Below are 57671 nucleotides of genomic sequence, written 5' to 3' on the forward strand. Positions count from 1 at the left end.
TGTTTTGTAAAAACTGCCAATACAATTGTGCCTGTATACTCTGCAAAATGTTTTTGGCTGGAACTTTAGCCTTGCTTACTAATGTGTCAAAATAGAAAATGTTTGACTGGGCGCTACCTTCCTGCAAAGCAGTTTTGTAATTAGCCTGGTAAATGCAGGCTTTTACCTGTTGTACATCGTTATTCTCTTTTACAGCGAGCGCATATATTTTTTGTACTTCCTGTAAAGCGCTTTTGGTTAATCCTTTCTTCTCCAATTGATCAACTTTTTTCCAATTAGCCGCATAATCTTTTTGTTGAGCGATGATGGTATGAGTAGCTGTAAGTAGTAATACAGCAAGCAAAATTCTTTTTGTTATCATAAATACATTTTTAATGGAGTTTCACACAGTTACATAGAGACTTTGTATTCTCAGTTATCGTTGTTTCGTTGTGTGAAAATAATAGTTTAGTAATAGTATGCCGTTGCAGTGTGATCCTTCGTTTCTCAGAATAAACTCCACAATGCTGAATAAAGAACTAAAGTTTTTTACATAATAAAAATATACTTTCTTAAGATGAGTTACCAGAATTATTTGCATAAAAAAACTCCGCATCGGCGGAGTTTATGATTTCATTAATAAATTCAATTACTTTTTTAATACTTCGGCAATGGTTTTGCCAATATCTGCAGGGCTTGCCACTACATAAATACCGCATTCAGCCATAATTTTCATTTTAGCAGCGGCTGTATCATCAGCACCGCCAACAATAGCTCCGGCGTGTCCCATACGGCGACCCGGAGGCGCTGTTTGCCCGGCAATAAAGCCTACAACAGGTTTTTTATTGCCAGATGCTTTAATGAAACGGGCAGCTTCTGCTTCCATGCCACCACCAATTTCACCGATCATTACGATCGCATCAGTTTCGCTATCGTTCAATAATAATTCAACCGCTTCTTTTGTAGGAGTTCCGATGATCGGATCGCCACCGATACCAATCGCAGTAGAAATTCCCAAACCGGCTTTTGCTACCTGGTCTGCAGCTTCGTAAGTAAGTGTACCTGATTTTGAAACGATACCAACTCTTCCTTTTTTGAAGATAAAGCCCGGCATGATACCTACTTTACATTCTTCGGCAGTAATTACGCCCGGACAGTTTGGCCCGATCAGGCGGGTATTAGTACCTAATAAATAATTTTTTACTTTAACCATGTCCTGCACAGGAATACCTTCTGTAATGCAAATTACCAATGCAATACCGGCATCAGTAGCTTCCATGATAGCATCTGCAGCAAATGCCGGCGGCACAAATATTATACTAACGTTAGCACCTGTAGTTTTTACAGCATCTGCCACCGTGTTGAACACAGGTTTGTCTAAATGAGTGCTTCCGCCTTTACCCGGCGTAACACCACCTACCACTTTTGACCCGTATTCGATCATTTGCGTAGCATGAAAAGTACCTTCTGTACCGGTAAAACCCTGTACAATAATTTTAGAATCTTTATTTACTAAAACTGACATGAGTATTGTATAATTAATAATGAATAATTAGCAATTAATAATGACGGGCAAAATTAGGGGGAAAACCTTATAAAGGAACATCTTAAGCTTACTAATAACGGAAACGTTGCCAATTATGAAAAGGAACGTTCATTGAGCCGCTTTTTATAAATCCGCCATCAAAATAGCATAAAAATCTGCGTTCTATTTACTCAAGAACTCACGGATCAATTTAAATTCTTTTTCGGGTTCTTCTACCTGTGGATTATGACCGCTGTGTTCAAACAATACAAATTTTGCCTGCGGACAATACTCTTTGTATTTTACCATCATGGTGGGCACAGCAACCCTGTCGTAACGACCGCCAATAATAAGTATCGGCATTTTAAGGTCTTTTAATTGCTGACGATAATCAAAGGTGCCGATATCGCTGCCTACAATAAAATCACCATCTTTGCCTACCATTTGGTAATACAACTTTGAATTAAAACCATTAGGGTATGGTTTTCTTCCATGTGCAATAAAATTTTGTGGATTATATGCATATAAAAATCCATACGGCACTTTGCCATAAATTTCCTGGTGAATTGGATCGCTTGATATAGCACCTAGTTCCCGTACTTTCATTAATGTATCCCACACTTCAGGATAATTTTCTTTTATTTCACGATTGCTGTTATCATCGTTTTCCTGCCACATGATAAAGCTGTGAAAGGTGTTTGCCAGTATCAAATGCTTAACATGCTGCGGATATTTAATAGCATAGCCTTGTGCCACTACGCCGCCGTAGGAATGCCCCAAAACATTGATGGTTTCATAGCCCATTGCTTTACGTAAACCTTCCAGGTCTTCAATATCACGGTCAAGCGTATACTCTGTTACATTTTTTGCTGTATCGGATTTGCCTCTTCCAAAACCATCATAATACACCAATGTATATTGAGAGGATAATGTATCAAAGTCTCTTAATCCGTAATGCGTACCACCAGGTCCGCCGGCAATGAAAAAGAGCGGATCGCCTTTACCGAAAGATACCGTCCAAAGCTTAGCGCCATTCACCGTATAATATTTTCCATCAGTCTGACTTTCGGGATAGTGTTGCGCAATAACTGGCAACGTGAAAATGAGAATAAGTAATGTGCTGAAGATTTTTTTCATAAACTCGTTTTAGGTTTCTCAAATTTAATCAATCGGTTTAGGAACGAAATAAAATTCTATTAACTTGCGGGCATGCGTTATTACATCATAGCAGGCGAGGCAAGCGGAGATTTGCACGGAAGTAATTTGATAAAAGAATTGCAACAGTTAGATCCGTCTGCTACCATTCGTTGCTGGGGCGGCGATAAAATGCAGGCTACAGGAGCTAAGCTGGTAAAGCATTACCGGGATCTTGCTTTTATGGGTTTTTTAGAGGTGGTAAAAAACCTGAAAACCATTTTGCGCAATCTTGCATTTTGCAAAGAAGATATTTTGCAGTTTAAGCCTGATGCATTGGTTTTGATTGATTATCCCGGCTTTAATTTACGTATAGCAAAATGGGCAAAACAAAACAATTTAAAGGTTATCTATTATATCTCTCCTCAGGTTTGGGCATGGAAAGAAAGCAGGGTAAAATCAATTAAGCAATGTGTAGATAAGATGCTGGTCATCCTTCCATTTGAAAAAGACTTTTATAAAAAATGGAATTATGATGTAGAATACCTCGGTCATCCATTGGTGAAAGTGATCGATGATTTTAAATCGTCAATTACTGATCGTCAATCGTCAAAAAAAACTATTGCAGTGCTGCCGGGCAGCAGGAAACAAGAGATATTATTAAAGTTGCCGTTGATGCTGGAAACTTCCAAACATTTCCCGGAATATGAATTTGTTGTAGCCAAAGCACCGGGACTGGAAGATGAATTCTATAGTACATTGTTAGCACCTTATAAAAATGTTTCCTCAGTTTCAAACAAAACCTACGAGCTATTAAACAATGCAACAGCTGCTTTGGTAACAAGCGGTACAGCTACATTGGAAACAGCCTTGTTCGGCGTACCGGAAGTAGTGTGTTATAAAGGCAGCAATATTTCTTATCAAATTGCCAAACGGTTGATCAAAATAAAATACATCTGTCTGGTAAATTTGATCATGGATAAATTGGTGGTAAAGGAATTGATTCAAGATGCGTTAACAGTGGAAAATCTTACTAAGGAACTAAATGATATCCTTAATAACGAACAGCGAAAACAGCAACTGAAAAAAGATTATGCTGATTTAAAAAGTTTATTGGCTCAGGGCGGGAATGCTTCTGCAAATGCAGCTAAAAGCATTTATACTTTTCTTACATCTTATGCGTAAGCAGCTTCACAGCTATAATAATTATTGCTACTATAAATAACAGGATGGATATGCGGTTAATGCCATGCATGTACTTCATCCATTGAGTGGGAGGATCGTTGGGATCTCTTTTGCGGAGATATAAATATTCTGCTATTTGTCTTAAAAACCCCATGTATTGCAAGTTACAATTAAACTTTCTTATAATTTTTATTGTTATATCTACGATTTAGTTAAAGCTGAAATGCGGTATGCCGTTGCAGTGAGTGACACAACGATGTTCGTAACTGAGATGCAGTCGGGACAGAAATAAATATTACATATCGCTTACAATTAGGCTTGAGTAAGGCTTTAAAACGTTGTACCTTTGCACCTTAAATTTTGATTATGTTAGATAGTATTGAAAGCGCCATTGAGGATATTAAGAACGGGAAAATGATCATTGTGGTAGATGATGAGGATCGTGAGAATGAAGGCGATTTTATTATTGCAGCTAATAGTGTAACTCCTGAAGTGATAAATTTTATGAGCTTGCACGGGCGTGGATTGATCTGTACTCCTTTATTAGATGAGCGCTGCGATGAACTGGATCTGCAACTGATGGTAAGCAGTAATACATCTTTGCATGAGACTGCTTTTACCGTAAGCGTTGACCTGTTAGGACATGGATGTACTACGGGTATTTCAGCGCATGACAGAGCTAAAACTGTTCAGGCATTAATTAATCCTGAGACAAAACCTTCAGACCTGGGAAGACCAGGACATATTTTTCCGTTACGTGCAAAAAAAGGCGGTGTTTTAAGAAGAGCCGGTCATACAGAAGCAACTACCGACCTGGCAAGATTGGCAGGGTTTCCTGCTCCTTATGGTGGTGTATTGGTTGAGATCATGAATGAAGATGGCAGCATGGCCCGCTTGCCTGAGTTGAAAGAAATTGCAAAAAAATTCGATCTTAAATTGATATCAATTAAAGATTTGATCGAATACAGGTTGACGAATGAAACCTTAATTCATGAAGAAGAAAGAGTACATATGCCAACCAAATATGGCGAATTTGAATTGATCGCTTTTAAACAATTAAACACCGGTGATATTCATTTAGCGCTGAAAAAAGGTGAATGGAAAAAGGATGAACCGGTATTGGTGCGTGTACACAGCAGCTGTATGACGGGTGATATTTTAGGTTCCCTGCGTTGCGATTGTGGTGAGCAATTGCATCATGCAATGAGTATGATAGAAGCGGAAGGGAAGGGATTGGTTTTATACATGAACCAGGAAGGGCGTGGTATTGGTTTACTCAATAAATTAAAAGCATACAAATTACAGGAACAAGGCAGAGATACCGTAGAAGCAAACTTAGAATTGGGTTTTGGAATGGATGAACGTGACTACGGCGTAGGTGCTCAAATACTGCGCTCTTTAGGTATTAGTAAGATGAAATTGATGAGTAATAATCCCCGCAAGCGTGCAGGTTTGTTAGGTTATGGATTGGAGGTTGTGGATACAGTGCCTATTGAAATGAAACCAAATGCACACAATAAAAAATACCTAACTACAAAAAGAGATAAATTAGGACATAATATCTTAAACAAAGAATAAAGGATTATTTTTAATTCGATCCGCTTGTTTGTATTGTTTTAGTGCTATCAACTGTCATGGTCTTTTTTTCTTCCGCAGCTTTTTTATCAAAATCTTTTTGATAGCTTAATTTTAAACCGCTTCGGTTGCGTTGCCCGTTTATATCCACGCTGGTATTATTAAAGCCAACCAAACGGATCCTTCCATCCTGGGAAATCAAATATTCAGCAGTAACATCGGGAGTAACAAAAACATTGTTGTTATTGGTAGTAAGCAGGTAGGGATCATTATAATCAAGATTGATACCAATAGAAACAAGCCATCTGCCATTATCAGAACGAAGTACTACGCCGCTGGCAATAGCTCCTTGAATTTTTGCAGCATTGTTCTCGGCAGTAGTGCCATAAGTAGAATTAGAATTGAAGTAGAAAGTTGCATTTTTTACACCATAACGTTGTAAAACTGCATTAAAGCGTGCTGCCAGGTAATTGGATATTACACTACTAAGCGTGCCGGACAACACATTATACCCGCTGCTGGCGCTTATAAAGCTTTGTGTACTGTTGATGAACGTATTGAACATAAGTAAAGATGCTACCTGTTTGTTCATCTCATTGACGTCGTTTTTAAAATCCTGTAAACGCTTGGTAACAAGTACATCACTTCTTAAACTGCTTGGACTACTTGGAGGTAGTTCCAACTCAAAAGTTATATAAGGTTGATTTAATGTTTTAGTTAAGTGAGCAATAATATTCAGATCGCTTTTTAAACGGGATACACCTCCACTGGTAGAACTAATAGAAGGAATACTGCTGAAATCAACATTCTTTGCAAGGTACTCTGCAGTGATATCAATAGAAGCAGTATAAGGATCTTTTGTCCAGGTGATGGAACTTCCGCTGCTCAGGGTAAACGGTTTCTTTAAGAACTTTTGAAAGTTAAAAGTATATTCTCCGTCTGTAATATCATAACGTCCACGAATAGTAAGGGGTTCGTTAGTACCAACACGAATATTCAATTGATTGCAATAACCTTCACCTTTGATAATATCGCCGGTTGTTTCATCTAAGACCACATCAATTTTACAGGCAGGGTTTGCAGATAAGTTCATATCAACCGTTATGTTAGATGATTTACTGCCTTTATAAGTGCCCATCTGTTTACCAAATTGTATAAAGTCGATATAGTCGATGCTTTTGCTTTCAGAATTATTGTCGCTTAATAATGTTATATGGCTACTGTCTGTACTGGATGTTTCACCATTAATGCTCATCTGCATATTGGTGATAGGTCCGTTGAGCGTAAGGTCTGCTCTGCCAAATACTTTCCCAAAAAAAAGATTGTTATCTTTTTTAGTAGTATTTAACACCAGCATTTTATCCGTTTCAAAGTGCAGGTTATCAAATTCAAAATCCTTGAAAAAATTATGATACATTTTACCACTTACCAATCCCTGGTTGCCTAAGCTGTCTCTTACCTTTATATTCCCGATATCTATTTCATCAGGATTGAAAATAACAGTTGCATTATTAAAATCATATCGGCATTGGGTATAATTTACCCGTATCGAAGCATCGTTTAGGGTAGCCGTTCCTGTTATATACGGATGTTTTCCATTGCCTGTAATGCGCAGGTCGCTGGTGTTCGCATATCCTTTAATGTCATTGAAAACGCTGCCCAGGTATGTATTTAATATATTTAAATCGAATTTGTCTGCAATGAAAGAAATGTCTGTTTGTTTATCGGTAGAATCGTTTAGGTTGATGGTGCCTTTAATATTTAATTTGGCAGCAGGATTATTACCGTCTGCTGCAAAGCGGATAGTACCTGTTTCACTATTGTAATTGGCGCTTGCAAATAATGTTCCGATGGAATCATTATCAACCCTGAACTGATCAGCTTTTACATTGTAATTAATAACAGGCTTTTTAAAAAGATCAGCAATAACAACGCTGCCCGTCATAGTTCCTTCGAGCTTGGGATCGGTAACAACAAAGGGCGCTACGTCATTAATGTTCAATTGAGATAGATTGACAACAACATCATTCGTACGATTTGTACTAGATGATTGTGTAGAGAATTTTATTTCCTGCGTTCCCTGGCTAAGCCGGATATTGTCGGCAACTATTTGAGAGTTTCCTAATGTCAGTTCTCCATCTTTGTCCAGGTCCCATTCTTTATCGTTCACAATAAAAGAGGATGGTTGAAAATGAATTTTCACTTCATTATTCAATGTTTGTACGGTTGCATTTAAAGAGGCATCACTAAGAGTTTTGCTTGCTTTTGTTTTAATATTGATGTCAGAATAATCATTGTGCGAATTCAACACAATACTGGTAGAAGGCAGGTGCATGCTATCGTTCAGCGTGATATCGCTTACATTCACTTTAGTAAGCAGGTTATTTTGATTGCCGGAGCTTTCCAGGTGGATGTCTGTAAAACGTTTACCATCATAAGTAAATTCAGGCAGGTCTGCCAATACACTTAAATTGTTTTTAGACAAAGCCAGGTTACCCGAAATAGTTGCATTATTAAAGCCACCCAGTTTTTTATCCATTAATTGAAAATAGCTATCAACATTTTGTGTTTTTATTTGAAAACGGAAATCCTGGTCTTCAATAGCATGATCGGGGGTTTCTATATAAGAAGGGTAATAATGATTGAGAAAGACCTTAAAAGCTTCCGGTAATTCCACTATTTTAAACTTTCCACTTACTGAAGCTGCGATTTCATTTGATTGCAACGTTAAGATTTTTTCATTATCGAGTAGTTCAGACCTTAATATTAATGAGTCAAACAATACAGGAATGCCATTGTGCAGGAATTTGGCATTATTGATACTGGCAGCGCCTATGAAATTGTCAATATTGCTACCGGAGAAATTAAGCTTAAAATTACCGCCTAATGTAAAATCATCCTTGGTAAGATTTAGTTGTTTGAAATTTGCATTGGTAAGATTTGCTGAAAAATCAAATTGAGGTTCTTTACCTGTTAGATCAATACGCCCTTGTAAGGTATCCAATTTTAAGTTGGGATCGTTAATGCTGAGATCGCCATTGAACAACCGCTTCTTAAAATCGCCTTTTACATTAATGTTCTTGTATGCGTAACCGTTATACTCCAACTTTGAGATCGTTCCATCGAAGTTAGTATTTACATTTTCAGCTGCAAAACCGCTACCATTGATCTTACCATTGAAAGCGATATTTCCAATATCCTTAATGCCAATAAACTGTCCGAGTTGAAAATCAGGAGTAGAGGCAACACCGCTATATGCAGGCGCTCCATTGTCGGGAAATTTCAGGTTTACATCTCCTGAAATAACACCCAGGTTTGTGTTCAATGAGCCAAATGCCACAAAGTCTTTTAAAAATCCTGTAAAGTTGCCTTTAAATTGAATGTTGGTTAACTTATTCAATCTTGGCAGATCGATCTTTTTTAAAGAAGGAACAATTACCGAAACATCAGCAAAACTTGTTTGCAGGTTATTGGATTTGAAATCAATAAAGGTGTTATTGATATTCGTTAAACCATTCATAGTGATGTCTCCATCCAACGATGAATTGCCACTTTTTATTTTCATTTTGCGGGCAGAAAAATTACTTATCATCCCATCAAACGTGCCTGATAAATTAAATTGACGTTTCCATGTTTTTAAGGCAGATGTAAAAAAAGCGATATCATCACTATACACTACACTGTTATCAAAGTTGGCGTTTAGCTTGGTAGCCGTCGAAAAATCATCCATTCCCTCTGTAAAATCATTATAGTGCATAGCATAATAATTTTTCAGATGACTTCGGTTTGTTACCAGGTCCAGGTTTTTAAACTCCATCAGGGTAGGAGCAAATGTAAAATCGGCATCTATCTTTCTTAAAATAAAACCACAACGCTCCTTAGCTGACAAGTGCACATTACTTGTGAGTGTATCTTTTTGTAGCAGTACATTTTTTAAACTGCCCGTGATAGAAGAGAACAAAATATTCTCTCCGTCAAAAACGGTTGCGTCACCGGGAACATCTTTCTGGCGGAGAGAGGCGAAGCTGCCATTATTCAATTGCAAATTCTTTACAGAAATAAACCAGGAGTCTTCAGCTGTTTTATTCGTTAAGGAATCGACCTCCGGTGCTTGTGAAGTAGCATTAACAGAAGCTTTTCTTTTTCCTTCGTAAAAATATTCGGAATAAGATGGTGCATCCAGATCCAATGATTGAATGACCAATTTTTTCTTTTTAAAATCAATAGAATCAGCAACAAGATTCATCTCATTTATGCCAATACGCATATCCTTGCCAACCCATCCATCCAGGTTATTAAAATGAACATTTTTAAGATATACTTTTTTAATATCCAGTTGAAGTCCGGCTTTAGTAGAAGTATCTTTTTTATCGCTTGAAAAATAATCTGCTAAAAATTGGTAGTTCCAAACAGAATCGGTTCGTTTCATGTTCACCGTTACGTCTGTTAATCCTGCATATTGAATCACTGCCTTATCTTTCAAAAAAAACCAATCGGTAATATTTACTTTAGCGCTGCCGGCATACACTAAAGTATCCTGTTGGCGGTCTCTGATCAAAAGCCCCTGCATATCCATTTTAGCAAAAAAGCTAAAAGCAATATGTTTGATCTCAACTTTGGTATGAAGATTTTCGGAAAGTACACCGGTAACCCGATGGATCACCCAGGTTTGCACAGCAGGAACCTGTAAAATAAAATATAAAAAAACCAGCAGCAACAACACCGCCAGCACAAACCGCTTTAATATTTTCCAGAATTTCCGCAGATACTTAAAATTATTTGTAAAAATAGCTAATACAAGCAAATACATTACCGACTTTATGCGACGTTTTTTATTAAGGTTTGTTTAAAACTAAGGGTTCATGCATGTTAATTGATCTTAAAACAACAGTTTTTTACTTTTTAGTGAACATCAGCATTAAATATTGGTTATTCGATCTTCAATTTGTTTTTTTGTTGATCTTTCAGCAAAAGGTTTGTGATAGCTTTTTGTAATTTAGATAAGCAATTTGTACGACATATCATTAAATTAGTATAACAAGGTCAGATAAATTAGATTATAATGCGAAAAACACTACTGCTTCTCCTTTTCACGGTCTATTATTCGATATTTACCTATGCTCAGACACCAAAAACTTACACTTCTTCCGAGATATTATTGCAATTAAAAAAACTGGATGTGTTAGGTTCTGTATTATACATAGCAGCGCATCCTGACGATGAGAATACACGATTACTCGCCTATCTCGCCAACGAAAAATTATATCGCACGGGTTATTTAAGTTTAACAAGAGGCGATGGAGGGCAAAACCTGATAGGGGATGAGCAGGGGGTTGACCTGGGATTGATACGCACACAGGAGTTATTGGCGGCAAGAAGGATAGATGGTGCAGAACAATTTTTCAGCAGGGCTTATGATTTTGGATTTTGTAAATCATCCGACGAGGCATTGAAAACATGGGGACACGATAAAATATTAAGTGATGTGGTGTGGGTGATACGCAAGTTCAAGCCGGATGTTATCATTACCCGTTTTCCTCCTGACACTCGTGCAGGACATGGACATCATGCAGCTTCGGCTATACTTGCCCGTGAGGCATTTGATGCTGCAGCAGATCCTGCTAAGTTTCCGGAACAATTAAAGCAAGGTGTAACTGTTTGGCAAGCCAAACGGTTATTATGGAACACCTACAATTTTGGCAATAACAATACACAGAGCGAGGATCAGTTTAAATTGGATTGCGGTATATACAACCCTTTGTTGGGAAAGAGTTATGGAGAGATAGCTGCGGTAAGCCGTAGTCAGCATAAAAGCCAGGGTTTTGGTGTGCCTGCACAAAGAGGCGCTTCACTGGAATATTTTTCAACTACTGCAGGAGATAAACCTGTAAATGATTTGCTGGATGGTATTAATACTGCATGGAGCAGAACTACCGTAAATGATGCACCGGAAATAGCCGTTGATACAGTAGAAAAAGCAGTTAAAAATATCATTACTGATTTTTCCGCTGAACATCCTGAAAGGTCAACGCCTGCTTTGGTGCGTTTGTATAAACTACTTTTGCAAACACCCAATGATTATTGGCGCGAGCAAAAATTAGCAGCCATTAAAAATTTAATTGTTCAATGCAGTGGCTTATTCCTGGAAGCTACCACTTCAACACAATATGCTGTGCAGGGTGATAGTTTGAAAATTAATTTCAGCTTGAATGATAGATTAGGTGTAACTATTCAAAATGCCAATGCTTCTTTTAAAGGAGTTACTTATTCTTTTGATAGTATTAAAAATGATCTTGCATCAACCATCAATAAAACTATTTTTATTAAAACGGATGAAAAACCAACACAACCATATTGGCTGGTAGATCCTATGGAAAAAGGAAGCTTTAATGTAAGCGATCAGCAATTAATTGGTAAAGCGGAGAATGATCCCATCAGCGCTACGTTTGATATGAAAATAGAGGGAACAGAATTTGAATTTGATGTGCCTGTGAAATATAAATATACAGATCCGGTAAAAGGTGAACTATATCAACCGATATATATTACTCCTGATCTAATCGTAAATGTTCAGCCATCTCTTGTAATAACTTTCCCAAATGATAAAAGGAAAAGCAATGAACCTGTTTGCACTTATAAATTAATGACAGACGGAAAAAATATCATTGCACATGATATATGTTGTGGCGATTTGTCAGGATTAAAGAAAGGAGAAACTTTTGTTCGTAACAATACCGTTTTTGATTATGATGCCACTAAAGTTTCAGAAGAATTTAAAAAAGGTATTCAAAACGATACGCTATATAGAGCTTTGCAAGAGGCTATGCTAAGCCTTCACGAGATCAATTATGATCATATTCCTTCTATTAAATATTATTCTGTTGCCAGGAAACGATATTTAGTTGTTGATCTTAAAGTTGTTGGCAAAACGATTGGTTACATTCCCGGAGCAGGAGACAAAGTTCCGCAAGCATTGGAACAAATGGGTTATAGAGTAACTATATTAAAACAAGCTGATATTACCGGTGTTAATCTAAAGCAATTTGATGCAGTTGTAACCGGCGTACGTGCCTATAATGTAAATGAATGGATGTCGAATGTGTACGATACATTGATGCAATATGTAAAAGACGGAGGAGTATTCCTGGTTCAATATAATGTTAACAATGGCTTATCTTCTTTAAAAACCAAAATTGGACCTTATCCGTTCACGGTAGTAAACAAACGTGTTACGGATGAAACTGCTAAAGTAAATTTATTGTTGCCATCTGATGCAGCATTGAATTATCCCAATAAAATAACGGGTAAAGATTTTGATGGCTGGATACAGGAGCGTAGCATTTATGATGTTGAAAATATTGACAGCAGTTATAAACGTATCATCAGCATGAAAGATCCGGGTGAAGAAGAGCAGGATGGAAGTTTATTGATTGCTGATTATGGCAAAGGCAAATTTGTTTATACAGGATTGGTTTTCTTTAGAGAATTGCCTGCAGGTGTTCCCGGTGCTTACCGGTTATTCGCTAATTTGTTGGCAAAGCCTAAAGCGAAATAAGGCAGTTAAAATACAATTCGCATTCTGATCAGTCCCGGTGTTCCTTCATTGGAAATAAAACGCCATTCAGGGCCATTCAGTATAAATGTTTCCAACCCTTCATTTACATCTTCGTCAATTGATTTTTCAAAATTGAAGTTGACAGGTTGCCCGGAACGGTTTATCTCAAACGTAAAAATAGTTTCGCCGGCAACACGCCTGCCATCATCATATAGTGAATTAGAAAGCATATTCACCATATAGAGGTTGTATTCATCCCAGCCCATTTTAGGTTCAGCACCACGTTTATATAAAACCAATACCCGGCTTCGGGTAAGGGTATCCGCTAGGTTGTTATCCTTTTTTAGATTGTTTTTTTGCGAAGACAATGTAACGGTTACAAAATCACCTGCGTTTGCAGTAACTGTTTTTGGAAAATAATCTTTAGCACTGATGTCCAACCGAACAGTTGCATCCGGCAATGATAAAGAGAAGATGCCATTAGCATCTGTCTTTGCCTGTTGATGATTATTGATAAGTAATGTAGCAAAAGGAACAGGAGTATTGCTGACATCCACTACTTTTCCTGAAAAAGTAGTAGTTATTGCATCAGATGATTTTTTCGTTTCTTTTAAGCTGGCAATATCCGTTTTATCTTTGGGTTGAATAACGTTATTATTATCTTCTGCAGCTATACTCTTTATTTCTTTCTTTGATTGTTCATTTACAGCAAGAGCATTACCGGTCGCGGTGTTTTTGCTTAATTCTTTTTTAAATACTGAAGAGTCGTTTTTTATTGAAGAAGTATTTGTTATTGTTCCATCGATCTTTACAGAAGAATCTGGATTTATATTTGTTGCAGGCACAGGAACAGCATTGTTGATTACCACTTCTTCTTTATGTGTTGATCGTAAAATAAAATAGAATGCAAATGCAACTCCGATCAACAATAAAACGGATGCAGCAACTTTCCAATTGAATTTGTTTTCACCGGGTTTTGCTTTACCTAATTTATTTTTCAATTCATCCAGTTCTTTTTGAAGCTGTGCAAAGTCGGCAGGCTGTTTAATAGAAGCCATATTTTCATAACCTTCCATTGCTTCTGCTAATAAAGGATCGCTTAATGCAGCTTTCTCCATAGCGTGCATTTCAGCATTGCTGAGCTTACCTGAAAAATAATTATGAATATCTTTCGCAGTATAAATAATATGACTGTTGTTCTTGTTCATGTTATTTTTCAACTTTTGACGAAAGCTTCGATTCCATACATAGTTTTAAATTTCGTTTGCCGTTTTGTATATAGCTTCTTACTTTGTTCCAATCAAAACCCGTAATGGCAGCAATTTCGTTGTAACATTTATCCTTCAGAAAGAATAATTCAACGCATTGCTTTTGCTCATTAGGCAAGGTATCAATACATTTTTCCAGTTGCTTAAAATTCTCCTCTTTTTCCAATTGCTCGTCATCTGAATGCGCATTTTGTTCAGATTGCATAAAAGCCGGGTTAAATTCTGTAATTTTTACATTCCGCGGACTTCGCAGCTGCATTAAACAGTAATTTCTTGCCAGCACATGTAGCCAGCCTTTAAAATTGCCTACTTCGTATTGTTTCAGCTTAACTGTCAGTTCCTCAAATATTTCCATTACAGCATCTTTACTGCGCTCTGTTTCTTTAAAATATTTCAGGCACACACCAAATACCAGTTCCATGTAACGTTGATACAGCTCGCTCAAATAGTTTATTTCGCCGCTTTGTTTAAAAGCTGCTATCAATTCGTTGTCTGATAAATTGTTGTTTGATATGTTTTTTAGAAATCCCAAAAGAAAAATTTCTTGCAAGTAATAAAAAATAACAACGATATGTTATGGAAAATTATGAAAGGTTGAAGTAATAATTATATCTTCTTTCTACCAGATATATCCACTCACGACACAAATATAAGTGTGGATAAGTTTTCTTTTATTTTTTTTTCATTAACGCGGATATTTCTAATACAATCACCAAGACTAACCAAAAAAATCCAGCATTTCTTACATGACGAGTTTTTAGTTTTACTTCTTGATTATGAAACCATGAATAAAATTTTATTACAGTATTTGGCAATAAAATAAGCCAAAGGGCAAAGCCCATAAAAAAAGAAACCCCGATTATTTCATCAATCCTCATCTTTCATAAATTTGATGTATGAAAGGTAAGAAAAGGAGATTAACAATGAATGAACTTTCGGCGAATGCCGAGAAGTTATTAAAAGGAAAGGAGTTGAATCCTAATGGAAGGGAGTTATTTGAGAAAGTAATAAAGAAAGCCTCTACGCCTAAGCAACGTGGCTCAAAATAGTTTCAAACATGGTGTCTTGTTTGTTTTTGTGCATTAATCTAAAAGCCACTTCATCAACATACAATTGCAGATATTTAGGGGATACGTGAATATGAGTGCCGTAGATGGTTCGGCGAAGTAATGCCCACGTAGATTCTATGCTGTTTGTATGAAATTGTCCTTTCTTAAATTCTCTTATAGAGTGGTTTACTACTTCATGTTGTTTGTAATGCAGGTTTAATCCTTCATATCCTGTATGGCTATCGGTTACAATGATTGCATCTGTTGAAACATTATCTTTTACACGTTGTTTGAATGTTTTTGCGTCTGTCATTACTTCCAATTTCACTTCGTTATTATCAGACACAAAGCCCATAACCCCCGTCTTGTTATCAAACTTTGTCAGATCTTCTGCTTTTATCTTAGACCTTTTCTTATGGCTCATATTAATTAATGATTGCCCTAAGTACACTTCATCTATTTGCACAATGCCGCTTAGTTTACCTAGTTTATTCTTGCCCGCCATTAGCTTTTTTATTTGATGGTTCATTCTTAAAGCAGTTGTATAGCATACATTCAATACTCTTTCAAGTTCCTTTGCAGAAACTCCGTTGCGAGTAGTTGTTTGTAAGAAGATAGCCATAAACCAATAAGTAAGCGGTGTTGTTGTCTTTTCAAACACTGTATCTTTTGTTGGATAAACTTGAAACCCACAAGTAGGGCATTGATAAGAACGTCTATTCTTTACTCTTGTAAATTGCTTATCACTTTCACATTTAGGGCATACAAGATTACTAAAACGCAACTGAAAGATTCTATCTAAGCAAGCATCATCATTTGGGTATGCTTCTCTAAACTGCTTTATTGTATATTTATTCATTAGTTTCAAGTTTTAAGTTTGAATATTGCAACTAATGTTGCAAAAAATATATTATCTCCGTCTTGGTATTACAGGAATAGCAGGGAATTTGTCTATTTGTATAAATTGAATCCCATCAATTTGAAAGCTATTCATTTTACCTTCTTTTATTAATTTATAAATGTATGAAGTAGTAACCTTTTCTTTGTTTGCGTAATTTTTGATTGTCATTAATTTGCTCGAATCTACTTTCATAAAGCAAATATAATATACTTAGTTGATAGTTGCAAGTTTGAAACTATATTTTTAAGGAAATTTTGATTTTTAACAAGAAAGGGTATCTTTATAATGCAAAACCGACTGTTGGCGCAGTCGGCAAAATATTTTGTCAATAATAAGGTTGTATAAATTTATATAAAATATACGACATGGCAAAGTATTTAATTATACTCTCTCTTATTTTGACCTATATGGGAAAGATTGTCATACCAGAAATTAGAGATAATTATCCACTGTATACACAATTACTTAAAGAAAGAAAATCAACTAATGAACGAACCATTGATGTTTCTTCCCCTAAAAAGAGTAACAGAAACTTTCTAATTGCTGAGAATATTTCTATTAAGCACAGTGCTTTAAATAATAACATTGAATTTATTGCTGAGGTTAAAGTTGATAACCATAAGTATTTTCTCTTCAAGCTAAGATGTAAGTCATTATCAGAAACGCCATTTTTTAGGTATGATAGCGATGGCTGTGCTCATCGCAATTATGATGAAAGTATACCTTTTGATGAACAATTAATCACAACGCCTCATTTTAATTACTTTAATCAGGATGGAGTATTAATGGCGTATAAAACAGAACAATTAAAGGATACGAATGAATGCGAGGCTCTTCAAGATATAAATTTATGTATGTCTCATTATTGTATGGAATCTAATTTGAGATTGAATGATGAAGACTTTCCTTCTATTAGTATTTTAGCAAATACCCTTCAATTACCAACAGTAAAAGATGACCCTAATTCTGGTGTTCAATTTATATGATATACGAATCCATATTTAAAAATGTAGTGTCATCTTTTGGAAGTTTATGGAATTTCAAAGAAAGAGGAAATACATTAGAAATCATTACACCTTTTGGAACTACGTCTCAAAAGTTTATCTCTTTGTTTTTAACTATTAAAGATGGGGAATATATAATATCAGATGGAGGGTGGATTGAAGAAGGCGTATATAATAATACTTTTGATAGGGAAATGGATTGCTTCAGTAAAGTTTTTAATCATTATGTAAGTAGTTTTCTAATAAAGGAAGTAAAAAGTAATGCAGGAATTACATATTTCTACAAAAAAACTCCAACAGAAAGCACAATACCATCGTTAATATTTGATATGGCAAATTTTGTTTCTACAACAATTAGTTTAACTAATGTAGAATATGCCGATAAAGAAAAGGAAACTAGAGAAAGGTTTAGAAAGTCTGCATCAGATTATATTCTACAAGCTGTTCCAAATAAAAAAATTCATTTTAATGAGTACTTAGGAACTGGTAAAAAGAAGGTGAAAGTAAGTGCAATAGTGCAGAAGGATAATGGCAAACTTGTACTTTTAAATTACATAACAGGAAGTCATTATGATTATTTTAGAACAAACATCTCAAAAACAAACCTCATTTTTGAATTAGCTGAAAAGACAAAAGAAAAACCTTATATAGAAAAGAAAATTGCTTTAATTGATAATGCAGCCACAGGATATATTCCTGATCAAATTAGTATATGGTTACAACACCTTATTTCTAATACTCATGCAAAACCTATTAATTGGACTAAAAAAGAAGAGCTTCTAAATATATAATTAAATCTGTCCTTTTATCCGATTAAAATATCCTAAATTCTTAAAACTATACTTCCTATTTCTCCAATCCTTTTTGTATTATATTAGAAATAATACTAGGACTTTTTACTTCTACATCCTCATTAGAATAACCTGTAGCTTCTTTTTCGAAAATAGCGTCCGAGGCTTTCTTTAATATTTCCTGTCTAGTCGATTCATTATTCTTAAATATATTACTTCCTTCAAAGAATAAATATGTTTTTAAACAATTTGCTTTATGATCATTGACAATTGAATTATGTATTCTGGAATTATAATTTTTTATGCAAAAAGCTAATGCATAACTTAATAGTGATATTTCCAGAATACGAATAACTATCAGCCTTACTAATTCGGCAGTTACAATGTTCATGTTTTGCTTATTGTCTTTATAAAGAATCAAAATTTCATCCTTCCTTTCAATTCCATACCAAACAAAAAGTCCAAGAAAAATTGCGATTGCAATTGCAAATCCTAACCATACTCTTGCTTTTGTTTTATTATCTTTTTTATGACCGTCAAAAATATCTACTTGGCTACTCACCTGCGTTGCAGTAGCGTTAACTTTTGTAAAGGAAACAGCATCTTCTAACTTTTCAAGCTCTTCTAAAGCAGCAGTTTTACCGAAAGTAATGATTATTTGAGTTGAGTTATATAACCTACTTATAGCTTGCTTAAACGCTTGAACAATTTGATTCTTTATTGTGTCTACATAATTTTCAGGTAATGTTACATTTGGAGCAAGACCCACTGGTCTTTTTGGCTTTGAAGAAAAATTTTTTATTTGTTCAATTATTGCATTTAACTGATCTAAATTATTCTTAATAATATTTAATTGAAAATCTGGAATTTGTTCTAACGAAGGTTTTGTAATCTTATGTAAGTATTTCTTTAAACCTGTGTAATCAGTCTCTATTTCTTTAAAATACCATTCTAATCCAAGTTCATTTTTCCTGGTAAATTCGTCAGAGGTAGGAGTTGTTATATCATTAACTAATTCTAAAATTTCTCCAACCAAATTACTTAATGGTATTTTTTCATCTTCCATATTAAGAATTGTTTGGTTGTCGAGATATTACAGGCTCATTCCTATTTTCAACAGAAGTTATTACACATAGCCACTCTGGATAACTATCTCCTTTATTAAGATTATTTTGCCATTGTAATGGTTGTAAATTTGCTAATTCATCCGTGCCACCTTTGCTAATTGGCATTGAATGATCTATGACCCAACCAAAAGAAGAAGATTGATTATTGTATGAATCTTTAACCATCCATGCACCACATAAATCTTTTCGAAATTTGGAAGAATCATAACCTTCAACTACTTGACCTTTTTCCCAAACTTGGTCAATTATATCTCCCTCAAATTGTTGCGCCATGATTAATTATTAACTCAAATATTTTATATATTTTCAAAAGCAAAGGTAACAGAAAAATTAATACATGCATAAGGTATCATCAAATTGAAGATATTTTGTAAAACCTTTGCTAGTATTGATTTTGGCTTTTGATAATAACTAGTAAAATAGAATTAATTTACTAGGTCTGTTTATTTTTATAAATTTAATTTATGTATTACTTATGGCGAAGAATTATTTAAATTCAATCATTTCATCACTATACAACAAATCAAATCCATCGAACTTGTGTTGTTCTTTTAATCTTGTGCCGTTATCTTCAAGCCATTCTGTTTTAACCCAATAAAGCCCTCTCATAGTTCCTTTAGGTTGGAGTAATTTGAGTATATCGTGTTTGTTGAGGTTTCTGAGGGTTTCTCGGAGATTAACTGTTAGCCCTGTCAACTCTTTGTATTTATCCCTAACATCACTTAGTTTACTTGCAACCCCTAACAAATCGAAAACCTTGATTGCTTGTACTTTCAAATCTGCTTTGAGCGGGAATGCCTTTGGATGCTCTATTACTTCAACATCAGTGATATTGTTCTCAATTGCTTTGCCCTTAGATAACCCCAAATTAAGATTACCGTATTTAATTCTCTTTATTACTTTATCAATCTCAGCCACTTTATCAAGTAAATCTCTTTTATCTCTATTGAGTGAACTTAATATCAATTCTACTTCGCTTGTGTACTGTGTGTTCATACCATTACATTTTATAAACACAAAATTATCAACCATTTACAAGCCAAAAAAATACCCCCGAAATTCTCGGGGGTTTTAGAGTTTATTTGTGTCCTGAATGCATATATCCTCTTTCTACCAGCTACCACTTGCCCCACCACCTCCGGAGCTACCGCCGCCAAAGCCACCAAAACCACCTCCGCCGCTCCAGCCGCTGCTTCCTCCACTGTCCCAACCACGACCGGAACTTCCGATCATATTGCCGATAATAAAAGGTAGAAAACCACCGCCACCGCCATTGCTCCCAATTCCTATTAAAACAAGTATGATGATAATAATGATAATAAACCCAAAGGGAGAACCTTTTTCTTTTCTATAATTTTCAGGCGCCTGGTATTCACCTTTTGTAGCTTTGAGAATGGCGTCGGTTCCTTCTTCTAAACCTTCATAATAATCGCCGCCTTTGAAATTAGGAGTAATAATTTCATCAATGATCTGTTTACAGGTAATATCAGGCAAAGCGCCCTCAACGCCATAGCCGGTTGTAATATTTATTCTATGATTTCCCTGTTCGGTATTTATCAGCAATAAAACACCATTGTTGTGTTCTTTATTGCCAATGCCCCAGGCACGTAAAAGCTTTACGCCATAATCCGATACATCATAATCTCCCAGACTTGGAATAATCACTACTGCAACTTGTGTACTGGTGCTATCATCAAATGCGTCTAATTTATTTTCCAGCGACTGCTTTTGATCGGCAGTCAATACATTGGAATAATCATTTACCAGTTTCTGTTGAGAAGGTGGTCCCTTCAATAAATCATTTGGATTAAAGCCGCTTTGTGCAAAAACACCAATGCCTATCAACAGCAATATGAATATGGAAAATAATTTTTTCATTGTATAATGATAGGCTTACTTACCGAAAATGATATCGTCCGGCAATTCATTTTTATCGTCCGGGCTACAGGGAAATTTTTCCTGCAGCGTTTCGCCAATGGTAGCAATGGCTTTTACTAAACCTGTTTTAATGTCTCCTTCTTTAAAATAACTTACCATTGATGTTACTGCCTTTTGCCAATAAGTTGCTTCCAGTTTTTGATAAATACCTTCATCCGCAAATACCGCTACTTCTTTATGAAGTACAGCAATATAAATAAGCACAGCATTACGCTGTGCTGTTTGTTGCATATTGTATTTAAAAAATATCTCTTTGGATCTGTCCAGCGAACTCACTAAGTAATTTTTACTTTCGATGTACACACGTACTTCTCCGCTGGTTTCTTTCTCCGCTTTTTTAATAGCAGCAGCTATTTCTTCTTTTTCTTGCTCAGAAAAAAATGATTTCTTTTTAAAGAGAGAAAACATTGCTGTTATTATTTAATGTTAAACTGGATGTCCGGAGCTTTTTCAGAACCTGGATCAGCTTTATAAAATGCTTTTTCGGTATAACCGAACATGCGTGCAAAGATCACTTTAGGAAATGTTTTTACAGAAAGGTTGTAAGCTTGTACAGTTGCATTATAATCCTGCCTGGCAACATTTATGCGATTTTCAGTTCCTTCAATTTGTGTTTGAAATCCTTGAAATGAAGCGGTTGTTTTTAGATCAGGATAAGCTTCTGCAACTGCCATCAAACGACTGAAAGAACCTTGCAACTGTGCCTGTGCATTTTGATAAGCTTCTAACGATTTGGGATCACTTACATCAACAGTAACAGAAGTGGCTTTTGCTCTTGCTTCAATAACTTCTTTTAACGTTGATTTTTCGAAGTTGGCAGAACCTTCAATGGTTTTAATTACGCTATTGTAAAGGTCTGTACGGCGTTGGTAATTTGTTTCAACATTACTCCATGCATTTTTTACGGTTTGGTCTGCTCCAACTAAAGTGTTGTAAGAAGAACAACCCCAAAAGAAGAGAATTACCAAAACTCCTAAGCCTATTAATAATCCGGGACGTTTCATTGTAGTATATTTTAATTAGTATTAGTTAAGACGATAAAATTACCGATTTATTTTAGAGAAACAGTTGTATTTAAAATGTTTCCTGAAGACAGGTAGATGACTTTCGCAGATTTCCGCAAATCTGCTTGTATTTTAATCAGTGTTTATCTGCGAGCAATAATTCGTTATAAGATCAATTATTAATTAAAAGATTACCATTAACAGTGAATTTCTTGTTCTCCTGAACAATCAATTGTACACTGCTTCCTAAATGTTGCTCAATATTTAAAATGCATTCACCACTCGGATCAATGATGATCTTGTAATTACCTGACAGATCAGTAGGTGGTTGTAAATGGTTGCTCCATTGAGTTGAATCAGACCAATAGCCATTGCCGGTAAATGTATAAGTAATTGCTGTGGCATAATATTCATCAGCACCACAATCAATAATGCCGGATACACGAAGTTCATTATCCATATCTCTTTCAGATGAAGCAGCTGTAAATGTTGGATCGCCGGCATTTATAGCAGCAGAAGTTGAACTGAGGTGAAAATCAGGTGTTGTAATATTCCCATTTGCAAATTGCGGATTCGCTATTTGTGAATTGATATTTGTAGAAGTGCCGGTAACAAATGCAGCATAAGAGTCATAATCTTTTTTATCCCAACCTGTGTACATATCAGCAGGCGAATTATCGCCATAAAGAATATTATAATTGAACTTGAGCGATGGTTGTGATAACTCTGCGTAGGCTAATTTATTTTGAGACGACAAGTAGAAAATATTGTTTTCTATAACTGAATTTTCACTGTAGGTAAAATATAACTCACCGTAACTGTCACTAGCATAACCATTTTGAAAACAGGTATTATTAGTGATGCTTGTATTCGTTACTTTGCCTGTTTTAGGATAATTATATCCGCCTATTGCTATTGCAGCTTCCTGGTTATCGTAAAAAATATTATTACGAACAAAGATGCTATCAGTGGTTGTGTTCTTATTCTCGCACCCAATTTCTATTCCATAACCATTGTGATAAGAAATATTATTTTCAATAACGATATTCTTGCCGCCATCAACATATAAACCCCCGGAAGTTGCATAAGGTGAAACACAATTATATATTTTATTGTTTTTGATAGTTCCGTTTCTTGCCTGGTCAGTTGCAGTAACGGGAGAAGTTTTTTCATGACCGATTGCATCAATGCCGATATTTGTCAGGTCGTGGACTTCGTTGCCTAAAACCTCGAACCCGTCTACGTTTCCGTTTACAGCAATGCCTTCGCTGTAACCTAACCTGCAATTATATAATTGATTATTAGTGATGCGAAGATTCTTTATTGCATTGCTTCCATTTGTTCCATATACAATAATTCCTTGTGCGTTGGTGTTATCATTTACAGCTGCATTAGGGTTGGATGAAAAATGAATATCATGCACTATACATTTATTGATTACAATGTTTTGTCCGCTACCCTCTACTAAAATTCCCTGTGCATCTGTTTGAACATTGTTGGCTATTTCCAAGCCTTCAATCGTTACGTTAGACCCGTCAGTTATTTGTAGCATGGCAATTTGTGATGTGATACCTGTACCTGAAACTAGTACTGATGCGGCTTGATAATTTCTTATGTAGATATTTGATTTAGAAATGTCGAGCATTTCATTGTAAGTACCTACTAATATATTGATGGTGTCGTTTGTACTTGCAGCGGTAATTCCGTATTGAATGGTTTTCCATGGAGTTGCTAAGCTTCCATTATTGGTGTTATTTCCTGAAGGAGAAATATAATAATTGTGTTGTGCAGCTGCATTTATAGAAATGACTATGCAAGCAAGGATAAGATGTTTTTTCAAGGCTGTTTTATTGATCGTTTGTTGCTAAAATAAGCAATTTATTTTTTTTCACGCAAAGAGGCAAAGGGTACAAAGAAGCAACGTTTTTGTAGTATGAGTGAAAATAAAAAACCTCGCCATTAGCGAGGTTTGAGAAATTATGAGTAGAAGCTTTATTCTTTTATCGCCGCAATACCAGGTAACACTTTCCCTTCAAAATATTCCAGCATAGCGCCACCGCCGGTAGATACATAACTTACTTTATCTGCTAAGTTGAATTGGTTTACGGCTGCAACACTATCACCACCACCCACTAAGCTAAACGCACCTTTTGAGGTAGCTTCTGCAACAGCTAATGCAACGGCTTTTGTACCACCCTGAAATTTTTCCATTTCAAAAACGCCCATTGGTCCGTTCCATAAAATGGTTTTGCTATTGTTGATCACATCAGTGAATTGTGCCACTGCTTTTGCCCCTATATCCAATCCCATCCAGCCGGTTTCAATATTGTCGTTGCTTACTTCTTTAGTGTTTGCATCAGCGGCAAATTTATCTGCTACAATGCTGTCAACAGGTAAATGAATAGCGACATTTTTTTCTTTTGCTTTGGCTAAGATGTCGTTAGCTAAATCTAGCTTATCCAATTCACATAAGCTACTTCCGATCTCTTTGCCTAATGCCTTTAAAAATGTATATGCCATACCACCACCAATGATGATATTATTGGCACGTTGCAATAAATTTTCAATAATTAATATTTTGTCTGAAACCTTTGCTCCTCCTATAATTGCAGTAAAAGGATTTTCTGCATTATGTAATACTTTTTCTGCGCTGCTTACTTCACCTTCCATTAATAAACCAAACATGCGGTTTTCAGGAGTAAAGAATTTTGCAATAATAGCTGTTGAAGCATGCGCTCTGTGTGCTGTACCAAATGCGTCGTTTACATACACATCACCGAGCTTGCTTAATTTTTCTGCAAAAGCTTCATCACCTTTTTCTTCTTGTTTGTAGAAACGTAGATTTTCTAATAACAATACTTGTCCGGGTTTTAATGCAGCTGATTTTTGTATAGCTTCTTCACCAATACAATCATTCGCAAATTGTACATCGGTAGACAACACTTTGCTTAAATGCGGAATTAAATGTTTTAATGAATATTTATCTGTTGGTCCGTCTTTTGGGCGACCTAAGTGACTCATTAAAATTACGCTACCACCATCTGCCAATATTTTTTTAATAGTTGGAATAGCAGCTCTTATTCTTGTGTCGTCTGTAATATTGAATTGATCGTCAAGGGGAACGTTGAAATCAACTCTGATCAATGCTTTTTGGTTGTTGAAATTGTGGGTTGAAAATTTGCTCATATGCTTGGGGAAAGTTTTAAAGATTATAAAATTAAAAAGGCTTCCAAAAAAATTGGAAGCCTTCGGTTATTTGTTGCACAAAGAACTATCTGTACAAGAGAGTGACACAACGATGTTGATTATTGCACAAATGCTGGTCACAAAAAATTATTTTTTAATCAACTTAGCAAAATAGCTAACAGTACGTACCAATTGTGATACATAGCTCATTTCATTATCATACCAGCTAACTACACGTACCAATTGCGCATCGCCAACTGTTTGTACACGTGTTTGCGTAGCATCGAACAATGAACCGTAAGAAATTCCGATGATGTCAGTGCTTACGATCTCGTCAGTTGTATAACCGAAGCTTTCGTTAGCAGCAGCTTTCATGGCAGCATTTACTTCTTCAACAGTTGTCTTTTTGCCAAGGATAGCAGTAACTTCTGTTAATGAACCCGTTATGGTTGGAACACGTTGTGCAGAACCATCTAATTTGCCTTTTAAGTTTGGTAATACCAAGCCGATTGCTTTTGCAGCGCCTGTACTGTTAGGTACAATGTTTTGTGCAGCAGCACGAGCTCTTCTCAAATCACCTTTTGGGTGCGGAGCATCTTGTGTGTTTTGATCGTTGGTGTAAGCGTGAATGGTAGTCATTAAACCATTTACGATTCCGAAAGTGTCATCCAATACTTTAGCTACAGGAGCTAAACAGTTGGTAGTGCAGGATGCACAGCTGATCACTGTTTCGCTACCATCTAAAATGCTGTGATTTACGTTGAAAACAACTGTTTTCAGATCGCCGGTTGCAGGAGCAGAGATCACTACTTTTTTAGCGCCTGCTTTAATGTGCAACTCCGCTTTTTCTTTATCGGTGAAGAAACCTGTACATTCCAATACTACATCCACATCGTGGTTGCCCCATGGAATTTGTGCAGGATCTTTTTGCGCATATATTTTTACTTCGTGACCGTTTACAATGATTGAATTGTCGGTAGAAGAAACTTCTTCTCCAAAACGTCCTTGCGCACTATCATATTTTAATAAATGTGCCAATACCTTAGGGGATGTAAGGTCGTTAATGGCAACAACATCAATACCTTCCAGACCATGAATCTGACGATATACAAGACGCCCGATGCGTCCAAAACCGTTAATAGCAACTTTTACTGTACTCATTTTAAATCGTGTTTATTTTTTTAACTGTGCAAATGTATGAACTATGAAACAAAAAAAGCTCATTCCCATTTGGAACAAGCTTCTCTGCGAAGATAACAAATTTGAAGGAACTAAAGTTTTATGGATTGCCGGTTTTTTAGTTACAGGCTTAATATCCTTGATTGAGCAGGGTTGCGAACTTGTCTGCTATTGAACTTTAATTAAAGCGTAGGTTATTCCGGCTTGTACAGTTTTGGATCGATCGGTACATTCAATTGAATCTTGTCAAATGTGGTCGGCCCGTTAAATCTTCCACCGCCACCTGTCGATTTGGTCTCGATCGTATGGGGTATCTGTATACCATCCACAGCGCTATAATCTTTATACATGGTAATTGTTTCTACTTCAACCTGCTCGCTGTTATTTCTCTTGCCATGAAACAGCGTATTATCTTTTTGTGAAGATTGGGTAAGAAGGTATGTTTTCGCATCTATCCAATACATAATTATTTTGCCGGTTGCTGTGGTTAATTTCAATTTGTAGTTTTCATTGCCGTTTAATGTGTCTTTACCTGCCAGTTCAACAGTATTACCTTTAGCTGCATAATCAATATATGGAGCAGTAATATCCAACTCTGTTTGTAAGGCAGCGGCAGCATCTGCAGGCATTTGTTCCGGTGCGGAAGAGCGCATGGGAATAAACGACCAGGCGCCTTTATCAGTAACTAAAATAAAACCGGTTGTAGAACCCATTTCAAATTCTGTACGACTTAATTTGCCTTGCTCTTTAGTTACTTTCACGGTGATCTCATTGCCCATCATTTCTTTTACTCCTTCCATGTAGATCGTTTTAATAGAAGCGAGTTTATCTTTTCCGCCACGGGCTTCAATATTTTTAGCAATAATATCATCTGCTGTTTGCGCTTTGCTGAACTGCACTGATACTAAAAGGATCACCAACAATCCTAAAAGAATTAAATTTTTCATTTTATAATAATTGAGTTTTTATCTGACGCTAAAAGTCGAATTAAATAGTTGCTTTTGAATTACAAAAATTATCGTTAACAGATTATTAATCTATGTTAATCTTTCATCTTTAAGATTTAAACTTAAATAAAATTGTTTTGTCTAGAGCAACTGCATATATATATTCGTAAGAAATTATCTTAAAAAACAAAAAAACGTAAGCGCAAAAAAACTCATATCCTATTATTGTTGTTGTATACTTCATTTTTTTAGACAGTATTTTTACTGTTTAGTAAATTTAGCATGATGTATGTCAAGTATTATTGGTTGTTGACTAATACAATGATTGTATTTATAAATATATAATTGTATTTCTATCATTTAATTATATCAATTTATCTCCCTTCTTTTTTCTTTTTCACCAGATTTTGCCAATTCCTGAAACTTGTAATAGAAAACTCTTCATTGTAGTTTTACACTTAGAAACTGGTATTCGAAATAACCCAATATCATGAAATTACCATTGTTCATTTAACCAATAAGGATCATTATTAGTAACCTTATTCCTTGTAACAACCACATTGCCATCGGGCAGTTTCCAATTTCCTGCTAAGTGTATTAATCACCACACACAAATGCAATCGCATATTGAATGCTCATAGCATTCAACCGGTAAAGTATTGTTTTGAATTTAAAATTTATTATAAAGTAATTATATGAAAATAAATACACGTTCCCGAAAAGTTTTACTAGCATGTGTTGCCTTATTAGCTTCAGCAAGTATAACAATTGTAAAGGCGCAAAACTGTATGCAGCCTTTCTCAACTATTTCATGGTTTAATCAGGTTAGTGTGGTGCGTATTTCACCCGATGCCAGCAGATTTTTTGTAATCGGTACTGATAAAGGGCCGGCAACTTCTTCAAATGCCAGGCCCCAGCCGGCTCAAGGCTATAGTGGTACCATACCTCTTGGAGATACTACAGTAATTCAACTGTCTGTTTACAATGTTGGTGGAGATCCGTTAATGAAAAATTCTATCGTAGCAACTCTTTCAGCACCAAGCAATGCACGTATTATTGGATTAGTGCCTGATAGCAGCAGTGGTCCATGGACTGTATACCAGATAGGCTCTCAAACGCAAGGCAATGCCATCACGTTAGTAAATACCAAGGGAGGTTTAGGGGCTGCTCCCTTCGATCCTACTGCGTTTACCAATGTCTACGTATATATGGTGGGTGTTAGTATAGGCTCTTCCAGAACATACAATGCTAATGTAGCATTTAACATCCTGAATTTGGGAGTACCTGCCAGCGAAAAACAACCTGCATCTGTATATGTAGCGCAAGGAAATGTTGAGATAGGTAATGATAATAATTCTTCTTCGTTGGAAGTAACTGCTTCTCCCGAAGGTGGACCATTGCCCGTTACATTGATAAGCTTTGCTGCCAATGCTGCCGCTTCAACAGTGCAGTTGGATTGGAAAGTAGGTGCAGAGATCAATCTCTCTCATTATGAATTAGAAAGAAGTGTTGATGGTATTACATTCACAAAGATTGCCTCGGTAGTAGCTGCTAAACGTTCATTATACAATTACTCTGATGCTTTAGTAAATATGGTTGCAGATAAGATTTACTATCGGTTAAAAATGGTGAATAATGATGGTACATTTACTTATAGCCAAATACGCCAGGTCGCATCAAAAGATAAAAATGTATCTATAAAAATTTACCCAAATCCAATACAGCGTGAGCAGGCTTTGAATGTAGAATTAGGCGGACTTATAGCCGGGCAATATAATATCAGTATGATCTCTTCACACGGGGCAATAGTTAAATCAATGAATTTTAAAATCTCAAATTCAGGTTCTGCTCAATTAGTGGTAATGACATCTAATTTGGCGGCAGGTGCATATACCGTTTCAATAAAAGGACCTGATAAACAATACTCCAGGATATTAGTGGTTGCTAACAGGTAACTAAAACAAACATATTATAGCTGAAATAATTTTTGGATTCAGAAATTATCATCAGCAACACCTTAGTTTTATGGTGCGTTTATAAAAGCTGTCTCGCATTGGTGAGCAGCTTTTTTATTTTGCATGTTATCAGAATTCATTATTTACCCGAAATGCAATATTTTTAATTTAGTCAATCTATATATTATATGAGCAATTTAAGCATACAAGGAAATATCGTAGACATCTTTAATAAAGAAATTTATTATGGAGAAGTAATTGTTGAAAACGGAAAGATTAAACACCTTAAAAAGACTTCTAATTCAAAACTCACAACTGCCAACTATATTTTACCCGGTTTTACCGATGCGCATGTTCATATTGAAAGTTCCATGTTAGTGCCTTCTGAATTTGCACGCTTGGCTGTTGTGCATGGAACGGTTAGTACGATTAGTGATCCTCATGAAATTGCCAATGTATGTGGAATGGAAGGCGTTCAGTTTATGATCGACAATGGAAAGACAGTGCCTTTCAAATTTAATTTTGGTGCGCCGAGTTGTGTGCCTGCTACAATATTTGAAACAGCAGGCGCTGCGCTTGATTCAAAAGATGTAGATGAATTGCTGAAGCAAGATGATATTCGTTATTTAAGTGAAATGATGAACTTCCCCGGAGTATTGTTCAAGGACGAAGAAGTGATGAAAAAAATCGCATCAGCAAAAAAATACAATAAACCTGTTGATGGACATGCGCCGGGATTAAGAGGAGAACAAGCAAAACAATACATTGATGCTGGCATCAGTACCGATCACGAATGTTTTACTAAAGAAGAAGCGTTGGATAAATTAAAATACGGCATGAAGATCTTGATTCGTGAAGGAAGCGCTGCTAAAAACTTTGAAGCATTGATCGATCTGCTAAATGATTATCCAAAGGAGATAATGTTTTGCAGTGATGATAAACACCCGGATAGTTTGATGGAAGGACATATCAATCAATTGTGTGCAAGAGCAGTGGCTAAAGGGATTGATGTGTTTAAAGTGTTACAGGCTGCTTGTATCAATCCAACAGTGCACTATAAAACAGGTGTTGGATTGTTAAGAGAAAATGATAATGCTGACTTTATTGTAGCAGAAGATTTGATCAATTTTAAGATTCTAAAAACATATATTAATGGTGAATTGGTTGCAGAAAATGGCGACTCACTAATTAAAACATCTACCTCGGAAATTATTAATTACTTTGATTGCAAAGGAAAAGCAATTGAGGATTTTAAATTTTCTATTGCTGATTTATCAACGCAAACTCTGCCTGTTATTGAAGCATTGGATGGGCAACTGATCACCAATAAATTGAATCTATCTCCCAAAATCATAAATGATGAAATTGTAAGTGATGTTGAAAAAGATGTATTGAAAATGGTAGTGGTTAACCGTTACAAAAATGCAGTGATCGCAAAATCTTTTGTAAAGAATTTCGGGTTAAAACAAGGCGCCATTGCATCATCTGTTGCACACGATAGTCACAATATTATTGCGGTAGGAGTGGATGATGAAAGTTTGTGCAAAGCTGTCAATCTTATTATAAAAGAAAAAGGTGGAGTAAGCGCAATAAGTAAAGCGAATGACAAGATCCTTGCCCTGCCAGTTGCAGGCTTAATGAGCAATAAGGACGGGTATGAAATTGCGAAAGAATATACAGCTATTGATAAAGTGGTAAAGGAAGAATTAAATTCAACATTAGCTTCACCATTTATGACGCTATCGTTTATGGCTTTATTAGTAATTCCGCATTTGAAACTGAGCGATTTAGGTTTGTTTGATGGAGACAGTTTTCAGTTTGTAAAATAGTAACTGCCATTACCTTTTTGCCTTTTACCATTTACAGTTTACCTTTGCGGTATGTTATCAATTAGTCATAGGGGCAAGATGATGCCACCGTCTCCCATTCGTAAATTAGTACCGTTTGCTGAAGCCGCTAAAACGAAAGGAATTACTGTTTACCATCTTAATATCGGTCAGCCGGATATAGAAACGCCAAAGCCTGTTTTGGATGCGGTTCGTAATTTTAATTTTAAAGTGTTAGAATATAGTCATAGTGCGGGTAACGAAAGCTATCGCAAAAAATTAGTAACCTATTATGCTCGTGTTGGTATTGAATTAACATCAGAACAAATTATAGTTACAACAGGAGCCAGCGAAGCTATATTGTTTGGTTTCTTGGCTTGCTTCGATCCGGAAGATGAGATCATAATTCCGGAACCTTTTTATGCCAACTATCACGCTTTTGCTGTGTCAACGGGCGTAAATGTAATTCCTGTTACTTCTAATATTGAAAGCGGTTTTGCATTGCCAACAATTGAAGAAATTGAAAAGAAAATAACTCCACGTACAAAAGCAATTTTGATATGTAATCCTAATAATCCTACCGGTTACGTGTACACTGAACAGGAAATGTTACAATTGAGAGATTTAATTCTTCGCCATAACATCTATTTGTTCTCTGATGAGGCTTATCGTGAATTTTGTTACGAAGGAAAACATTTTAGTGCAATGTATTTAAAAGGTGTAGATGATAATGTGATCTTGATTGATAGTATTAGTAAACGTTACAGCGCTTGTGGTGGACGTATCGGGGCTTTCATTACAAAGAATAAAGCAGTATTGGATACGATCATGAAGTTTGCGCAAGCAAGATTGAGTCCTCCTGAATTTGCACAATTGGCTGGAGAAGCTGCTGTTGATCTGCCATCAACTTATTTTGATACTACCAAGACAGAATATAAAAAGAGGAGAGATCTGATCGTGAAAAGATTGTCTGCCATGGAGGGTGTGATCTGTACAAATCCCGGCGGCGCTTTTTATGTAATGGCAAAATTACCGATCGATGATTGTGATAATTTTTGCAAATGGTTGTTGAAAGATTTCAGTTATAACAAGCAGACTGTAATGTTAGCGCCTGCAACAGGCTTTTATGAAACACAGGGATTAGGTAAGCAAGAAGTTCGACTGGCCTATGTTTTAAACTGCGATGCGATCAATGCGGCAATGGATTGCTTGGAAAAAGCATTAGAACAATATCCACATAAAGAAAAGACAGTAAAACAAACTGCTTCATTAAGTATTTAAAAATTAAACAACATACTAAAAGCCTCTATAGTTTATAGAGGCTTTTTAATTTCATCAGCATTGATAATAGTATAATAGATCTTCTGGTTATTTTTCCAGGCTACTACTGTTTTATTATTGGCAAAGCTTTTTATAACAGGGTAGGATGCATGTATATTGGAAGCTGTAGCATCTTTTGTGAAGATCTTATCGCCATCAATTCTATCCAATACAATTTTATAATAAACAGAATCTCCTTCCTGTATCATTTCATTATATGCAATAAGTCTTGAGTTGTCAGCAGTCAAGCATAATTGGATATTTCTTCCATTACTGCTTAGTTGTTTTTTTACAACAGTTTGATTGGTGTTATTCAATTCGCCATAATACACTCCTTTTTGTGAAGCGCCTGTAAACCATGTTGCATACGTTGCGTTTGCAGTAGTTACAACACCCGGGCCATTGTGCGGACAAGCCATAATATTCCAATCATCTTTACTGAAAGATACAGGATTGCTGAATGTTTTTCCATTGTCTGATGAAGTGCTTACTGACATGTCTCTTATCGAATCATTAATAATATCTCGATAAACAATGCTTATCTTATTTGCATTACAACTGATAGCCGTTCTGCAACATTCACAGGCAATGGAATCAACCAACACTTCATTGGTAAAACCATTGTTGCCATTAGCGGAGGCAAACTTTACAGGTCTGCCTGATTTATTAGTCGAAGCATCTAACCAGCAAGCGCCAATTTCGCCATTGCTTAAACGTGTAATGCTTGCAAAAGAATGGCTGCCATTGGCAGCAGTATCCGCATGAATGCAACGCGGCGCAGTCCAGGTTTTACCTTTGTCAGAAGTTTGAATGAATGCTATAAAGCCTGCCCATTCATTTTCTTTTGTAGATGCTTCCACTTCATACACTGCTACGATGCTTCCATCTCCTTTAACAGCAATCTTGGGCATGCCTTCTTCGTGTAAGGCTGCCCGCTGGTCTATCGGAATATTTATAGGGGATAAAAACTTTGATGAAGAAGTATCAAAGAAACAAAAGAAAAAATACTTCTTTCCGGTTGAATCCGTTTCACACCAGCTGATAACAGGATTATTTTTTTCATCAGTTGTTAAATAAACACAGGTTGCATTATTAGTTGCAGAAGAAAGCTGTATTGTATTTGTAGTTTCTGTTGTCGTTGCAACATGTTCATTGCAAGATTGCAACAACCAAACACTTGCTACAAGCAGCAAAATATATTTTCTCATTTTATAAAATTGTATTTAAGTTTTATACCTCCGTAATAGTTAATGCCGGGAGAAGGATTGTACCATGCAGCAGGCGTACCATTTGCATCTGCATTCAAACTTATTAACGAACTGTATTTTGTATCCAATGCATTATTTACTCCTGCAAAAACATCTATTCCAAATCTGCCTATGCTTTTTTTATATCCCAACTTTGCATTCAATAATGAATACGCATTGGAGTAAGCTGTATTCGCATCGTTCATTGGCGCTTTGGCATAAGAATAATAAACGATATTAAAATAAACACCTTGTTTCATCTCCAGGTCAACACCTGCAACAAATGTAAAGGGAATTACACCGGTAACATCTTTTCCCGAATTATCAGCCTTTACAACACTATAAGTGTTCCAGTCAAATGTTTCAACCTGGTAGGTTTTAAATTTGTAGTTATTAGCTGTAATGCTTATCCATGGCTTTAATAATGAAATGTTTTTTCTTTTATCATTAGTAAAGATGTATGATAACAATGCTTCAATTCCTTTCTGATCCGTTGAACCGGCGTTCCTGTAAGATGTAGTGCCATACTGCGTTGCCACAGGTACAATGGCATTGGTTAATAATAGTTGGTATGCTGATATATCATAGCTTAACTTATCTTTTAATAAACTCCCTCTTACACCAACTTCATAGTTTACTCCATCTTCCGGTTTGATAGTAGTATTGAGTGTGCCGTCAAAATTATTTATCTCCCAGGATGGTGGAGGAGAATAACCATAACTGATACTTGCATGTGCAGCTAGGTTCTCGTTAATTTGTTTTACCAATCCAATGCGTGGAGAAAGCTTTGCAGCAAAGTCTATAGTACCTGTGTAGTTTGTATGACCTGAGTCCTGCAACAGGTCTGTTATATCGTAAGAGAGTTTATTATAGCTGGCTCCCAACGTAAGAAATATCTTATGAGGAAGATCGAAATCGGCCTGCGCAAAAATGATATTAGAAGTAGACATCATGATCATATTTTGTGTGAGCTTGCCCGTTTCCGGCCAAGTACCTGCAGAATCGTTGGTGATTTGAAATGTATTATCAAACTGGTGCTGGTATTGGTATTCATCACCCAATGTAAAACGTGCTTTCACATTGCCAAAGGCTGGTGAAAAAACAAATTTTGTTCGGGCGCCATATCCTCCGGTGCTTTCTTTTAAATAACCATTGTAAGAAACGCTTTCTCCATAAGGATGATCCAATGTTTGGAAAGAACCATAAGCGCCTGTTGTATTTTGAAACTTATCTGAAAAACGATACACCTGCGAAACGCCAAGTATCGTATAATCATATTTTTTTACCGATGTTTTGTTGTCTTTACAAAACTGTACTGCTTTCTTGGGATCCTGTGCAAGCTCAGCGCTGTCAAGCGCTCCCGCAATACCAAAGCCACCTGTTGCATGATTCACTAAAAAGTTTACTGTTCTCTTTTCATCAGGAAAAACCTGCGCAAAAATGTTTACTGCATCTTTTTTTGCCCACTCATTTTCTCTGTAACCATCGTAACGTTGACTTACCACATTAGCAGCTACATTAAAATTACTTCCTGCTGTTTTATAAGTAGTTGTAAAGCGACTTAATCCATAAGAGCCGCCGGTGTAGCCTGTTTCCAGTTCGTTTTGTCCATAAGCAGCTTTATCACTTTTAAAAAGTATTACTCCGCCGTTGCCCGAGCCATACAAGCTTGCAGACGGTCCTTTTAAAATTTCAATGCTGCCTAACATCACCGGGTCAACATCAACACCATGCGATGCTGTACCATCAGGTGAGGAAAGCGGAATGTCATTCCAGTATAATTTTACATTTCGTATTCCCCATGGGTCACTGATAACACTACCTCTAATAGAGATCCTGAAATCACCTTGTGCAGCGGTTTCCATCTTTACACCGGGTACGGTATTTACAGCAGAAAGAATATCAATATTATTTCCTCGTTGAATATCGGCTGCTTTTAATAAGCCGATAGAACCTGCTGTTTCAGACAGCTTGCGATTGGTTTCGTAACCTGTAACAGTAACGGAAGAAAGGTTAGTAACGGTTGATGCCAGTTCGATATTAATGAAATCTGTTTTTTTAGTGATGGTTAATTCCTGTGGCTCGTATCCAATGTTGGATATAGTGATTGATCGAATATCATTTTCACTATTAATGTCAAACTCGCCATTGGCAATAGTTTGTGTGGATGTTTTTGTTCCTGTAACAATAACAGTGGCGCCTTGCAAAGGAGCACCTGTCTCTTTATCGGTAATCTTTCCTTTAATGCTATTTTGAGAATAACCTGTAGCTGTAGCAATGGTAACTACAAGTAGTAATAATAATTTTTTCATTAACCGGTGTTTATAAAGGATGCAGTAATTATGATTGAGATATTTATGAATACTCAAGCACAAAGCAGTATGCCTTTAACGGGCATCCTTTATTGTTATTGCTGTTGTTGAAGTAGCATAGTTATAGTTACTATGCAGTAATAATGTTGAATTAACTCAACATTCCCGGAGGATGAAAAAAGGAGCGGGGCATTTTTCTTTCTTTATTTACAGAAAGAAAAGGATATTTTATTTTATCGTTGTTGATAAACTTTACTGCAGGTAATACAGGAAAGAAAGATCTGGAAGAAAGAACAATATCATTGTTCTTGTTTTCAGATTGATTGTCGGCGTTTTTGTTACGTTCTTCCTGTTGCAGTTTTCGCATCATCTGGCATTTGCCGTTACAATGCATTTTAGGATTTGCTTTGTTTATACAAGTCTTGGCATAGCTGTTCGTATTCGTTAGGTAATCAGCCATAACCATTATGCCGCTAAAGCTTTGCATAAAAAGCGCTGCAAAAAATATGCATGCAATGAATTGACGATATAAGCTATCTGTTTTCAAAATTTCCGCGAAATTAATGGTGTTATGCCTGAAAATCACTTTTATGTCTGGTTATTTAACGGAATACTTTAAAAATTGGTTGCCACGAGGTAAAAAGCTTTTAAAGAACAGGGGTTTTCTTGTTCTTTATAAGTTCAGGATTTAAAATAGAAGTAAAAAATCTGTTCTTCCTGTAACCTTTTTAGCCATCGGTTACTCTATTTAAGTATAAAAACTAAAACAATGGAAAATATTCGTTCAAACCAGGCAATGCTGCCTACGTATAATTTATTGAGGATAACATTCAGTGTTGTGCCGATCGTTGCGGGGCTTGATAAGTTCACTAATATATTAACCAACTGGGAGCAATATTTAAATCCAAACATTACAGGTATCTTGCCATTTTCGCCTCATGTATTTATGATGATAGTAGGCGTTATTGAGATTATTGCAGGCGTTATTGTTTTTCGTAAAGCTGCTGTTGGAGCATTGATCGTAGCAGCATGGCTTACTTTGATTGCGCTGACATTGCTTGCAAGCGGGCATTTTTTAGATGTTGCTGTTAGAGACCTTGTAATGGCCATTAGTGCTTATTCATTAGCGCAACTATCTAAATTTGTACTATAATTTATTCATTGATGAAAGATGCAATGGAGCAATATTCAGATATTGAGATCATAAAGCGGGTGCTTGATGGAGAGCTGGGTTTGTTTGAGGTCCTTATTCGAAGGAATAACCCTGTTCTTTATAAAATAGGCAGAAGTTACGGCTATACGCATGAAGATACACAGGACCTGATGCAGGATACATTTGTAGATGCATATCGTAATCTTTCTGAGTTTGAAGGTCGTTCATCATTTAAAACGTGGACAAGCAGGATAATGTTGAATAACTGTTTTCATAAAAGGCAGAAATTCACTTTTAAAAATGAGATGCCTGCTGACATTAATGATAATTCAATTCCCATGTATTCAAACAATCAAAATAATCTTGCTTATCGCTCCATTATAACTAAAGAGCTAGGTGCTGTTATTGAAAATGCATTGCATGAATTAAATGTTGATTACAGGATGGTTTTTTCTCTTAGGGAAATAAATGGGTTTTCTGTTAAGGAGACAGCAGAGCTTTTGAGCATCAGTGAATCAAATGTAAAAACACGGCTTAATCGTGCCAAAACCATATTGCGTAAAGAAATAGAAAGATCGTATAAAGCAGAAGAGATCTATGAATTTAACCTTGTGTATTGTGATGCAATGGTGCAAAACGTAATGCAAAGATTAAAAAAACTTGCTGATGTTAAGGGTGAAAAGTAGCTGTAAATTTTATTTTACGTTTACATAATTTGTAAGACTACTTTTGCAGAAATAACAAATGAAAAAGAGAATAAAACGAACTATCCGGATCTCAAAATATGTAATTTATAAAGAGACATTAGTTGATTATAGAGAGCACTTTTGGTCTTTTGTCGGCGCTTTCTTTGGAATTGGTTTAATTGCTTTTCTTCATTCTCAATTTTTACCTACTCTTGAAAATGTCTTTCTCATTGGATCTTTTGGCGCATCCAGTGTTTTAATTTACGGCGCTATTCAAAGCCCGTTGGCACAACCACGTAATTTAATAGGAGGACATTTAGTATCTGCTATTACCGGCGTTACCGTATTCAAATTATGTCCAACTATTATCTGGCTATCGGCACCGTTGGCAGTATCATTGGCAATAGTTTTAATGCAGATAACAAAAACGCTTCATCCGCCCGGTGGCGCAACAGCATTAATAGCAATTATAGGAACAGAAAAAATAAAATCATTGGGGTATCTCTATGTTCTTTCCCCGGTTCTTACAGGAACGCTTATTCTTTTTATAACAGCATTGCTGTTTAATAATATGACCCCCAATAGAACTTATCCTACCAACAGCAGGTTTACAAGGTTTTTTAAAAAGAAATTGCTCACTAAGTAATTGTATAGATAAGATAATGTGGCATAAGTTTTCAGAAAATAATCCACATACCTGTTTATGCTGCAAGCTGTGTAACTCAATGTTTTATCTTCGCTGTTTAACAGAACAATGCATTTATGATTTGGTACGAAGAAGATGTTAAGGGCGCCGAGCTACAGAGAGGGAAGTTAGCTTATGAACCGGAAACAATTTTTTACGGCAGCTCTTCTATTCGTTTATGGAATACATTATATGAAGATTTCAAAGAGTATCGACCCATTAATTTAGGATTTGGTGGCTCTACATTGGCCGCATGCGATTGGTTTTTTGACAGACTATTAAAACCATTCAATCCCAAGCATATTGTATTTTATGCTGGCGACAATGACTTAGGTGATGGCAGAAGCCCGGAAGAAGTATTCATCTTTTTTGAACAGTTTGTTTGCTCTCTGCAAAGAGATTTTCCCGGAGTACCATTTTCTTTTATTTCGATCAAGCCAAGCATTGCCCGCTGGGATATCATTGATTCCATTCGTACTACCAACCAATTGATCAAAACATATATCAAAAACAATTCCTCATATTATTATTATGTGAACATTTTTGATAGCATGCTAACGCCGGAGGGTATGCCGGTACAAGATTTGTTTGATACAGATGGTTTGCATTTGAGCGTAAAAGGGTATGACGTGTGGAAGAGTATTCTGCAAAAACATTTAGCCACGATTCTTAAAGATTCAATAATATAAAAATATTCAGGGATGTCTTTTTTTTCTGTCACTTGCAAGCAAATGAAAAGACAATACTTGAAATGGTATAGTCCGTCATTAGGCAGAGACATGGAGCTGTTGCTGTTCGGGCATGCAGGTCCGCCGGTTATATTTTTCCCTACCAGAACCGCACGCTTTTACGATTATGAGAACTGGAAAATAATCGAAGCGCTTAAATCAAAAATTGAATCTGGCTTATTACAGGTTGTTTGTGTAGATAGCACGGATGCAGAAAGTTTTTATTCCGATGCACATCCTTCTTATAAAATAAAACGCTACCTCGATTACGAATCTTATATATTGTATGAAGTATTGCCTTTTGCAAAACGTATCAGCAGCTCATCGGATGTAATTGTTGCCGGTTGCAGCCTGGGTGGTTATCATGCAATGAATATAGCAATGAAACATCCTTCAGAGTTTTCTAAAGTGGTAAGCATGAGTGCCCGCTACGATCTTACTTTGTCTTCTCAGTGTTTTCCTGATCTGTTCAATGGCTATGTAGATGAAAATATCTATTACAATATGCCTTCCCGTTATTTGCCAAACCTTACAGACCCTAAAATATTGTCAGACATCCGTAAGCTAAACATAACTATTGCAGTTGGCAAGGAAGATCCCTTCTTTTATAATAATGAACATTTAAGTAAAACCTTTTTGGATAAAAACATCAAGCACGAGTGGTTTCACTGGGATGGAGAAGCGCACCGGTCCCGCTACTGGCGGCAAATGGTGAAATGGTATTTGTAAGCTCTCATAAATATCCACATTCATAGTGGACATCTTTCTTTAGCATACTAAAAGAACCTGCACAAACTGACTTATTTTTATTTAAGATAAACGTGCGAAGAATTGCAGTGTTTGAATCTCTCGCAGAAATTATTTCAACAAAAGAATTGACTTGGATATTATTCTGATAATAGCGCTAATGGCAGCAGGCATCTTATGCGGTTGGTTTTTGCATTTGTTTGTACAGCAATCTTATGCGAGGAAGAATAATAACAAGCAAGCTCCATCTTTAATAAAACCTGTTGTTGAAAAAACTCCTGTTGTAATTAATAAAGAAGTTAAGACTATCAATACTGAACACGAAGTACAAAAAGCTTTTTTACAACGATTGTGCAATACCTTAAACGCATTAACAGACGTTAATCAAATTCAGTCAGAGGGATGCAGATTGTTGGGAGAGTTCCTTAAAGTAAGCCGTGTTATTTATGCTGAAGTAAATGATGATGAAATAATAATTAACCAGGATTATAGAAATGGAGTTTCTTCTTTAGCAGGTTATTATCCCAAAGATGCATTTAATGAAAAGATACCTGTTGCGAATTTGAATGATGCTGCAATATTTGAAACGGATATTCTTTCTTCATCAAAAATTACTGAAACAGAAAAGAACGATTACCAGGCTGCCGGCATTGCTGCATATGTTTCTTATGCAATTGCAAAACAAGACAAGGTAGTAGCAAGCTTCGGCGTTCATAATGCAGAACCTCGTAACTGGACAAAGGAAGAAGTTGCATTGATTGAAGAAACTGCAGACAAAATTTATTTTGCGATTGAAAAAATAAAGATCAATGAAGCCTTACACAAAAGCGAAGCCCGATTGTATAATATCTTTCAAAGTTTGAATGCCGGTATTGCCGTGATCGATATCATGGGCAATATATCGCTCTCCAATAAAGAGATGCGGCGTTTTATGCCGAATGGTATTATTCCGTCAAGAGATAAAGAAACCATTAAACGCTGGAAAGCTTTTCGTGCAGATGGAAGACCCATTGAACCAAAAGATTTTCCAAGTAACAGAGCCATAAGAGGAGAGACTGTTTTACCCGGAATAGAAATGTTGTATATCCAGGAAGATGGTTGTGAGATATGGACTCGTGTGGCTTCAATACCTATAAAAGATAACAGGGGATTTGTTACAGAGGTGATCAGCGTGGTAACGGATATTAGCGAAGAGAAAAAATTAATAGAAGCATAAAAAAATCCTCTGCATTGCAGAGGATTTTTTTATTAAGAGTATCCTAACTGCTATTTAATAAACGAGCCTCTGTTCACTAAGCTTCCATCTGCATTGATTACTTTAATTGCATAAGCACCTTTTGCAAGATGACTTACATCTAATGGAATAGTATTGTTACCTGTTCTTAATGCTGCATTACTCAATAGCACCCTCTTGCCATTCATGTCATTTATTTGTATTGATATAGTACTGTTTTGTTGAGATACAATAACTACATTCAATAAGCTACTGGCAGGGTTTGGATAGACAATGATCTTGTTGGCAATTTCATCCCCTTTTATTAAAACTGTTTTGCTATAGCTGATACTATTATCAGCATTGAGCTGTTTTAAGCGATAATAATTATCTCCTGCAAAAGGATGCGCATCTACATCACTATAATTAAATAAAGAATTATTGTTTTGTGCTTTGGAAGTAATGAAATGCAGATCACTGAATACAATTCCATCCCTGCTATGTTGTACTTCAAATCCTTTATTATTTATTTCTGCAGCAGTTGACCAATAAAGAAGATTACTGTTGGCTTGTTTTTGCCCGTTGAAACTAAGGATGGTTACAGGCAATATAATACCGCTGAACTCATCTGCACCAATACTCGGACCAGCAAGACTTCTTGCATCTCCGTCAATATCATCTGTTACGCCAGCCAATACAATTCCTTTACTATATGCAGCGGAAGTTCCTGAAAGAATGTGAAGGTCTATGGTGCCGGCATCTCCCACAGGTGTTTTAAATTTAGGATCGCCGTATACACTATTTACATCACTACCAACCCAGCCATCACTATAGGTAGTTACATCTGACGTACCATCATTACCAAATACACCACCGGTACCATTGGCATAATATAGGTTGTTGCTTAATGTAAGAAAACCATTGCCGCTGTAAAACGTGGCTGCATAATGTTTTCCTGTAGCAGTATTATTAGAGCGGGCGTTTACAAAAATATTATTCACCACCGAATCATTAGGACTGGCAGTAGCAGCAGTTGCTCTTGTAAAAGCAGCCGTGTTTTGTACTCCGCCTATTGCCGCACCACCACCAATGTACACGCTATTATTATAGAAATTATTAGCATAAGTAACGGCTTTGGTTATTCCTCTTAATTGAAGCCCGGTAGTAATATCATTGCCGGCGCTATCAGCACCCAAACTAATCATATTGTTTATAAAATTAGCCGTGCCGCTTCCAACATAAATACCTGTAATAACGGCATTGGTATCAGCAGCAGTTAAAGAAAGCCTGCGGTGGAAGGAACAGATATTCCAGTTAAGGTAGTGCCATTCCCACTCCCGGTTGACTGGGATGCAGTAGATAAATTATAAATAGTGTTATTGGAAATAGTAGCAGCGGAATTGGTAACGTAAATACCTCTCATAGCTGCACCGCCGGCACCTGCATAGTTGTTATTTATATTAGCTATCAAATTATCGGTAATAGAAATAGCGGTACCGATGCTTACAGCAATTCCTAAAATACCTTGTGAAACACTTGGAGTAGAAGCTGTTGCCGCATTAATGCTGTTGGCTATGGTAGCACTGCCAATGGTATCTGCCATCACATTCACTCTTGCACCACCGGCTACAAAAACCCCGGAAAATTGTGGTGCATTATTAATATTTGAACCATTTACCGTAATACCGCTAATAACATTTTGGGTGATATTAATGGTATTGTTGGTACTGGCGGCATTATTAGTCCTTATCCCCATTAAACCACCCAGGCTGCCACCTGTAAATTTTATAGCCCCGGTTGAAGTATCTGAGCCTATCTTATTGGCAATGCAATTAAAATGCCCGCTGGTAAGGTTAATGCCTACAAAAGCAGTATTGGAAGTACTGTTTGTGGTAAAACTAATATTCGTAATTATATTGTTTGCAATATAATTGGTATCGCCTATGCCGGTAGTAACATCTATACCGGTAAATGTAGCGATTCCAGTATGTGTATACGCAGTGCTTCCGGCATGGGGTGCGCTACCACCAATATAATTACCGGTAATAATAAAACCACTCCCCGTACTATCATTGCCGGCACTTTGGAGAATGGAGATAGCAGCGGCTAGTTGAGTAGAACTCGCTGCTCTGGATGCTGTTTGATAAAAACTATTATTGGTAATCTTCCAGGCATTGCTGCCGGTATTTAATTGGATGCCTGCAACCGGATCCTTGCTTTTGCCGAAATCGTAGATATTGCAATTGTCAATAACGTCATTATCATTATAGCCGGCAATGGTACCTGTTGATCCATACGAAACAATACAGTAGCCGAGTGTTGATGAGGACGAGTGTATATTACAATAAGAAATAGTATCGTTATCATTGCCGGCAAGGGTAGAAGCATTGGCCGTACCAAAGAAAACAACACCGTTTGATATGGAGGAGCCTGAAATTTGGGTACTTCCCCCTTTTAGCTCACAATAAGTGATCTTATTATTACTTGCATCATTAGTGAAGCGGATAATGGTACCAGTTGATGCTGTACTTGTAAGCGTTAATTGTGACGTGCTGCCTGTACCGCCGGCCCGCCCGTCAATAGTTAAATACTGAATGCCATTAAGGGCTATTATATTAGTAGTACTACCACTGCCGGAGATAATCAATCCTGTTGCACCGGCAGCGGGGCGTATGGTTAATGTTTTGGAAGCCGTAATACAGCTATTCGTGGAGAAGGTAATAGGGAATGTTTCGCCGGTGCTAACATAATCACTCTGTAATTCCAATATGGTTTTACCTCCTATACCATTGGTATTAATATAGGTTGATGCGGCTGTAAGCGTAGCAAACCCTGCGGGTGATGCAGGTGCTGTTGGTCCTATAGGTATTGTACCGCTAAGGATGCCGCAGCTTTGGGAAAATGTGGTGCTTGTAACCAATAATAATAACGATGCCATGATAGCAGATAACCGGGCAATAAAGTTTTTCATTTGCAGAGAGTGTTTTGGTTTGTTTTTCGTTTGTTATTGGGATAAGCTTGACTTTTATCAAAGCAATCTCTGAATAATAATTAATTATTAGGGTAAAATATTATCCTCATAACGTGGAAAAGATGGATTTAAAGACAACAACTAACGGGTTAGGATATCCTGGTTATACTTATTCCTTTGTAATCTATATAAAAGCTACATTATTTCTTGAAGTGATGGTTCATACATCCGGAAATAGTGCTCCATACATCCGGAAGTAATGTCGATTCCATGATCAACTCAATAAGCATACGTTGTAAAGTATATGCGATTCCATATTTTGCCTATTCCTCATCTTTAAACAACCTATTGCTCACCACTTACCCAACAGGGTATCCATACATCATTCAGAGGTGCGTATTACATGAATAAGATAATAGCCACCTGTATACAATGTATGTGCCACCACTTTGTGATGTATGCCCCACTATTTCAATACCGTATCGTCATGCAGCAGCAACCTATTCTCCATAGGTGTTGCACGTATTCCCCCTACCTATAACAGGATGATAATAACTGAATTAAATAAAAATGCCCGTTATAAAAACGGGCATACAATAAAAAACACCTATGAAACCTCAGGTATTATCAGCAGGTGTATCAGGCGTATCACCATCGCCGCTATTATTATTTGTTTTAAAGAATGGTAATAGATCATTATACTTAGTTTCCCAGCCGGCACCTGCATCTCCTGTTTCCATACGGTACTTTACATAATTGTAATCTGTACGGGCAGCATTGTAAGCATCATAATCATGCGTAATACGGATATTATCAAATATCAAAGTACCTTCTGCCATATTGCTTATAAATTTTGCAGCAAAGGTTCTGTCCTCCCAATCAGCCCTGGTTTCTACATAATCCACTTCCGGGCAATTAAGATGTGGCTGGTTTTCATCGTATTCCAGTATTTTCATTACTACCAGCTTGTTTTGCTCGGCAACACTGCCATATTTCTTTCGTTCTTCAGGAGTAAGATTTTTCTTTTTGGTTTCAAGTATCTGGCGGATGGCAGCCCAATGTTGATTCATAGTGTCCTTTTCCTGCTGGGTAAAATGTACGTTGTTTAAATTGGTGATCATGGTACTATAGTTTTTAAAAATTAGAAAATACGGTTAAAGAAATTTGTTTAGCCAAATGTAAAGGCTTGGAGTAATAGGAAGGAGGGAGATGTGTAAAATACCGATGAAATGTCAAGTAGTTTTTTATATGGTTGAATGATACCTGAAGCAAGTAATAAAAATTGCACATAAAAAATCCCCTGCAGCTGCAGAGGAAATTATTTAATAAGAAGAGCAGGTTGTTGTTTATTTAATAAACGAAGCGGTGTTCGTCGATCCGCCATCAGCGCTAATGATTTTTATTGCATAAGCACCTTTTGTTGATCCCGGTTAAGCCTAAGTTGTTTTTAAATCGATTAGTTGATGACTATCTTTTTATAACCGTTAATTGACCTCAGCATATAAACCCCTTTTGCATACTTGCTTACATTAATGGATTGCAGTCCCACTGACAATTGTGTATGTAAAAGAATTTGCCCGTTTATATTCATGAGCGTTATTGCTGATGGTGCATTTACTTGTAGCTGCAATATATTATTGGTTATAGGATTACTGCTTATCAAATCAATATCCGTTTTTAATGTATTCAATGCTACAGCTTGTATAGTGCTGTATTTAATGCTGCCGTCTTTACCTGTTGCTATAATGCGATAATAGTTTAATCCTTGCGCCGGAGAAGTATGCAGGTAAGTATAATCCTCGGCTACTGTTGCAGTTATTGTAGATAAATTCTTCCAGCTTTTACCATCGGTACTATATTGTACAGTATAGCTATGTATGTTTTCTTGCTGTGAAATATCCCATGCCAACGATACATTTTTTTGATCGGCTACTGATGCATTAAAAGAAACCCATGTTAACGGAAGTATTACAGAGCTGACTTTCTTGGCAAAAAATCCACCTGAATTATAAAAAACATAAGGAGTGCTGCTATTATCCAATGCTATCGATGTAATGTCAACGGTGCCTGCCGAGAGCCCGGCACTTCCAACAGTAATCCAGTTGGTTCCGTTGTATTTCATTACCGTAGCTTTATTTCCATTGGCGGCATCTACATAAGAAACAAAAGGAGTTCCGCCGGCATCTACTGCCAGTGAAATATAGGTAGCAGCACCCGTTGAAAAGCCTTGTGCGCCAACTATTGACCAGCTTCCTCCGCTGTATTTCATTACAGTAAGCTTACCCGAAACGCCATCCTGGAAAGCAGCATAAGGTATGCTGTCGTTTGCCAGGATAAATGTTCCCCATCCTGTTGCATTGGGTGAAACAGCGGTACCGCCAACGGGCACCCAATTGGTGCCATTATATTTCATTACGGTAAGTTTATTTCCGTTACCCGCATCCTGGTACCCGATATAAGGGGTATTTCCATTAATAGTGTCAACAGCTATACAAGTAGCATAAGCGGCTCCGGCAGTAAAATTAGCTGTGCCTACAACCGACCAGGTGCTGCCATTATATTTCATTACAGTGCCTTTATTGCTATGGGCGGCATCTCCAAAAGCAACATATAAGGTATTGTCGGAGGCTATTGCTAAAGATTCATAATAAGCCTGGCCCGGTGTAAAACCAGCAGTGCCAACTGTTGACCAACTGGTGCCATCAAATTTTGCCACTGTAGTTTTGTTGCCATTGCCTCCATCATCATATATTACGTAAGGCGTGTTGTCATTACTTATTTTGATGGAAGGATAATCAATTGATGCGCTTGTAAACCCGGGCACACCAACAACTGACCAAACACCATTACTATATTTCTGTACGGTCAACTTTCGGTTAAAATATGCATCCTCGTATGCAACATAAATATTGCCGTTCTTATCCACCGCCGGTGATATCCGTGAAAATACATTACCGGCAGAAATGGGTGGTAATGCGCCAACCGTTGTATTCCAAGTGCCGAATGTGAATTTTTTTACTACTGCCTTGTTATTATATCCTTCATCAATATACCCGATATAAACATTGTTACCGGGATCTATTGCTACTGAAGGATAATCTACTCCACCTACGCTAAAGCCGGCAGTACCAAGAACGGACCATGAGCTGCTATTGTATTTCATTACGGTAGCCTTAAAACCATTTTCTTCATCATTATATCCCATATAAAGATTATTGTTTTTATCAATTGCCAAGGTAGTATAGCCACCCACAGAGTATGAAGTAAAACCTTGCGCACCTACTGTTGTCCAAGTGCCGCTGCTGTACTTCATTACAGTGGCTTTGCCGTCAGCATTGGCATCCCAAAAAGCAACATAAGGATTATTGTTATTATCAATAGCCATCGAAATAAAATCTGCTTCGCTTCCGGAAAATCCTTCGCTACCCACTGTTGTCCAACTACCACTGCTAAACTTCTTTACTGTGGATCCATAAGACGCATTTCCATCCTGGTAGGCAATGTAAGGAGTACCGTCTTTTGCTACAGCAACCGCTATGTAAGATGCCTGATCATCCGAAAAATTTGCACTACCTACTGTTGTCCAGCTGCCACTGCTAAATTTCATTACGGTAGCCTTGTAATCATCTTCGCAATACCCTACATAAGGGGTATTACTGGTGGTATCAAAAGCTAATGAGATATAAGAAGCCTGGTGTGCCGAAAATCCTGCACTGCCTACTATTACCCAACTGCTGCCATTGTATTTCATTACAGTAGTTTTACTGCTATTACCATTATCGCTATAGGCTACATAAGGAACGCCGGTTTTATCCAGTGCCAAGGAAATATTATTGTTACTGCCCGAAGAAGAAAACCCTTCGCTACCTACTATTGCCCAGGCGGAGCCATTGTATTTTGATACGGTTAGTTTATTGCTATAACCACCGTCTGTATAAGCTATGTATATATTACCGTTAGCATCTATTGCAGTAGATGAGTAATTGGAATTAACATTGTAACAAGGTTGAGCAAAATCATCGGGACCTGCCGCCTGCCATGTTTGAGCATAAGAAAAATGCAATGAGCAAATAAATAGAGTTGCAAAAACTATTCTTTTGTAGCAAACTTGTTTTATAAAAATGAAAGGCTTTAACATTGGAGGTATTTAAGTTGAGAATTGATTGGGTACTAAGATAGCTTTAGCACTTTGGCTTATAAAGAAATACTTATCAAGGGATGTGGATTAGAACAACTTTAAAATTTATCAGAGAATCAGGAAGGAGCGTTTTTAGTGAGATAAAATATTCGCCTGTCTAGCTATTGCCAATCCCAATGTTGTAGGTAGCCTTTCTTTGTCTTATTGTTATTGTGTTGGAAAACATTGTGGGCCAACTGCACCACCACCATATTCTAAAACAAGTTTATCGTTATAAAGAATATAAGTACAACTGTCATTGTATTTGGACTTCATACTATCTGGAATTGAATTGTCAAATAGATTATAATAATATTTACCTAAGCAACTTCTCTGATAGCCAATGTTGCAAGGCTCACCATTGCTTACCGAAATGATGTACCTTTTCAAATCTTCAATTTCTTTCCTTTTTGAATTGTAGTTATTGATTAAATCAGCCTTGGAATAAATTTTCCCGTCACAAAAATCAAACGAGGAAAATGTGTAGTATATAAAACCGAAAAAGCATAAAAGTCCCACAAACAATGTTATTAATATCGACTTTACTGTCTTGTTAACTTTCATTTGGAATAGTCTGTTGGATAAGGTTGCCTACAACTCATAAATATATATACTTTCTTGGACCGAAAAGTATTGTCTTACCTAGCTGGTTGCCGATCGCTTTAATGCCAGCCCCACTAACAATAAGTTTTAAGAATAAAAAAATCCCCTGCAACTGCAGGGGATAATTATTTGTAGCGAGGAGTAGTTCAATATCTAACCAGTTTATAACTGACTTAATTAAGATTTATCAGCTAGGGATTTACTTAAAAGTGAATGGTACTTTAAGCAGTTGACAGGAAGTCAGAAAGCAGGCTTTCTATCAAATTCCTATGTTCTAACCAATTCTTTTGGATAATTTTATTTATATCCTCACAATATTCATCATATAAAAACGGTTTACTGAATCCTTTCAATAGACTCATTTGTTTAGTCTCTGTAAGAATTATGCTTGCGGCGGTTAAATTTATACGCAATAAAGAATCTATCTTATATAATCCTTGAGGTGGTTTTTTCATAGTATCAACATAGGCAGCTCCATTATTGAGCAATCTCTCTATCCAAAACCCTCGAATTCCCTCAATTTGCTCTTTATCTAAGACACTATGGACAGTATGAGTTCTTGGTTTTATATCTACATAAATGGCATCGGTATTTTCATCGAATTGCTTTATTGTGGGGTCGACAATAATTTTACTATAATCTTCGAGTTTTATCCAATAATGAGGAGTATTGATATAATTTATATCATTATACTTTCCTGCTACTAAGGAATTCCTAAAACCGTTATTATGTAAATGAATTGATAAAGGATAACATACAGTAAAACAATTACCCCTTAGCATGGAATTACCAAGAGTTTTGTCTGTAAATGTTTTCGATAATGCCTTTATTTGGCTTTTTTGTTCTTTTGTAATTTGTTGCATTAGACTGCAATAAGTTGTTTCACAAATTGTTCCACTTCATTACGGATTAACTTGACCATTAATAATTACTCCTTTGAAAGAATCAAAAATAAAAATTCTGTCAAACGCTGTTAAATGATTGGGCAAACTGTCTAAGTTAATATTGAAGCTTGATATTGAACTTGCTCCATCAATAACAATGAGCAACCAACATTTATTTATGTTTTTAGTAGCTTTGTACACGGTGATTTTTTCTTCCTTTTTCATAATCGTTTGTAGGAGTGTATCCGTGCTTAAATCCGCTAGCCAATAGTTTTCCCATAAGGTTAATTCCAATGTGGAATGTTGATTCCAAAGAATATCCTCAATAAAATCGGGCTTGGGGATATGCTTATTGTTTGCCATGGCAAGAATACACTCACATATAGAATTAATGAGTTGTTCCCGTTTAGTAGTTAGTTTTTCTCTGATTTTATCTGGAATAATGATAACATTAAAAAGACCCTTTAAAGTCGAGCTTCTTTTAGCTATCGTCTGCTCACATTTTTTAAATATTTTTCTTATCGTTTTAATTTCAGCGACTACAGTATCATCATAAATTCCCGTAAGCTCAACACCAATCGATTCACTCTTACATTCGATAATAAAATCAGGTTGTTCTTCACATTCAACCACTCTAATATCTTGATTTAAAAAGTAGAGAAATTTACCCAAATCAATAAGTTCAAGCAACTTTTTATTGCTTTCCTTAGTATTCTTATTTTTCAGGCTATCATAAAAAGGATTTATCAGCTCTTTTATTTTTAAAATCTGATTGTCCATTTCCTTTATTTGAGCAAAGTCTTCATCAGAAAGGCTAATCAACGAAGGGTGAGTGTTTAACATTTTAGCAATTATAATGCGAATGCCTTCTTCTGGATTTTCTCCTGATATTTTACCAACAAACCTACGAATCATATAAAGATTATAATTGATTCTATAATTTACAAAATATATATTAATGGCGCATTCTGATCCTATTTATACGTCTAAATTACTATTCGTAAGAAATAAATGTTGGAGAACCCAAAAAATGGCCCTACTTTTGTTCTTAACTTATAAGTTAAGTTGATTGTTAAGATAATACCATTACTATCCTTACAATTCGAAAAGGTGCATTATTATACTGTACAGTTCGAAAATAAAGACCTTTCTGAATTTAAGGACTTCCAATCCCGCATGAATAATGATAAGGATAGATTTGAATTAGCAGAACTTAACAGATATGTTCAAAGAATTGGACAAATTTATGGAGCTTCTAATAGACATTTCAAGGATGAGGATTCAGCAGAACGTCTACCACCACCATATCATCAGTTTATTGAAAGCAAAGCCTTCAATGATTATGGTTTGAGATTGTATTGTATAAGATTAACTACTAGCACAGTAATCTTATTAAATGGTGGAAGAAAGACAAGTTTAAAAGTTCAAGACTGTCCTAATTGCTTTCCTCATTTTAATAATGTAAGGATGTTATCTAATAAAATTAATAATGCAATACTAGACGGTTTTATTGAAATAAATCTTGAATCTAAAGAAATAGAACTTGATAATGATTTCGAATTAATAATATAAACCCAAACTAAAATACAGAGCCATGATTAAGAATAAGAAAAAATTGATTCCAGAAGAAACTCAAGAGTTTTTAACAACTATTGATGAAATGGAGTTAGCAAGTAAAATATTCGTAGACAAATCTTTAGAAATTGCCGAGTATATATTTCTTCTACTAGAAGAAAAAGGGATGAAGCAAAAAGAGTTGGCTGATGCAATGGGTAAAACAGAAGCAGAAATTAGTAAATGGTTAGGGGGATTGCACAATTATACTTTAAGGTCTATTTCAAAAATTGAAGCGGCCTTAGGTACAAGCATTATATGTACGCCGCATCATAGAAGTTATGATGTATTGATGACTAACAAACAAAGTGGTCAAATTCAAGAAGCGATCATTCCTTCTTCTAAATTTAAATATCCAAAAGAATGCAAAATACTAAATATTAGAAATTATCAAAACTGTATAGAAACAAAACAAATCGATTCTATAAAACAGGATTATGCAACTGCTTCATAATTAAATTAAAAATCGGCATAAATTAATATGAATCCCAACAGGAGAATAGAACCAGAAAAGATACATATACTCACCATTAAAACTATTAGTGGTAACATAAGTACTGACTCTAAAATTGATAGTAAAAATGTTAAAAACCATAAATTCAATTTTAATTTAGAAAGTGGTTTCTCAGAAAAAGAAAAGATAATCGGACTTGTATTAACAATAGATATTACGGGTCTTAATTCAAAAGGTGAGGAGTTGAATGCAAAAGGTTCATATACACATGAATTAATTTTTAAGATTGAAAACATGGATGATTTCATAGGTTTAAATACAGAAGACAAAACACCAGAGTTAGACTGGTTATTACTTAGCACTGTCGCAAGTATAGCCTACTCAACTATTAGAGGAATTATCTATTTACGAACACAAGGAACACCTCTGAACGCAGTTATTTTACCAGTAGCAGACCCTAAAAAAATAATTGGATTAACATAAACGTAATACACTAATAATGACATTATTTATCCCATTTATAGACAGCAGTTAACCATGCTGGTAATGAAAAGGAAAACCCCAAAAGCATTTGCTTTTAGGGCTTAACTTAAAACGGAAAAAGAAAGGTGTGGAGCCTGGCATCGCATGATGCCGACCTTTTCCGCAAGTAGTTTAAATTTTTTGCGAAAATAAGAGAAACATCATAAGTTTCATTTTTTATTTTAGCTATTTTCCCTCCTCATCATTACCTCTCTTCATTTCAAACAATCTTCATGCCATGCACATGGCATACTTTCTTTAACGTTGTTTTATTTAATAAAGTATAACAACCACTTTAATACACTAAATTAAAATACATATGATTCGCATACAATGTTCTATGTTAGAACAAATCAGAAAAAATCCCATTGCTTACGCTCAACTCTTAGCAACTGAAGATAAATTAAAAAAAGGAGGTTCACAAGGAATGTTTTCTTATTGGCAGAGAATAGCTAAATCAATACATTCTGAAGAATTAACTATAAGCCAAGGAATCTTGAAATTGGAAAATTTATTTCTAACATTCAATGACAATGTTAAAAATAAAAATAGACAAACGGGTTTGTTAAAACATCTACCTAAATATTGTAATGAATATAAAAGGATGCAATTTGAATTTGTTGACTCAAAGAAATTTATGCAGTGGGATATTTTACCAGAAGTAAAACTATCTGGCTATACATCATGGATTGTAAAAAATAAAACTAGCTTTTATTCGTATTTCCCATTAGAAAAAAATATAGATTGGCAAGCCGAACTCCGATTTCCATTAATACAGAATTATTTAGCAACAAATATTCTAGAATGCGATTCGTCAGAATTGCAAATAGGTATATATAGTTTAGAGAGCTCTAGTTTTGAATTTAAATCGTTTAATAAAACAGAAATTGAAAAAGCAATAAATGAAACTAAAATTGTTTTTCACCAAGTATTTGAAGAGTATGAAAAGAAAAAACCAAAAGTAGCAGCCTGGCGCTAGATCTGTATATTTTAAGATAAAATCTGCTGCATTTTTTCAGAAAATGCAGCAGTGCTTTTGACTTAAGCCAATACTCCTGAAGCAGCAAAATATCCTATAGAATCAGGAGAAGCTAGGACTTCAGTTATCGCACAATTGAAGTTTGGAGTAGCGCAACTACTTTATTATAAATTTTTGCAACAGGAAATGGGTAAACCTACCGAATTGCTCCAAAAACGCAAAATTGCAGTTTCCCTATTGACTTGGTTGAAAATTAATAAGGACTCAATAATAACTGCGACAATAGCTGGATTGCTTGTGGCAATCGTAGTTTGGTTTTTTACAAATCACTCCTAACGAGTATTTCAAAACCTATCTGATAGTTATTTCTATATTATATAGCCTTAATAATTAATTTAAATAAAAGCTCTATATTGATTCCCAAATTCGCATAGAATATGACTAATGATATTAAAATTGAATCCCAATCTCTGCGGAGTCATGTTCTCGAATCTATTAAAAAGTTTCTTGCTGAAGAAAAGTTTCAACAAGATGAGATTACAGCATTAGGAATTTTAGAAGTAATTAATTTAATATCAGATTATCATGAAGAAGGAATTGCTCTTTTTCCAGAAGTTATTATTACGAACAGTCTGGACTTTTTTAGAACAATTTCCAATAAGCGATTACCAATTTCTGAAGGAATTTTAAATGTAAATGAATTTAAAAAAGTAATTAAATTATGTGCGCCATTAGCAATTGATAGTTGGGTTATATTTATCGAAATTTCTAATGGTAAAATCAATTATGGGTTAGTAAGTGCAGAAATTACAGAAACGAGCTTGTCTTTATATAACCAAACTGTAGGAGATTTAAAAGTGAATTATAAAGATTCCACTATTGCTTATTTAAAAAATATTGGGCAGAAAACTGTAGAGCTTTGCGGTCTTAAAAATAAATTAATAGTTTCATTAACACTTAATAGCCCGACTGAAGTGACTAATGAAATTACTACCCTTTCAAAAGCAATTTCTCAAAAATGTGAAGAAACCTATAATCAACAGATTAGTTCATTTTTTGAAAAAACTATTGCAGAGGCGTTAAGAATAGGGCATGGTAATTTAATAGCTGTCATTGATGAATCAGGTGATTCCATAGCAAAGTTAATTGCTCAAGAAACTAATTGTATCCATTTACCTTTGCCAATAGATTTTGAACAATTGATAATTGGCGCTGAAATCGGTAAAAGCAATGAGGCTTCAGTAAGCCTTAAATCTTATTCATCAATTTTAAAAGCTATGATGAACCATGACGGTATAACAGTTTTTACAAATAAAGGTAAACTGATAGCATATCGTCTTTTGATAAACGCATATGAAAAAGGAGGACAGGAAATAAGCGGAGCGACTCGGTCTAAGGCTTTTCTTTCAATGCAAAACAGTAATCTTTTTTTGTCTTGTTTTTTTAAATCACAAGACGGTAACATGAAAATTTGGACACATGGATAACGAATTATGGGTGGCACCCCTAGGAGTTGCTATTCCACCTTCAGCTAAAGAGCCAACTGATGTGGTGCCATACGCACATTATTTAACGGCTAAACAAAAAAGCCAAATTATTTCTGCTTTTCAAATTGATGCCTATGATATGGCTGCAGAATATGCATGGAAGAAAGCAATGGTAAAATTGAAAGAAACTATAGCCACTTTAGGTATGAAGTTTATTGGAGAGATGTTAGAAAGAAACGATATAGATGAAAGTTCTCCTATAGAAAATGTTTTAACGGACCATACTACCATACAATTAGCAGAACAATTAGGTGTTATCGGCTCTACTGCATCTCTTAAGCTAAAGCATGCAAACGAATTGATAACACATTTTTTTTCTAAAGATGCTGATACAGAAATTGACTATACTGATGCTTTTATTATAGTAAAATCATCTATACAGTATATTTTGGGTGAACAAGATATATCTATAGCCATCGAATTTTCAAGATTTCGTGAACGTATTTTATCTGAAACTTTAAAAATTACGGACCCTCAAGTCAACCAATTAATAAATTCATCGCTATTTTATTTAAGAACTGTCAATACAATTCTTTTGTCCTCTATTAAAAACGATAAAGGAGCAAAGCTAGAGCATGCTCTAGGGAATTTGAATATGCTTATTGAAGAAATCTGGCCAAACATAGGAGATAATGATAAATGGAATATAGGAACTGCTTATAGGGATGTAACTGCATCTGGTAATTTTATCGCTGCATCAGGATTAAAAAATGCCCTACTTAAAGTAAATGGCTTTGATTATGTTCCTGAAAACTTACGTTCTGTAACCTTTAAAAGCACTGCAAAAGAGCTGCTTGAGACCCATTTTGCCTTTAATAATTTTTATAATGAACCTGCTGTAATAAGAAAACTTGCTAATTTAGGAACTACAATTCCAGCTCCAGCATTAATTGAGTGCTTTCAAGCATATTTGGCAGTTTATTTAGGAAATGGATATGGTGTTTCTACAGTCGCCGCAAAAGTTGCCGAAGAACAATTATCAAAAATAATTAAAGAAAGATGGCAGTATTATTTCAGCAAAGTCATACAGAATGATGAAATTATACTACAAAAAATAAATTCAATTAGACAAATAGATAGGTTCAAAAACTTGCTGGAATCAAACGACTTAACTGATTTTACAGGGTTACCTAAAAATGTTCAAGGTTTGTATAACGCAATATTAAATAGTCAATATTCTCGAGCGAGAGATTTCGCTAATAGTCTTTATTTTAGTCTAAATATCACAATGAAGAAAGTCTAATTTATCGCCGATAATAAAAAATAGTGATTTTAAATTATGTTTAAGAAGGTTTTCCATAAGCACTTTCTTCATATTCTTTTAAGTGTTCCTCTTGAAATAAATCTTCATCAGCCAAATTTTTAAGGAAATGATATTTTTCAATTAGAGGCTTAAATTTCTTTTCTCCATATGCAGACAAACTATTGTAGAAAAGTAATAAAAGCTCATTGGAAGATAATTGAGCTCTAAGTAAGCTAATGTACATTTGCTTATTTATAATATTCGCTTCATTTACAAATTTTACTATATGGTATAAGTTTCTAAAATAGTGGCTTAAATCAAATTTATTTTTTTCAAAAAAGGAATAATAAGCTTTTTTAATTACGACTCTTTCTATCTGTTGGTCATCTTTCTTTTTTTGCCTATTTTCTTTACTAAATTCCTCATAATCTTTTTCAAGTTCCTCGTAGAATATTAAAAAACAATCTCGTCCTTTTTTTATTTCCGATTTTGATGACTGAAAAGCTAAAGATGCTATTCCAGGGTAAGAAGGGCTAGTTGTTATTCTTAAATCAATACTATTTACAATGGAATGATGAAGGTTAAGAAGGTTAAAGAAAGTCGTTTCAAATTGTTGCTTTTGCAGGGTGTTATTTTGGGCTTGAAGAATTATTTTACTTTCATTTAATTCTTGCTTCTGAGATTTATACGTTAAGTAAAGTAAAATAAAAGCTGCTATTGATAAGAAGGGAGTTGTTAGCCCACTAACAAACGCACCTAAATCGCCATATCTGTTAATTTTCAATGAATACTTTCCCAACTTAAGCCCGTTCAAAGATTCATAAGGAAAAAAAAGCATTATTAAACCTAATGAAAGTAGGACGATTGCTAACATGATTCCCAAATCTTTTTTCTTTTTCATATAGTCTATTTCTGGATTAAATGCTATAATATTTTGGCAATTTTCTTAATGACTCTACTAAATGTATAAAAGGACCATTTGTATTCTGCGTATTGAATTTTTACATTTCTAGCTAAGTACTCCATATCGATATAATGTGATGATACTACCATACATTTATCATTAAACTCATGTAGAAATGGTAAGGCTATTCCAGCTCTTGCTGCTTTCTTATTTAGAATTCTAATTTTTAAAATCAACTTTCTATTTGTTATGTAGGGACCTACTCTTTTTATAGTTGGGATTTTGGAATATTCTACTATAATATTATTTAACTGGTTTAAATAATTTTCATATGCGGGATGGAGTGGTAGTTGTTGTTGCAATTGCGCTTTTGTTGCTGAAATAAATATTTGCTCCCATGCTTTTCGAAGTTCTTCTATAGCAGAATTTCTTTTATCCCCAAATTCATTATATCGCTCTTCGAATTTATAGAAATCTTCAAATGCTGTTTGTGACCAAAACTCAATACTATTTAATATTGACCACATTTTATTAAAAGCATGTCTTCTTAAGTT

General features: G+C 35.7%; 52 protein-coding genes (2 of these 52 cut by a window edge). 22 read left to right on the forward strand and 30 right to left on the reverse strand.

The genetic code is table 11. The annotated features are described in order from the left end of the window. The 3 genes from K9M53_RS03115 to K9M53_RS03125 form a co-directional block, all read right to left on the reverse strand. Positions 1 to 361, reverse strand: the 5' end (the start) of a protein-coding gene (locus K9M53_RS03115) for an alpha-2-macroglobulin family protein (protein WP_224017897.1). The gene continues 5750 nt to the left of window position 1, outside the view; the window shows 361 of its 6111 coding nt (coding positions 1–361); its start codon is at positions 359 to 361; the stop codon falls past the left edge of the window. A 267-nt stretch (positions 362 to 628) separates the two neighbouring features. Continuing rightward, complete coding sequence (sucD, locus tag K9M53_RS03120; RefSeq protein WP_224017899.1) at positions 629 to 1504, reverse strand: succinate--CoA ligase subunit alpha; 876 nt, start codon at positions 1502 to 1504, stop codon at positions 629 to 631. Between the two features lie 183 nt (positions 1505 to 1687). Beyond that, positions 1688 to 2641 carry an alpha/beta fold hydrolase gene (locus K9M53_RS03125; protein ID WP_224017901.1) on the reverse strand — a complete coding sequence of 318 codons (954 nt, stop codon included), beginning with the start codon at positions 2639 to 2641 and terminating at the stop codon, positions 1688 to 1690. A gap of 72 nt (positions 2642 to 2713) precedes the next feature. Between K9M53_RS03125 and lpxB the strand changes: the two genes are divergently transcribed. After that, positions 2714 to 3823, forward strand: a complete 1110-nt coding sequence (gene lpxB / locus K9M53_RS03130) for a lipid-A-disaccharide synthase (protein ID WP_224017903.1) — start codon at positions 2714 to 2716, stop codon at positions 3821 to 3823. Here lpxB and K9M53_RS03135 read toward each other — a convergent pair. Next, on the reverse strand, positions 3807 to 3977 hold the full coding sequence (locus K9M53_RS03135; protein WP_224017906.1) for a DUF6728 family protein: 171 nt from the start codon (positions 3975 to 3977) through the stop codon (positions 3807 to 3809). The genes lpxB and K9M53_RS03135 overlap by 17 nt on opposite strands. Before the next feature lie 212 nt (positions 3978 to 4189). Between K9M53_RS03135 and K9M53_RS03140 the strand changes: the two genes are divergently transcribed. Then, entirely contained in the window at positions 4190 to 5401 is a 1212-nt protein-coding gene (locus K9M53_RS03140; RefSeq protein ID WP_224017909.1) for a bifunctional 3,4-dihydroxy-2-butanone-4-phosphate synthase/GTP cyclohydrolase II, read from the forward strand. 10 nt (positions 5402 to 5411) lie between these two features. Here K9M53_RS03140 and K9M53_RS03145 read toward each other — a convergent pair whose 3' ends face one another. Further along, positions 5412 to 10208 carry a translocation/assembly module TamB domain-containing protein gene (locus tag K9M53_RS03145; protein ID WP_224017911.1) on the reverse strand — a complete coding sequence of 1599 codons (4797 nt, stop codon included), beginning with the start codon at positions 10206 to 10208 and terminating at the stop codon, positions 5412 to 5414. 252 nt (positions 10209 to 10460) lie between these two features. Here K9M53_RS03145 and K9M53_RS03150 point away from each other — a divergent pair, with 252 nt between their 5' ends. After that, positions 10461 to 12953 (forward strand): PIG-L family deacetylase, encoded by a 2493-nt coding sequence (locus tag K9M53_RS03150; protein WP_224017913.1) that lies wholly within the window; start codon positions 10461 to 10463, stop codon positions 12951 to 12953. A 5-nt stretch (positions 12954 to 12958) separates the two neighbouring features. Here the strand turns inward: K9M53_RS03150 and K9M53_RS03155 are convergent, their stop codons facing one another. From K9M53_RS03155 to K9M53_RS03165, 3 genes are all read right to left on the reverse strand, one after another. After that, positions 12959 to 14161, reverse strand: a complete 1203-nt coding sequence (locus tag K9M53_RS03155; protein WP_224017915.1) for a carboxypeptidase-like regulatory domain-containing protein — start codon at positions 14159 to 14161, stop codon at positions 12959 to 12961. A 1-nt stretch (position 14162) separates the two neighbouring features. Then, positions 14163 to 14753, reverse strand: a complete 591-nt coding sequence (locus tag K9M53_RS03160; protein ID WP_224017917.1) for an RNA polymerase sigma factor — start codon at positions 14751 to 14753, stop codon at positions 14163 to 14165. Positions 14754 to 14892: 139 nt separating this feature from the next. Beyond that, a complete protein-coding gene (locus tag K9M53_RS03165; RefSeq protein ID WP_224017919.1) occupies positions 14893 to 15099 on the reverse strand; it encodes a hypothetical protein in 207 nt (68 codons plus the stop codon). Positions 15100 to 15144: 45 nt separating this feature from the next. On the opposite strand from K9M53_RS03165, the gene K9M53_RS16070 reads away from it, so the two are divergent. After that, positions 15145 to 15270 carry a hypothetical protein gene (locus K9M53_RS16070; protein WP_255580671.1) on the forward strand — a complete coding sequence of 42 codons (126 nt, stop codon included), beginning with the start codon at positions 15145 to 15147 and terminating at the stop codon, positions 15268 to 15270. Here the strand turns inward: K9M53_RS16070 and K9M53_RS03170 are convergent. Next, positions 15248 to 16129 carry an IS1595 family transposase gene (locus tag K9M53_RS03170; RefSeq protein WP_224017921.1) on the reverse strand — a complete coding sequence of 294 codons (882 nt, stop codon included), beginning with the start codon at positions 16127 to 16129 and terminating at the stop codon, positions 15248 to 15250. The two genes, K9M53_RS16070 and K9M53_RS03170, sit on opposite strands and share 23 nt — an antisense overlap. A 407-nt stretch (positions 16130 to 16536) precedes the next feature. Between K9M53_RS03170 and K9M53_RS03175 the strand changes: the two genes are divergently transcribed. After that, positions 16537 to 17157, forward strand: a complete 621-nt coding sequence (locus tag K9M53_RS03175) for a hypothetical protein (RefSeq protein WP_224017922.1) — start codon at positions 16537 to 16539, stop codon at positions 17155 to 17157. Continuing rightward, a complete protein-coding gene (locus K9M53_RS03180; protein ID WP_224017924.1) occupies positions 17154 to 17966 on the forward strand; it encodes a hypothetical protein in 813 nt (270 codons plus the stop codon). The genes K9M53_RS03175 and K9M53_RS03180 overlap by 4 nt, the downstream gene beginning before the upstream one ends. A gap of 55 nt (positions 17967 to 18021) precedes the next feature. Here K9M53_RS03180 and K9M53_RS03185 read toward each other — a convergent pair whose 3' ends face one another. From K9M53_RS03185 to K9M53_RS03230, 10 genes are all read right to left on the reverse strand, one after another. Beyond that, positions 18022 to 19032, reverse strand: coding sequence for a hypothetical protein (locus K9M53_RS03185; protein ID WP_224017926.1), 1011 nt, complete (start codon positions 19030 to 19032; stop codon positions 18022 to 18024). Position 19033: 1 nt separating this feature from the next. Further along, the gene (locus K9M53_RS03190) at positions 19034 to 19366 is read right to left on the reverse strand and encodes an HNH endonuclease (RefSeq protein WP_224017928.1); all 333 of its coding nucleotides are present in this window, start codon (positions 19364 to 19366) and stop codon (positions 19034 to 19036) included. A gap of 213 nt (positions 19367 to 19579) precedes the next feature. Next, positions 19580 to 20089, reverse strand: a complete 510-nt coding sequence (locus K9M53_RS03195; protein ID WP_224017930.1) for a hypothetical protein — start codon at positions 20087 to 20089, stop codon at positions 19580 to 19582. A gap of 114 nt (positions 20090 to 20203) precedes the next feature. Continuing rightward, complete coding sequence (locus K9M53_RS03200) at positions 20204 to 20971, reverse strand: TPM domain-containing protein (protein ID WP_224017932.1); 768 nt, start codon at positions 20969 to 20971, stop codon at positions 20204 to 20206. 15 nt (positions 20972 to 20986) lie between these two features. Further along, complete coding sequence (locus K9M53_RS03205; protein ID WP_224017934.1) at positions 20987 to 21439, reverse strand: TPM domain-containing protein; 453 nt, start codon at positions 21437 to 21439, stop codon at positions 20987 to 20989. Positions 21440 to 21447: 8 nt separating this feature from the next. Then, positions 21448 to 22035 carry a LemA family protein gene (locus K9M53_RS03210; protein WP_224017936.1) on the reverse strand — a complete coding sequence of 196 codons (588 nt, stop codon included), beginning with the start codon at positions 22033 to 22035 and terminating at the stop codon, positions 21448 to 21450. A gap of 172 nt (positions 22036 to 22207) precedes the next feature. After that, positions 22208 to 23875: a right-handed parallel beta-helix repeat-containing protein gene (locus K9M53_RS03215; RefSeq protein ID WP_224017938.1), complete on the reverse strand. Its 1668-nt coding sequence runs from the start codon at positions 23873 to 23875 to the stop codon at positions 22208 to 22210. Positions 23876 to 24027: 152 nt separating this feature from the next. Continuing rightward, positions 24028 to 25221, reverse strand: coding sequence for a phosphoglycerate kinase (locus tag K9M53_RS03220; protein ID WP_224017940.1), 1194 nt, complete (start codon positions 25219 to 25221; stop codon positions 24028 to 24030). 147 nt (positions 25222 to 25368) lie between these two features. Then, positions 25369 to 26382, reverse strand: a complete 1014-nt coding sequence (gap, locus tag K9M53_RS03225; protein ID WP_224017942.1) for a type I glyceraldehyde-3-phosphate dehydrogenase — start codon at positions 26380 to 26382, stop codon at positions 25369 to 25371. Positions 26383 to 26594: 212 nt separating this feature from the next. After that, entirely contained in the window at positions 26595 to 27347 is a 753-nt protein-coding gene (locus tag K9M53_RS03230) for a LolA-like protein (RefSeq protein WP_224017944.1), read from the reverse strand. Positions 27348 to 28042: 695 nt separating this feature from the next. Here K9M53_RS03230 and K9M53_RS03235 point away from each other — a divergent pair. From K9M53_RS03235 to K9M53_RS03245, 3 genes are all read left to right on the forward strand, one after another. Next, positions 28043 to 29302, forward strand: a complete 1260-nt coding sequence (locus K9M53_RS03235) for a T9SS type A sorting domain-containing protein (protein WP_224017945.1) — start codon at positions 28043 to 28045, stop codon at positions 29300 to 29302. Between the two features lie 188 nt (positions 29303 to 29490). Then, the gene (gene ade / locus K9M53_RS03240; RefSeq protein WP_224017947.1) at positions 29491 to 31131 is read left to right on the forward strand and encodes an adenine deaminase; all 1641 of its coding nucleotides are present in this window, start codon (positions 29491 to 29493) and stop codon (positions 31129 to 31131) included. Between the two features lie 51 nt (positions 31132 to 31182). Beyond that, the gene (locus K9M53_RS03245; RefSeq protein ID WP_224017949.1) at positions 31183 to 32409 is read left to right on the forward strand and encodes a pyridoxal phosphate-dependent aminotransferase; all 1227 of its coding nucleotides are present in this window, start codon (positions 31183 to 31185) and stop codon (positions 32407 to 32409) included. Positions 32410 to 32441: 32 nt separating this feature from the next. Here the strand turns inward: K9M53_RS03245 and K9M53_RS03250 are convergent, their stop codons facing one another. From K9M53_RS03250 to K9M53_RS03260, 3 genes are all read right to left on the reverse strand, one after another. Further along, positions 32442 to 33656, reverse strand: a complete 1215-nt coding sequence (locus K9M53_RS03250; protein ID WP_224017951.1) for an exo-alpha-sialidase — start codon at positions 33654 to 33656, stop codon at positions 32442 to 32444. Then, positions 33653 to 36007 carry a TonB-dependent receptor gene (locus tag K9M53_RS03255; protein WP_224017953.1) on the reverse strand — a complete coding sequence of 785 codons (2355 nt, stop codon included), beginning with the start codon at positions 36005 to 36007 and terminating at the stop codon, positions 33653 to 33655. The genes K9M53_RS03250 and K9M53_RS03255 overlap by 4 nt, the downstream gene beginning before the upstream one ends. Before the next feature lie 151 nt (positions 36008 to 36158). Next, complete coding sequence (locus K9M53_RS03260; protein ID WP_224017955.1) at positions 36159 to 36467, reverse strand: hypothetical protein; 309 nt, start codon at positions 36465 to 36467, stop codon at positions 36159 to 36161. A gap of 309 nt (positions 36468 to 36776) precedes the next feature. Between K9M53_RS03260 and K9M53_RS03265 the strand changes: the two genes are divergently transcribed. The 6 genes from K9M53_RS03265 to K9M53_RS03290 all read left to right on the forward strand — a co-directional run bounded on the left by K9M53_RS03265 (position 36777) and on the right by K9M53_RS03290 (position 41222). Beyond that, positions 36777 to 37160 carry a hypothetical protein gene (locus K9M53_RS03265; RefSeq protein WP_224017957.1) on the forward strand — a complete coding sequence of 128 codons (384 nt, stop codon included), beginning with the start codon at positions 36777 to 36779 and terminating at the stop codon, positions 37158 to 37160. An 11-nt stretch (positions 37161 to 37171) separates the two neighbouring features. Beyond that, a complete protein-coding gene (locus tag K9M53_RS03270) occupies positions 37172 to 37846 on the forward strand; it encodes a sigma-70 family RNA polymerase sigma factor (protein WP_224017960.1) in 675 nt (224 codons plus the stop codon). A 58-nt stretch (positions 37847 to 37904) separates the two neighbouring features. After that, entirely contained in the window at positions 37905 to 38492 is a 588-nt protein-coding gene (locus K9M53_RS03275; protein ID WP_224017962.1) for an HPP family protein, read from the forward strand. A gap of 116 nt (positions 38493 to 38608) precedes the next feature. Next, a complete protein-coding gene (locus tag K9M53_RS03280) occupies positions 38609 to 39220 on the forward strand; it encodes a GDSL-type esterase/lipase family protein (RefSeq protein WP_224017964.1) in 612 nt (203 codons plus the stop codon). 42 nt (positions 39221 to 39262) lie between these two features. Continuing rightward, entirely contained in the window at positions 39263 to 39988 is a 726-nt protein-coding gene (locus tag K9M53_RS03285; RefSeq protein WP_224017966.1) for an esterase family protein, read from the forward strand. Between the two features lie 178 nt (positions 39989 to 40166). Beyond that, positions 40167 to 41222, forward strand: a complete 1056-nt coding sequence (locus K9M53_RS03290) for a GAF domain-containing protein (RefSeq protein WP_224017968.1) — start codon at positions 40167 to 40169, stop codon at positions 41220 to 41222. Between the two features lie 50 nt (positions 41223 to 41272). On the opposite strand, the gene K9M53_RS03295 is transcribed toward K9M53_RS03290, so the two are convergent. Both K9M53_RS03295 and K9M53_RS03300 read right to left on the reverse strand, forming a co-directional pair. Further along, complete coding sequence (locus tag K9M53_RS03295) at positions 41273 to 42424, reverse strand: T9SS type A sorting domain-containing protein (protein ID WP_224017970.1); 1152 nt, start codon at positions 42422 to 42424, stop codon at positions 41273 to 41275. 71 nt (positions 42425 to 42495) lie between these two features. Then, entirely contained in the window at positions 42496 to 44190 is a 1695-nt protein-coding gene (locus K9M53_RS03300; RefSeq protein WP_224017972.1) for a beta strand repeat-containing protein, read from the reverse strand. Between the two features lie 122 nt (positions 44191 to 44312). Here K9M53_RS03300 and K9M53_RS03305 point away from each other — a divergent pair, with 122 nt between their 5' ends. Then, positions 44313 to 44450, forward strand: a complete 138-nt coding sequence (locus tag K9M53_RS03305) for a hypothetical protein (protein ID WP_224017974.1) — start codon at positions 44313 to 44315, stop codon at positions 44448 to 44450. Positions 44451 to 44807: 357 nt separating this feature from the next. On the opposite strand, the gene K9M53_RS03310 is transcribed toward K9M53_RS03305, so the two are convergent. The 4 genes from K9M53_RS03310 to K9M53_RS03325 form a co-directional block, all read right to left on the reverse strand. Beyond that, positions 44808 to 45311 (reverse strand): hypothetical protein, encoded by a 504-nt coding sequence (locus K9M53_RS03310; RefSeq protein ID WP_224017976.1) that lies wholly within the window; start codon positions 45309 to 45311, stop codon positions 44808 to 44810. Between the two features lie 335 nt (positions 45312 to 45646). Further along, positions 45647 to 48328, reverse strand: a complete 2682-nt coding sequence (locus K9M53_RS03315) for a T9SS type A sorting domain-containing protein (protein ID WP_224017978.1) — start codon at positions 48326 to 48328, stop codon at positions 45647 to 45649. A gap of 863 nt (positions 48329 to 49191) precedes the next feature. Next, on the reverse strand, positions 49192 to 49833 hold the full coding sequence (locus tag K9M53_RS03320; protein ID WP_224017980.1) for a hypothetical protein: 642 nt from the start codon (positions 49831 to 49833) through the stop codon (positions 49192 to 49194). Between the two features lie 39 nt (positions 49834 to 49872). After that, the gene (locus K9M53_RS03325; protein ID WP_224017981.1) at positions 49873 to 50769 is read right to left on the reverse strand and encodes a hypothetical protein; all 897 of its coding nucleotides are present in this window, start codon (positions 50767 to 50769) and stop codon (positions 49873 to 49875) included. 261 nt (positions 50770 to 51030) lie between these two features. Between K9M53_RS03325 and K9M53_RS03330 the strand changes: the two genes are divergently transcribed. The 6 genes from K9M53_RS03330 to K9M53_RS03355 all read left to right on the forward strand — a co-directional run bounded on the left by K9M53_RS03330 (position 51031) and on the right by K9M53_RS03355 (position 56213). Further along, a complete protein-coding gene (locus K9M53_RS03330; protein ID WP_224017983.1) occupies positions 51031 to 51426 on the forward strand; it encodes a hypothetical protein in 396 nt (131 codons plus the stop codon). 22 nt (positions 51427 to 51448) lie between these two features. Further along, entirely contained in the window at positions 51449 to 51922 is a 474-nt protein-coding gene (locus K9M53_RS03335; RefSeq protein ID WP_224017986.1) for a helix-turn-helix domain-containing protein, read from the forward strand. A 27-nt stretch (positions 51923 to 51949) separates the two neighbouring features. Further along, positions 51950 to 52405, forward strand: a complete 456-nt coding sequence (locus tag K9M53_RS03340) for a hypothetical protein (protein WP_224017988.1) — start codon at positions 51950 to 51952, stop codon at positions 52403 to 52405. A 379-nt stretch (positions 52406 to 52784) separates the two neighbouring features. After that, the gene (locus K9M53_RS03345; RefSeq protein ID WP_224017989.1) at positions 52785 to 53423 is read left to right on the forward strand and encodes a hypothetical protein; all 639 of its coding nucleotides are present in this window, start codon (positions 52785 to 52787) and stop codon (positions 53421 to 53423) included. 437 nt (positions 53424 to 53860) lie between these two features. Then, positions 53861 to 54910, forward strand: a complete 1050-nt coding sequence (locus tag K9M53_RS03350; RefSeq protein ID WP_224017991.1) for a hypothetical protein — start codon at positions 53861 to 53863, stop codon at positions 54908 to 54910. After that, positions 54903 to 56213: a hypothetical protein gene (locus K9M53_RS03355; RefSeq protein WP_224017993.1), complete on the forward strand. Its 1311-nt coding sequence runs from the start codon at positions 54903 to 54905 to the stop codon at positions 56211 to 56213. Before K9M53_RS03350 ends, K9M53_RS03355 begins: the two co-directional genes overlap by 8 nt. A gap of 40 nt (positions 56214 to 56253) precedes the next feature. Here the strand turns inward: K9M53_RS03355 and K9M53_RS03360 are convergent, their stop codons facing one another. Together K9M53_RS03360 and K9M53_RS03365 are read right to left on the reverse strand one after the other, a co-directional pair. After that, entirely contained in the window at positions 56254 to 57114 is an 861-nt protein-coding gene (locus tag K9M53_RS03360) for a putative phage abortive infection protein (protein WP_224017996.1), read from the reverse strand. A 23-nt stretch (positions 57115 to 57137) separates the two neighbouring features. After that, on the reverse strand, positions 57138 to 57671 hold the 3' portion of the coding sequence (locus K9M53_RS03365) for a hypothetical protein (protein WP_224017998.1). The gene runs 387 nt beyond the window's last position; 534 of the gene's 921 nt are visible here — the last part of the coding sequence; its start codon lies off the right edge, out of view; its stop codon occupies positions 57138 to 57140.

Origin of the sequence: Ferruginibacter albus (genome assembly GCF_020042285.1) — a bacterium.
GTDB classification, from domain to species: Bacteria; Bacteroidota; Bacteroidia; order Chitinophagales; family Chitinophagaceae; genus Ferruginibacter; species Ferruginibacter albus.

Excerpts from the sequence above, each read along its gene's own strand:
- sucD (WP_224017899.1), bottom strand. The coding sequence starts at position 1,504 with ATGTCAGTTTTAGTAAATAAAGATTCTAAAATTATTGTACAGGGTTTT.
- K9M53_RS03125 (WP_224017901.1), bottom strand. The coding sequence starts at position 2,641 with ATGAAAAAAATCTTCAGCACATTACTTATTCTCATTTTCACGTTGCCA.
- lpxB (WP_224017903.1), top strand. The coding sequence starts at position 2,714 with ATGCGTTATTACATCATAGCAGGCGAGGCAAGCGGAGATTTGCACGGA.
- K9M53_RS03135 (WP_224017906.1), bottom strand. The coding sequence starts at position 3,977 with ATGGGGTTTTTAAGACAAATAGCAGAATATTTATATCTCCGCAAAAGA.
- K9M53_RS03140 (WP_224017909.1), top strand. The coding sequence starts at position 4,190 with ATGTTAGATAGTATTGAAAGCGCCATTGAGGATATTAAGAACGGGAAA.
- K9M53_RS03145 (WP_224017911.1), bottom strand. The coding sequence starts at position 10,208 with ATGTATTTGCTTGTATTAGCTATTTTTACAAATAATTTTAAGTATCTG.
- K9M53_RS03150 (WP_224017913.1), top strand. The coding sequence starts at position 10,461 with ATGCGAAAAACACTACTGCTTCTCCTTTTCACGGTCTATTATTCGATA.
- K9M53_RS03155 (WP_224017915.1), bottom strand. The coding sequence starts at position 14,161 with ATGAACAAGAACAACAGTCATATTATTTATACTGCGAAAGATATTCAT.
- K9M53_RS03165 (WP_224017919.1), bottom strand. The coding sequence starts at position 15,099 with ATGAGGATTGATGAAATAATCGGGGTTTCTTTTTTTATGGGCTTTGCC.
- K9M53_RS16070 (WP_255580671.1), top strand. The coding sequence starts at position 15,145 with ATGAATGAACTTTCGGCGAATGCCGAGAAGTTATTAAAAGGAAAGGAG.
- K9M53_RS03170 (WP_224017921.1), bottom strand. The coding sequence starts at position 16,129 with ATGAATAAATATACAATAAAGCAGTTTAGAGAAGCATACCCAAATGAT.
- K9M53_RS03175 (WP_224017922.1), top strand. The coding sequence starts at position 16,537 with ATGGCAAAGTATTTAATTATACTCTCTCTTATTTTGACCTATATGGGA.
- K9M53_RS03180 (WP_224017924.1), top strand. The coding sequence starts at position 17,154 with ATGATATACGAATCCATATTTAAAAATGTAGTGTCATCTTTTGGAAGT.
- K9M53_RS03185 (WP_224017926.1), bottom strand. The coding sequence starts at position 19,032 with ATGGAAGATGAAAAAATACCATTAAGTAATTTGGTTGGAGAAATTTTA.
- K9M53_RS03190 (WP_224017928.1), bottom strand. The coding sequence starts at position 19,366 with ATGGCGCAACAATTTGAGGGAGATATAATTGACCAAGTTTGGGAAAAA.
- K9M53_RS03195 (WP_224017930.1), bottom strand. The coding sequence starts at position 20,089 with ATGAACACACAGTACACAAGCGAAGTAGAATTGATATTAAGTTCACTC.
- K9M53_RS03200 (WP_224017932.1), bottom strand. The coding sequence starts at position 20,971 with ATGAAAAAATTATTTTCCATATTCATATTGCTGTTGATAGGCATTGGT.
- K9M53_RS03205 (WP_224017934.1), bottom strand. The coding sequence starts at position 21,439 with ATGTTTTCTCTCTTTAAAAAGAAATCATTTTTTTCTGAGCAAGAAAAA.
- K9M53_RS03210 (WP_224017936.1), bottom strand. The coding sequence starts at position 22,035 with ATGAAACGTCCCGGATTATTAATAGGCTTAGGAGTTTTGGTAATTCTC.
- K9M53_RS03220 (WP_224017940.1), bottom strand. The coding sequence starts at position 25,221 with ATGAGCAAATTTTCAACCCACAATTTCAACAACCAAAAAGCATTGATC.
- gap (WP_224017942.1), bottom strand. The coding sequence starts at position 26,382 with ATGAGTACAGTAAAAGTTGCTATTAACGGTTTTGGACGCATCGGGCGT.
- K9M53_RS03230 (WP_224017944.1), bottom strand. The coding sequence starts at position 27,347 with ATGAAAAATTTAATTCTTTTAGGATTGTTGGTGATCCTTTTAGTATCA.
- K9M53_RS03235 (WP_224017945.1), top strand. The coding sequence starts at position 28,043 with ATGAAAATAAATACACGTTCCCGAAAAGTTTTACTAGCATGTGTTGCC.
- ade (WP_224017947.1), top strand. The coding sequence starts at position 29,491 with ATGAGCAATTTAAGCATACAAGGAAATATCGTAGACATCTTTAATAAA.
- K9M53_RS03245 (WP_224017949.1), top strand. The coding sequence starts at position 31,183 with ATGTTATCAATTAGTCATAGGGGCAAGATGATGCCACCGTCTCCCATT.
- K9M53_RS03250 (WP_224017951.1), bottom strand. The coding sequence starts at position 33,656 with ATGAGAAAATATATTTTGCTGCTTGTAGCAAGTGTTTGGTTGTTGCAA.
- K9M53_RS03255 (WP_224017953.1), bottom strand. The coding sequence starts at position 36,007 with ATGAAAAAATTATTATTACTACTTGTAGTTACCATTGCTACAGCTACA.
- K9M53_RS03260 (WP_224017955.1), bottom strand. The coding sequence starts at position 36,467 with ATGGCTGATTACCTAACGAATACGAACAGCTATGCCAAGACTTGTATA.
- K9M53_RS03265 (WP_224017957.1), top strand. The coding sequence starts at position 36,777 with ATGGAAAATATTCGTTCAAACCAGGCAATGCTGCCTACGTATAATTTA.
- K9M53_RS03270 (WP_224017960.1), top strand. The coding sequence starts at position 37,172 with ATGAAAGATGCAATGGAGCAATATTCAGATATTGAGATCATAAAGCGG.
- K9M53_RS03275 (WP_224017962.1), top strand. The coding sequence starts at position 37,905 with ATGAAAAAGAGAATAAAACGAACTATCCGGATCTCAAAATATGTAATT.
- K9M53_RS03280 (WP_224017964.1), top strand. The coding sequence starts at position 38,609 with ATGATTTGGTACGAAGAAGATGTTAAGGGCGCCGAGCTACAGAGAGGG.
- K9M53_RS03285 (WP_224017966.1), top strand. The coding sequence starts at position 39,263 with ATGAAAAGACAATACTTGAAATGGTATAGTCCGTCATTAGGCAGAGAC.
- K9M53_RS03290 (WP_224017968.1), top strand. The coding sequence starts at position 40,167 with ATGGCAGCAGGCATCTTATGCGGTTGGTTTTTGCATTTGTTTGTACAG.
- K9M53_RS03295 (WP_224017970.1), bottom strand. The coding sequence starts at position 42,424 with ATGATTAGTTTGGGTGCTGATAGCGCCGGCAATGATATTACTACCGGG.
- K9M53_RS03300 (WP_224017972.1), bottom strand. The coding sequence starts at position 44,190 with ATGAAAAACTTTATTGCCCGGTTATCTGCTATCATGGCATCGTTATTA.
- K9M53_RS03305 (WP_224017974.1), top strand. The coding sequence starts at position 44,313 with ATGGATTTAAAGACAACAACTAACGGGTTAGGATATCCTGGTTATACT.
- K9M53_RS03310 (WP_224017976.1), bottom strand. The coding sequence starts at position 45,311 with ATGATCACCAATTTAAACAACGTACATTTTACCCAGCAGGAAAAGGAC.
- K9M53_RS03315 (WP_224017978.1), bottom strand. The coding sequence starts at position 48,328 with ATGTTAAAGCCTTTCATTTTTATAAAACAAGTTTGCTACAAAAGAATA.
- K9M53_RS03320 (WP_224017980.1), bottom strand. The coding sequence starts at position 49,833 with ATGCAACAAATTACAAAAGAACAAAAAAGCCAAATAAAGGCATTATCG.
- K9M53_RS03325 (WP_224017981.1), bottom strand. The coding sequence starts at position 50,769 with ATGATTCGTAGGTTTGTTGGTAAAATATCAGGAGAAAATCCAGAAGAA.
- K9M53_RS03330 (WP_224017983.1), top strand. The coding sequence starts at position 51,031 with ATGAATAATGATAAGGATAGATTTGAATTAGCAGAACTTAACAGATAT.
- K9M53_RS03335 (WP_224017986.1), top strand. The coding sequence starts at position 51,449 with ATGATTAAGAATAAGAAAAAATTGATTCCAGAAGAAACTCAAGAGTTT.
- K9M53_RS03340 (WP_224017988.1), top strand. The coding sequence starts at position 51,950 with ATGAATCCCAACAGGAGAATAGAACCAGAAAAGATACATATACTCACC.
- K9M53_RS03345 (WP_224017989.1), top strand. The coding sequence starts at position 52,785 with ATGTTAGAACAAATCAGAAAAAATCCCATTGCTTACGCTCAACTCTTA.
- K9M53_RS03350 (WP_224017991.1), top strand. The coding sequence starts at position 53,861 with ATGACTAATGATATTAAAATTGAATCCCAATCTCTGCGGAGTCATGTT.
- K9M53_RS03355 (WP_224017993.1), top strand. The coding sequence starts at position 54,903 with ATGGATAACGAATTATGGGTGGCACCCCTAGGAGTTGCTATTCCACCT.
- K9M53_RS03360 (WP_224017996.1), bottom strand. The coding sequence starts at position 57,114 with ATGAAAAAGAAAAAAGATTTGGGAATCATGTTAGCAATCGTCCTACTT.